At 65.6% G+C, this 57435-nt stretch carries 53 protein-coding genes (2 of these 53 only partly in view); 11 read left to right on the forward strand and 42 right to left on the reverse strand.

The genetic code is table 11. The annotated features are described in order from the left end of the window. Positions 1–2161 carry the 5' portion of a CHASE2 domain-containing protein gene (locus OU994_RS25485; protein WP_281608208.1) on the reverse strand. The gene continues 125 nt to the left of window position 1, outside the view, so the window shows 2161 of its 2286 coding nt (coding positions 1–2161); its start codon is at positions 2159–2161; its stop codon lies off the left edge, out of view. Positions 2162–2479: 318 nt separating this feature from the next. Here OU994_RS25485 and OU994_RS25490 point away from each other — a divergent pair, with 318 nt between their 5' ends. Genes OU994_RS25490 through OU994_RS25500 form a run of 3 tightly spaced genes read left to right on the forward strand, consistent with a single transcriptional unit; the run spans position 2480 to position 5801 of the window. After that, on the forward strand, positions 2480–3376 hold the full coding sequence (locus OU994_RS25490) for an MBL fold metallo-hydrolase (RefSeq protein ID WP_281608209.1): 897 nt from the start codon (positions 2480–2482) through the stop codon (positions 3374–3376). Beyond that, positions 3373–5388 (forward strand): GspE/PulE family protein, encoded by a 2016-nt coding sequence (locus tag OU994_RS25495; protein ID WP_281608210.1) that lies wholly within the window; start codon positions 3373–3375, stop codon positions 5386–5388. The genes OU994_RS25490 and OU994_RS25495 overlap by 4 nt, the downstream gene beginning before the upstream one ends. Further along, on the forward strand, positions 5376–5801 hold the full coding sequence (locus OU994_RS25500) for a hypothetical protein (protein WP_281608211.1): 426 nt from the start codon (positions 5376–5378) through the stop codon (positions 5799–5801). The genes OU994_RS25495 and OU994_RS25500 overlap by 13 nt, the downstream gene beginning before the upstream one ends. Positions 5802–5851: 50 nt before the next feature. Here the strand turns inward: OU994_RS25500 and OU994_RS25505 are convergent, their stop codons facing one another. The 14 genes from OU994_RS25505 to rpsF all read right to left on the reverse strand — a co-directional run bounded on the left by OU994_RS25505 (position 5852) and on the right by rpsF (position 20187). Beyond that, positions 5852–6598 carry a DUF6445 family protein gene (locus OU994_RS25505; protein ID WP_281608212.1) on the reverse strand — a complete coding sequence of 249 codons (747 nt, stop codon included), beginning with the start codon at positions 6596–6598 and terminating at the stop codon, positions 5852–5854. 2 nt (positions 6599–6600) lie between these two features. Then, positions 6601–7326: a SapC family protein gene (locus OU994_RS25510; RefSeq protein ID WP_281608213.1), complete on the reverse strand. Its 726-nt coding sequence runs from the start codon at positions 7324–7326 to the stop codon at positions 6601–6603. Positions 7327–7363: 37 nt separating this feature from the next. Then, entirely contained in the window at positions 7364–8902 is a 1539-nt protein-coding gene (locus OU994_RS25515) for a tryptophan halogenase family protein (protein WP_281608214.1), read from the reverse strand. Positions 8903–9008: 106 nt separating this feature from the next. Continuing rightward, the gene (locus OU994_RS25520) at positions 9009–11813 is read right to left on the reverse strand and encodes a TonB-dependent receptor (protein WP_281608215.1); all 2805 of its coding nucleotides are present in this window, start codon (positions 11811–11813) and stop codon (positions 9009–9011) included. Between the two features lie 517 nt (positions 11814–12330). Continuing rightward, positions 12331–13302 carry a GNAT family N-acetyltransferase gene (locus OU994_RS25525; protein WP_281608216.1) on the reverse strand — a complete coding sequence of 324 codons (972 nt, stop codon included), beginning with the start codon at positions 13300–13302 and terminating at the stop codon, positions 12331–12333. Then, on the reverse strand, positions 13299–13865 hold the full coding sequence (locus tag OU994_RS25530) for a helix-turn-helix domain-containing protein (protein ID WP_281608217.1): 567 nt from the start codon (positions 13863–13865) through the stop codon (positions 13299–13301). The genes OU994_RS25525 and OU994_RS25530 overlap by 4 nt, the downstream gene beginning before the upstream one ends. A gap of 37 nt (positions 13866–13902) precedes the next feature. After that, positions 13903–14886, reverse strand: coding sequence for a bile acid:sodium symporter family protein (locus OU994_RS25535; protein WP_281608218.1), 984 nt, complete (start codon positions 14884–14886; stop codon positions 13903–13905). A gap of 95 nt (positions 14887–14981) precedes the next feature. Beyond that, positions 14982–15992: an inorganic phosphate transporter gene (locus tag OU994_RS25540; RefSeq protein WP_131144495.1), complete on the reverse strand. Its 1011-nt coding sequence runs from the start codon at positions 15990–15992 to the stop codon at positions 14982–14984. Between the two features lie 25 nt (positions 15993–16017). Beyond that, the gene (locus tag OU994_RS25545; protein WP_131144494.1) at positions 16018–16644 is read right to left on the reverse strand and encodes a DUF47 domain-containing protein; all 627 of its coding nucleotides are present in this window, start codon (positions 16642–16644) and stop codon (positions 16018–16020) included. A gap of 76 nt (positions 16645–16720) precedes the next feature. Further along, the gene (locus OU994_RS25550; RefSeq protein ID WP_131144493.1) at positions 16721–18106 is read right to left on the reverse strand and encodes a replicative DNA helicase; all 1386 of its coding nucleotides are present in this window, start codon (positions 18104–18106) and stop codon (positions 16721–16723) included. A gap of 581 nt (positions 18107–18687) precedes the next feature. Further along, on the reverse strand, positions 18688–19140 hold the full coding sequence (gene rplI / locus OU994_RS25555) for a 50S ribosomal protein L9 (protein ID WP_131144492.1): 453 nt from the start codon (positions 19138–19140) through the stop codon (positions 18688–18690). Between the two features lie 33 nt (positions 19141–19173). After that, positions 19174–19464: a 30S ribosomal protein S18 gene (gene rpsR / locus OU994_RS25560; RefSeq protein ID WP_107143310.1), complete on the reverse strand. Its 291-nt coding sequence runs from the start codon at positions 19462–19464 to the stop codon at positions 19174–19176. A 30-nt stretch (positions 19465–19494) separates the two neighbouring features. Continuing rightward, complete coding sequence (gene priB, locus OU994_RS25565) at positions 19495–19785, reverse strand: primosomal replication protein N (RefSeq protein ID WP_131148905.1); 291 nt, start codon at positions 19783–19785, stop codon at positions 19495–19497. Between the two features lie 15 nt (positions 19786–19800). Beyond that, on the reverse strand, positions 19801–20187 hold the full coding sequence (gene rpsF, locus OU994_RS25570; protein WP_131144491.1) for a 30S ribosomal protein S6: 387 nt from the start codon (positions 20185–20187) through the stop codon (positions 19801–19803). Positions 20188–20531: 344 nt separating this feature from the next. Here rpsF and lexA point away from each other — a divergent pair, with 344 nt between their 5' ends. Continuing rightward, complete coding sequence (lexA, locus tag OU994_RS25575; RefSeq protein WP_281608219.1) at positions 20532–21215, forward strand: transcriptional repressor LexA; 684 nt, start codon at positions 20532–20534, stop codon at positions 21213–21215. 290 nt (positions 21216–21505) lie between these two features. Here lexA and OU994_RS25580 read toward each other — a convergent pair whose 3' ends face one another. From OU994_RS25580 to OU994_RS25665, 18 genes are all read right to left on the reverse strand, one after another. After that, the gene (locus tag OU994_RS25580; RefSeq protein WP_281608220.1) at positions 21506–22747 is read right to left on the reverse strand and encodes a cystathionine gamma-synthase family protein; all 1242 of its coding nucleotides are present in this window, start codon (positions 22745–22747) and stop codon (positions 21506–21508) included. A 308-nt stretch (positions 22748–23055) separates the two neighbouring features. Beyond that, entirely contained in the window at positions 23056–24576 is a 1521-nt protein-coding gene (gene purF / locus OU994_RS25585) for an amidophosphoribosyltransferase (RefSeq protein WP_281608221.1), read from the reverse strand. A 40-nt stretch (positions 24577–24616) separates the two neighbouring features. Continuing rightward, positions 24617–25105, reverse strand: a complete 489-nt coding sequence (locus OU994_RS25590; protein ID WP_281608222.1) for a CvpA family protein — start codon at positions 25103–25105, stop codon at positions 24617–24619. A gap of 35 nt (positions 25106–25140) precedes the next feature. After that, positions 25141–26163 carry an SPOR domain-containing protein gene (locus tag OU994_RS25595; protein ID WP_281608223.1) on the reverse strand — a complete coding sequence of 341 codons (1023 nt, stop codon included), beginning with the start codon at positions 26161–26163 and terminating at the stop codon, positions 25141–25143. 8 nt (positions 26164–26171) lie between these two features. After that, complete coding sequence (gene folC / locus OU994_RS25600) at positions 26172–27458, reverse strand: bifunctional tetrahydrofolate synthase/dihydrofolate synthase (protein WP_281608224.1); 1287 nt, start codon at positions 27456–27458, stop codon at positions 26172–26174. A 130-nt stretch (positions 27459–27588) separates the two neighbouring features. Further along, positions 27589–28461 (reverse strand): acetyl-CoA carboxylase, carboxyltransferase subunit beta, encoded by an 873-nt coding sequence (accD, locus tag OU994_RS25605; RefSeq protein ID WP_131144484.1) that lies wholly within the window; start codon positions 28459–28461, stop codon positions 27589–27591. A 256-nt stretch (positions 28462–28717) separates the two neighbouring features. Beyond that, positions 28718–29515, reverse strand: a complete 798-nt coding sequence (gene trpA, locus OU994_RS25610; protein ID WP_281608225.1) for a tryptophan synthase subunit alpha — start codon at positions 29513–29515, stop codon at positions 28718–28720. A 205-nt stretch (positions 29516–29720) separates the two neighbouring features. Beyond that, complete coding sequence (gene trpB / locus OU994_RS25615) at positions 29721–30962, reverse strand: tryptophan synthase subunit beta (protein ID WP_281608226.1); 1242 nt, start codon at positions 30960–30962, stop codon at positions 29721–29723. 187 nt (positions 30963–31149) lie between these two features. After that, positions 31150–31860, reverse strand: a complete 711-nt coding sequence (locus OU994_RS25620; RefSeq protein ID WP_373922631.1) for a phosphoribosylanthranilate isomerase — start codon at positions 31858–31860, stop codon at positions 31150–31152. Then, the gene (truA, locus tag OU994_RS25625; RefSeq protein WP_281608227.1) at positions 31857–32693 is read right to left on the reverse strand and encodes a tRNA pseudouridine(38-40) synthase TruA; all 837 of its coding nucleotides are present in this window, start codon (positions 32691–32693) and stop codon (positions 31857–31859) included. The genes OU994_RS25620 and truA overlap by 4 nt, the downstream gene beginning before the upstream one ends. A 154-nt stretch (positions 32694–32847) precedes the next feature. Further along, on the reverse strand, positions 32848–35703 hold the full coding sequence (locus OU994_RS25630; protein WP_281608228.1) for a FimV/HubP family polar landmark protein: 2856 nt from the start codon (positions 35701–35703) through the stop codon (positions 32848–32850). Between the two features lie 340 nt (positions 35704–36043). Beyond that, complete coding sequence (gene asd, locus OU994_RS25635) at positions 36044–37171, reverse strand: aspartate-semialdehyde dehydrogenase (RefSeq protein WP_281608229.1); 1128 nt, start codon at positions 37169–37171, stop codon at positions 36044–36046. A gap of 69 nt (positions 37172–37240) precedes the next feature. Next, entirely contained in the window at positions 37241–38314 is a 1074-nt protein-coding gene (gene leuB, locus OU994_RS25640) for a 3-isopropylmalate dehydrogenase (RefSeq protein WP_281608230.1), read from the reverse strand. Between the two features lie 8 nt (positions 38315–38322). Continuing rightward, complete coding sequence (gene leuD / locus OU994_RS25645; RefSeq protein WP_131144476.1) at positions 38323–38970, reverse strand: 3-isopropylmalate dehydratase small subunit; 648 nt, start codon at positions 38968–38970, stop codon at positions 38323–38325. Between the two features lie 43 nt (positions 38971–39013). Continuing rightward, on the reverse strand, positions 39014–39136 hold the full coding sequence (locus OU994_RS25650) for an entericidin A/B family lipoprotein (protein ID WP_131144475.1): 123 nt from the start codon (positions 39134–39136) through the stop codon (positions 39014–39016). Positions 39137–39326: 190 nt separating this feature from the next. Next, the gene (gene leuC, locus OU994_RS25655; RefSeq protein ID WP_281611719.1) at positions 39327–40730 is read right to left on the reverse strand and encodes a 3-isopropylmalate dehydratase large subunit; all 1404 of its coding nucleotides are present in this window, start codon (positions 40728–40730) and stop codon (positions 39327–39329) included. Positions 40731–41031: 301 nt separating this feature from the next. After that, on the reverse strand, positions 41032–42933 hold the full coding sequence (locus OU994_RS25660; RefSeq protein ID WP_281608231.1) for a chemotaxis protein CheA: 1902 nt from the start codon (positions 42931–42933) through the stop codon (positions 41032–41034). Continuing rightward, positions 42933–43778, reverse strand: coding sequence for a protein phosphatase CheZ (locus OU994_RS25665; protein WP_131144472.1), 846 nt, complete (start codon positions 43776–43778; stop codon positions 42933–42935). The genes OU994_RS25660 and OU994_RS25665 overlap by 1 nt, the downstream gene beginning before the upstream one ends. Positions 43779–44118: 340 nt before the next feature. Here OU994_RS25665 and OU994_RS25670 point away from each other — a divergent pair, with 340 nt between their 5' ends. The 6 genes from OU994_RS25670 to OU994_RS25695 all read left to right on the forward strand — a co-directional run bounded on the left by OU994_RS25670 (position 44119) and on the right by OU994_RS25695 (position 48930). Then, the gene (locus OU994_RS25670; RefSeq protein ID WP_131144471.1) at positions 44119–44586 is read left to right on the forward strand and encodes a universal stress protein; all 468 of its coding nucleotides are present in this window, start codon (positions 44119–44121) and stop codon (positions 44584–44586) included. A 161-nt stretch (positions 44587–44747) separates the two neighbouring features. Continuing rightward, positions 44748–45392, forward strand: coding sequence for a response regulator transcription factor (locus tag OU994_RS25675; RefSeq protein WP_131144470.1), 645 nt, complete (start codon positions 44748–44750; stop codon positions 45390–45392). 635 nt (positions 45393–46027) lie between these two features. Beyond that, a complete protein-coding gene (locus OU994_RS25680; RefSeq protein ID WP_131148904.1) occupies positions 46028–46831 on the forward strand; it encodes a Crp/Fnr family transcriptional regulator in 804 nt (267 codons plus the stop codon). Positions 46832–47033: 202 nt separating this feature from the next. Then, a complete protein-coding gene (gene hemP / locus OU994_RS25685; protein WP_373922488.1) occupies positions 47034–47210 on the forward strand; it encodes a hemin uptake protein HemP in 177 nt (58 codons plus the stop codon). A gap of 221 nt (positions 47211–47431) precedes the next feature. Beyond that, positions 47432–47758, forward strand: coding sequence for a hypothetical protein (locus tag OU994_RS25690; protein WP_131144468.1), 327 nt, complete (start codon positions 47432–47434; stop codon positions 47756–47758). Positions 47759–47760: 2 nt separating this feature from the next. After that, positions 47761–48930 carry a DUF2325 domain-containing protein gene (locus OU994_RS25695; protein WP_281608233.1) on the forward strand — a complete coding sequence of 390 codons (1170 nt, stop codon included), beginning with the start codon at positions 47761–47763 and terminating at the stop codon, positions 48928–48930. A gap of 218 nt (positions 48931–49148) precedes the next feature. Here the strand turns inward: OU994_RS25695 and OU994_RS25700 are convergent, their stop codons facing one another. The 5 genes from OU994_RS25700 to OU994_RS25720 all read right to left on the reverse strand — a co-directional run bounded on the left by OU994_RS25700 (position 49149) and on the right by OU994_RS25720 (position 53656). Continuing rightward, positions 49149–50498, reverse strand: a complete 1350-nt coding sequence (locus tag OU994_RS25700) for a sulfite reductase subunit alpha (protein ID WP_281608234.1) — start codon at positions 50496–50498, stop codon at positions 49149–49151. After that, a complete protein-coding gene (locus OU994_RS25705) occupies positions 50495–51484 on the reverse strand; it encodes an FAD:protein FMN transferase (protein WP_373922632.1) in 990 nt (329 codons plus the stop codon). Before OU994_RS25705 ends, OU994_RS25700 begins: the two co-directional genes overlap by 4 nt. Before the next feature lie 95 nt (positions 51485–51579). Continuing rightward, entirely contained in the window at positions 51580–52404 is an 825-nt protein-coding gene (locus OU994_RS25710; protein WP_131148903.1) for a DUF4198 domain-containing protein, read from the reverse strand. 10 nt (positions 52405–52414) lie between these two features. After that, positions 52415–52930 (reverse strand): DUF2271 domain-containing protein, encoded by a 516-nt coding sequence (locus tag OU994_RS25715; RefSeq protein WP_131144464.1) that lies wholly within the window; start codon positions 52928–52930, stop codon positions 52415–52417. 15 nt (positions 52931–52945) lie between these two features. Beyond that, a complete protein-coding gene (locus OU994_RS25720; protein ID WP_281611721.1) occupies positions 52946–53656 on the reverse strand; it encodes a PepSY-associated TM helix domain-containing protein in 711 nt (236 codons plus the stop codon). Positions 53657–53820: 164 nt separating this feature from the next. Here OU994_RS25720 and OU994_RS25725 point away from each other — a divergent pair, with 164 nt between their 5' ends. After that, positions 53821–54318 (forward strand): pyridoxamine 5'-phosphate oxidase family protein, encoded by a 498-nt coding sequence (locus OU994_RS25725; protein WP_281608235.1) that lies wholly within the window; start codon positions 53821–53823, stop codon positions 54316–54318. 58 nt (positions 54319–54376) lie between these two features. On the opposite strand, the gene OU994_RS25730 is transcribed toward OU994_RS25725, so the two are convergent. The 4 genes from OU994_RS25730 to OU994_RS25745 form a co-directional block, all read right to left on the reverse strand. Then, a complete protein-coding gene (locus OU994_RS25730) occupies positions 54377–54634 on the reverse strand; it encodes a hypothetical protein (protein WP_281608236.1) in 258 nt (85 codons plus the stop codon). Positions 54635–54679: 45 nt separating this feature from the next. Then, entirely contained in the window at positions 54680–54997 is a 318-nt protein-coding gene (locus tag OU994_RS25735; RefSeq protein WP_131144460.1) for a KGG domain-containing protein, read from the reverse strand. A 226-nt stretch (positions 54998–55223) separates the two neighbouring features. Next, the gene (gene pdeM / locus OU994_RS25740) at positions 55224–55934 is read right to left on the reverse strand and encodes a ligase-associated DNA damage response endonuclease PdeM (protein ID WP_373922489.1); all 711 of its coding nucleotides are present in this window, start codon (positions 55932–55934) and stop codon (positions 55224–55226) included. Beyond that, a protein-coding gene (locus OU994_RS25745; RefSeq protein ID WP_281608237.1) for a ligase-associated DNA damage response DEXH box helicase crosses the window boundary here: on the reverse strand, positions 55931–57435 show its 3' portion. Its footprint extends 967 nt past the window's final position; the window shows 1505 of its 2472 coding nt (coding positions 968–2472); the start codon falls outside the window, past its right edge — the gene reads right to left on this strand; it ends in the stop codon at positions 55931–55933. Before OU994_RS25745 ends, pdeM begins: the two co-directional genes overlap by 4 nt.

The following is a 57435-nucleotide window of genomic DNA, read 5'->3' on the forward strand; positions in this document are numbered from 1 at the left end:
CAAGGCGCGCGCCGGCATCGTCCCAGCGCTGTGCGCGCACCAGCGCCAGCGCCTCGTGCCAGTCGGCCAGTTCGGCCTGGACGGAACCGTCGATCCCGTCCAGCGGCGCCACCGGTTCGTGGATCGCCACCGGCTCCTGCTTGCCCTTCACGCGCACCAGGTCCAGCTCGCGCCAGGCGAATTGCGGCGCGGCGGCGCGCGTGGCGGCGCCTGCGCAGATGCCCACGCCGTAGATCCTGGTCAGGCCTTCCAGCCGGGCGCCCAGGTTGACCGCGTCGCCCATCACCGTGTACGCGCGGCGGATCGACGACCCCATGTCGCCCACGTGCATGGTGCCGCTGTTGAGACCGATGCCGATCGCCAGCGGCGGCCAGCCGCGTTCGATGAATTCGGCGTTCAGCCGCGCCGCCGTGGCCTGCATCGCCAGCGCTGTCGCCACGCCGCGGCGGGCATGGTCGGCGAACGGCACCGGCGCGCCCCAGAACGCCATCACCGCGTCGCCGATGTATTTGTCGAGCGTGCCGCGATGACTGTCGCGGATGTCGGCCGACATGGCCGTCAGGTAGCGGTTGATGTATTCGCGCAGCGCCTGCGGCGCCAGGCCTTCCGAGATCGTGGTGAAGCCGCGTACGTCGGCGAACAGCACGGTCAGCTCGCGGCTTTCGCCTTCCATGCCGTAGCGCCGCGGGTCCTCGGCCATTTCGGCCACCAGTTCCGGCGCCACGTATTCACCGAAGCGCGCCACCAGCGCGCGGCCGCGCCGCACTTCGAAGAAGTAGCCCCAGGCCAGGTTCAGGATGAACAGCGCGAGGACCAGCAGCAGCGCCATCGACAGGTCGAGCGCCATGTCATGTATCGCGTACAGGTGGACATTGAGCCACCCCGCCGCCAGCGCGGCGCCCAGCGCCAGCACGATGGACGGGGCCGGCGCCAGCACGGCCAGCGCGAACGACAGCAGCACGCCCAGCGCCAGCACCTGCAGCAGTTCGGCGGCCGGCGCATAGTCGGGACGGGCCTTGAAGCTGCCATCCAGGATCGAGCGGATCAGGTTCGCATGGACTTCGACGCCGGGATACACCGCCGAGACGGGCGTGGCACGCAGGTCGTTCAGGCCGGCCGCCGTGGTGCCGACCAGGACGATCGCGCCTTCCAGCACCCCGGCCGGCACGGCGCCGCGCAGCACGTCGGCGGCCGATACGTAGCGGAAGGCGCCGCCGCGCGGGCCGCCCGTGCCGCGAAACTGCACGGTGGTCGCCAGGCCTTCGCCGACCGGGATGCGGATGCTGCCTTGCGGATGGAACAGCGCGATCGCATCGAGGCCGCCGGCGGCGCGGCCGGCCGCGGACAGCGTTTCGACCGTACCTTCCCACAACGGCGCGATGGCGCGCGCGTCGAGTGCCGCGGCCACCGTGGCCAGCGACAGCGCCGGGTAATAGCCGTTGCCGATCCTTTGCAGCAGTGGTGCCTGGCGCACCACACCGTCGGCATCCGGCACCACCGAGTAGATGCCGGCACCGCGCGCGGCTGCTTGCAGCCGGGCGATGTTCGCCTCGTAGCCGGGGGCGCGGTAAGCGTGCAGGGTGCGCCCGTTCAGCGCTTCCTCGGTAAACGCCGGCCGCGGCAGCACGCCCTTTGCCTGGGTGCTGCCGGTGGCGTAGCCCAGCACCACCGGCTGGCCGGCCAGCGCCGCCGCCAGCTGGCCGTCGTAATCGAGCCGCGGCCGCAGCCGCGCCAGTTGCGCGGCCAGGCCGGGGACGTCGCGCAATTCATTCCGCGCCAGCCCCTGCAGCACGCCGTAGCCGGAACTGTTGTCCGGTTCCGGGAACGCGATATCGAAGCCGACCGCCGCCGCGCCATGGTGCCGGGTCAGCTGCGTGACGAGCCGCGCCATCACGTCGCGGCTCCACGGGAAGCGGCCCACCTCGGTCAGGCTGCGGTCGTCGATGTCGACGATGACGATGCGCGGATCGAGTTCGGCCGGCTCGATGCGCATGCGCAGGCCGGCGATGAAGGTGTCCATGCGCGCCACCGTGTCGAGGTGCAGCCAGCCGCCGGCCTGCAGCGCCGCGCCCAGCGTCAGCAGCAGGCCGGCCAGCGTGCGCGCCGCATGGCGGCGCACGCGCTGGCGCACTCGGCCCAGCCTGTCAGCAAGGGCCGGCATCGTCATCGCACGGTGCCGCACAGGGCATGGGGAGGCGGAAGGAAGGCATCGGACGGGCAGTGTAACGGCTCGGCGCGGCGGCTGTACATGGGAATAACCCAGAAAAAGCGGGAAAAACCCGGCACGGCCGGAGAAACACCGGTCCGTGTTATTTTGCCAACAGGAAATTATCGAACGCGACGGAAAGGCGCCAGAAACGGCAAAAAAACCGCTATCATCCGTTGAGACTTGCCGGCACGGCCGGGCCGCAAGGCACGGGAATATGCACAGGAATAAGCACAGGAACAAGCACAGGAATGAGCACAGGATGAGATTCGGATGAAATTCAGATTCTGGGGGGTACGCGGCTCGATCCCCTCGCCGGGACCGCGCACGGTGCGCTATGGCGGCAATACCACCTGCATCGAGATCCGCAGCGACGACGATACCCTGATCGTGCTCGATGGCGGTACCGGCCTGTTCTGCCTGGCCCAGGCGCTGGTGGCCGCGCCCCACCGCCCCATCGAGGCCAATATCTTCATCACGCACAGCCACTGGGACCATATCCACGGCTTGCCCTTCTTCACGCCGCTGTTCATCAAGGGCAGCCGCGTGCGCCTGCATGGCGCGACCGACCCGGATACCGGCAACGGCATCGAGCACGTGATGGGCGTGCAGCTGCAGAACAGCTATTTCCCGGTCGGCGAGGCGCAGATGGCAGCGACCATCGAATACCGCACGCTGGCGGTCGGCGAGGCGCTGCCGGTCGGCGACGCGGTGGTGCGCAACGTGGTGATGAGCCACCCGGTGACCGACCTGGGCTACCGTGTCGACTGCAACGGCAAGTCGGTGTTCTTCACCGGCGACCATGAACCCCTATTCAACCTGTATCGCGAAGACCAGCCCGAACATGCGGCGTTCGCGCAGCATGTGGCGCAGCGCACGGCCGCCATCGACGACCTGGCGCGCGGCGCGGATGCGCTGATCGTCGACTGCTCGTACACCCGCGAGGAATATCCGTCAAAGGTCGGCTGGGGCCACGGCACCTTCGACGGCGCGCTGGCGATGGCCGTGCGCACCGGCGCCCGGCGCCTGTATTGCACGCACCATGAACCGACCCGCAGCGACGACGAGCTCGAAGCCGTGTTCGCCGAGGTGATGGCGCGCCACGCGCCGCTGCCCGGCGGCCTGCAGGTTTTCCTTGCATACGAAGGCCTGGAAGTCGATCTGGGATGAGCACGCTGGCCGATGGCGACACGCACATGCCGTTCCTGCGGGCGCTGGCCGCGGTGGTGGCACGGCTGCGCGATGCCGGCAGCCTGGATGAAGTGATGGCCGATCCGGCCGGTACGGTGGCCGGCCTGTTCGCCTGCGACCGCTTCACGCTGTACGCGGTCGATGCCGAAGGCGATTACCTGGTATCGAAGGCGAAGAGCGCGGCGGGCGCGTGGCGCGACGTGAAGGTGGCGATCTCGCCGCACGGCATTGCGGGCCACGTGGCAGTGGCGCGCCGGGCCGTCAACATTGCCGATGCGTACGACGATGCCGAACTGGCGCGCATCGCGCCGGGATTGCGCTTCCCGCGCGGCGTCGACCAGCGCACCGGCTACCGCACGCGGCAGGTGCTGGCCGTGCCCGTGCTGGCCCCAGGGTCGGGCGCGCTGCTGGGCGTGATCCAGCTGGTCAACACGCGCGACGGCGCGCCGTTCCCGGAACACGCGCTGGCAGGCGCCACGGAGCTGGCAACAGCGCTGGCGGAAGCGCTGGGAGGCGCGCAGAAGGAAGGGTCACGCAGGACACCGCCGCCACCAGCCGCGCCATCTACCCGCCCCACCCCGCCGGCGGCAGCGGATCGGCCGGTCGCCACGCGCGCCGTCGTGCCGGCGCCGGCCGGCGACGATGGGGCCCGGCTGCTGGCGCGGATCGTGGCCGATGCGCAGCGGCTGGGCGCGGCCGCGATCCACGTGGAGGCGGCCGGCCGCGCCGGCAGCGCGATCCGCCTGCGCCGCGATGGCGTGCTGGCACCCTACGCCAGCCTGCCGCCCGCCCAGGCCGCGGCACTGGCAGCGCACCTCGAAGCGGTTGTCCACTGGGTAAGCGCGGCGGCGGGCAAACCGCACGATGAGAAGCCCCACGACGGCAAGTCCGGTCATGGGCAGCCGCGCTACGGCACGCTGCGCGGCGGCGCGCATGGCTTGCCGGACGTGGTGCTGCACGCGGCCACGCTCCCGTCGACGGCCGGCATGGACGTGGTACTGCGCATCGCCGCGCCCAACGCGGCGGTGCCGCTGGCGCGGCTGGGCATGGCGCCGGACGACCTGTCCCGCCTGCGCGGAATGCTCGGCGAAGCGCGCGGCCTGTTGCTGGTGTGCGCCCCCGCCGATTCTGGCAAGAGCACGACACTGCATGCGCTGCTGGCTGGCCTGAACCACCCGGAGCGCAAGATCTGCACCGCCGAAGACCCGGTGACACTGGTGCAGCCCGGCCTGCGCCAGGTGCACGCCGGCCGTGCGTCCAACCTGGCGGTCGCCGCCGCCCTGGAAGCGTTCCGGCAAGCCGACGCCGATGTGATCATGGTCGATGCACCGTGCGACGTTCCGGCGGCCGGCCTGGCGGTCGAAGCGGCGCTGTCGGGCCGGCTGGTGCTGGCGGCGCTGCCGGCGCGGAACGCGGTGGAAGGAGCACGGCGCCTGCTCGACATGGCCGCCGATCCGTTCGGCGCCGCCGCCGCGCTGGCCGGCGTGCTGGCGCAGCGGCTGGCCAGGAAACTGTGCACGGCGTGCCGCCAGCCGTATCACCCCGGCGCGGCGGAACTGGACCTGCTGCTGACGGAGTACTGTGCCGAAATGCAGCCCGGCGACGATGCCGCCGCCGGCAACGACGCCCGCGTCGCCGCCTATGTCGCCGCGAACAATGCCGGCTTCGCGCGCGAGGAAGTGCTGGCCAGCTGGCGCGAGCGCCATGCCGATGCCGGCGGGCGCTTCACGCTGTACCGCGCGGTGGGCTGCGCCGAATGCCGCGGCGGCTACCGGGGCCGCGCCGGCTTGTTCGAGCTGATGACGGTGGGTGAGCGTACCGCGCGGCTGCTGGCACGGCGCGGCGCACCCGCGCCGCTCGCGGCGGCGGCGCTGGAAGACGGCATGCGCACGCTGAAGATGGATGGGATCGACAAGGTGTTGGCCGGCATTACCGACATCGGCATGGTGCGCGCGGCGTGCGCGCGGCAAGGAAGCGCATGGACAAACTGAAAGGTACCGTGACCGAACTGCGGCGCGGCAAAAGCGTGTCGTACAACCCGAAAACGGGCACCAGCGTGATCCACGCGGCGGTATTCCGGCTGGACGGCCAGCTGGTGAAGATCGTCTCGTCCACCCCGCTCGTGATCGCCGAGGGACAGGACATCGTGGTGGTCGGCCGGCGCCGCGCCAAGGTGTTCATGGCCTACGCCCACCGCAACCTCACCACCGGCCACGAAGGCCATGAAGGCTGGGCCACGCGGCTGCTGGTGACCATCTTCGTCGTCACCGCCGCGCTGTGGCTGGGCTCACTGATGGGCGGCCAGTATGCGGTGGTGTCCGGCATCGTGTTCGTGGCGCTCGGCTTCGCGATGGCGTGGCGCTCGCTGGAAGTGGTGCAGGCGCTGGTGCTGCTGCGCCGCTGAACACCTGGCGCCGGGGCGAGCCGGAATAGTGACCAGCCTCGCCCAGGCTCTCAGCGCGGCGGGCCGATCAGCGCCAGCGTGTTGGCGGTCAGGCGCCCGCTGCGCGGGTCGGACGACAACCCCGCGTCGACCGCGATGTCGCCGGAATGCAGCAGGTTACTGCGGTAGAAGATGGCGCGGTTGAACTTCGCCTCGACGCTTGCGGTGCGTTCGAACAGCGCCGTGTCGCCGCGGATGTAGCGCAAGCCGCGCCCCGGCTGGCGCCTTGCTTCCTCCATCACTTCCTGTTTCAGGCGCGGCGCATAGTCGGCGAGGCGCTGCCCGTCCATGCTGTCGAAACCGGTGCTGCGATGGCGGTAGAACGAGGTGCCGCCGAACCGTTCATCGCACAGGTAATGCACGCTGGCGATCCGGTTGCGCTCGACGCTGTCGAAATGGGGGACGCTCTGGATCGGGCGCAGTGCTTCCGGCGGCGTGGTGGCCAGCGACAGCACGCAGGACAGCGGCGTGATCGCCGCATCGCCGCCGGCGCCGAAGGTGGACAGCAGGAGCTCGCGCAGGCGGGCATGCACGGCACTTGCATACGCCATGTCCAGGGACTTGCGGATGCCCGGATAGAAATCGCCGTCCTGCCGCTGGAACGCCGTTCCCGTTTCCGCCCAGCGCACGATGGCCTCGGGATCGAGCAGCAGGCCGTCGACGATCAGCACCGGTTCCCGGTCGGCGCCCACGTAGAGCACCTGGTGGGCGGGGGACGGAGCGATCGCGAACGCCGCGTCATGCATGGCCGTATCCATGGCTACGCCCCGCGTGCAAGGCGCTTGTTGCGGCGGTCGATCATGGCGTAGACATGGCCGAGCGACGCCAGCATGGTATAGGCCGGGCCGAGGAAGCCCTGCGCGTGCAGGTGGGCAACCGCTGCCCCATCGAGCTGCTCCAGGCGGGCGTCATCGATGGTGTACAGGCCCTGCACCTGGGTCGACTCCTGGTTCGCGAACGTGATCTCCAGCTGCATCGGCACCAGCAGCTTGTGGTGCAGCAGCGTGTCGATGAATTGCCGTGTCGGCGCCTCGCCGTCGAGGAGTTCGGCCAGCCGGCCCTTGGCTTCCTCCAGGTACGCCGTTTCCCGCCCGTCGGCGTCGAAGATGCGTTCGCCGTCGCTGCCGATGCTGGCGTGCTCGATGTCGATGCACACGACGAAGTGGTCGCCCTCGCCCGCCTTGTCGGTGGCTTTGCCCAGGAAAAACGGCTGGCGCGAGACTTGCAGCGGGACGTAGATGGCGTCCCACCGTTCACCATCGGCGAACAGGTTCTCGCTGTCGTGGAAGCCGAACAGCGCGACGCAGGCGAAGCGTCCCGTGTCCTTGTCCTTGGTGAAGGCGATCGGGTATTGGACGACGAGCTTCAGGAACTCGCTCAATACCACCGGCACCATGGTCAGCGCCGCGCCGGCCGCTTCCACCCGGCGGCTGTCGACGCGGACCTGCCGGTGCGCCGTGTTGTCCAGTGAAATCAGATGTGCCATGCCTGTGTCCTGTGTCCTGTGTTCTGGGGAAGATAGCCTATACCGCCGGAAGGCCGTAGGCGTGGATCTTGGCGATCAGTTCGCGATGGGCCGGCAGCATTTTCAGCGCCTTCCTGGCGGCCGCGCTGTTCTGCGCCAGGTGCTCCTGCGCCGCGCGCTGCTCGCTGGCCGATGGCCGCAGGAATTCCGGGTCCGTCCTGAAGCCCATGCCGTACAGGACATACTGATAGCTGGCGGCCGGGAACACTTCGTTATTGCTGGTGAAGTCGCAGTTGCCGGGCGGGCGATGGCGCCACAGCCGCATCAGGTCCTTCAGGCTGTCGGGGATGGTTTCCGGTGCCCGGTTATCGGTCCAGAACGCATTGTCGGTACGCTTGCTGAGGATGTAATGCAGCTTCAGGAAATCGATGATCCGGTCCCAGCGGTACAGGAAGGTGTCGTTGAAGCGCCGGGCGACGATGTCCATGGTGTCGCGGGTGGCGGGCAACTGCTCGGCAAGCATGTCGGCCGACAGTTCCACCAGCACCAGCGCCGAGGCTTCCAGCGGCTCCAGGAATCCGGCGGCCAGGCCTACCGCGACGCAGTTGTTCTTCCAGAACAGCTGGCGATGGCCGGAGCGGATCGGAATGCTGCGCGTGCCGACCGATTTCCCCGCCGGCCTGATATAGGCGCGCAGCGCGGCTTCGGCCTGCTCGTCGCTCGTGTGCCGGCTGGAATACACGTAGCCGATGCCGCGCCGGGTCACCAGCCCGATATCCCAGATCCAGCCGGCGGCCTGGCCGGTCGAGATGGTGTGCGAAGCGATCGGCGCATCTTCGCGCTCGTACGGCACCTGGGCGGCGATGGCCTTGTCGATGAACAGGACGTCGCCCCGGTCGACGAAGGGCACGCCCAGGTGCTTGCCCAGCAGGAGCGAGTTGAAGCCGGTGCAGTCGATGAACAGGTCGCCCGCGATCTCGCCCTGCTGCGCGGTGACGATGGCCGCGATATCGCCGTTGGGCGCGCTGTTGACGGCGGTAACGTCGCCCTGGATATGCGTCACACCCAGTTTGGTGGTGCAATGGCGCGTCAGGAACCCGACGAATTTGCCGGCGTCCAGGTGGTAGGCGTAGTTGGCCACCGACGCGTATTCCGGCGTGGTGATCATCTTGGGCGCCAGCCCGTGTTCGCAGACCTGCTCCTGCAGGCACACGGTGTCGGAGAACGAGCGGCCGGCGCAGGCGCTCTGCCAGTAAGGCACCAGGTCCAGCTGGCCGAAGCCTTGCGGCAGCATCAGCGGGTGGTAATAAAAATCGTCGGCGGTGCCGTCGACCCAGCGTGCGAACTTGGCGCCCTGCTTGAAGGTCGCTTCGCATTCGCGCATGAAGTCGGTTTCCGAAATGCCCATCTTCATCAGCGTGCTGCGCATGGTAGGCCAGGTGCCCTCGCCCACGCCGATCGGGCCGATGGTGGGCGACTCGACCAGGGTGACGGTGATGCCGCTGTCCCGGGCGTGCCGGGCAGCGATGCGGCCCGCGGTAATCCAGCCGGCCGCGCCGCCGCCGACGATGACGATGTGTTTGATGTGCTGGTTCATGTCTGCCTTATCGATGTTGGGCATGAGACAGTTGAAACGGCGGGGCGCCGGCGCGGTTTTTGGCCCGCATTTGACCCGCTTTCGGCGCCCTTCCCGTCACGTCACGTCAGAACTTGGCGATCAGGCCGAGCGCGAAACGGCGGCCGGAATCTTCCGCCAGCAGGAACTGGTTGGTGTAGCGGCCATACTTCTTGACCACCGCTTCGTTCAGGTTGCTTGCCTCGAACACCACCGACAGGTTCTTCGACACTTCGTAGCTGCCGCTCAGGTCCCATTGGCCATAGGCCGCCACCTGGGTCACCCCGTCGCCGTTTTGCTGGGTCAGAGATTGCAGGAACTTGTCGCGCCAGTTGTAGGCCAGGCGCAGCTGGTACGGGCCCCGTTCGTAGAAGCCGACGACGTTGGCGGAATCGCTGATGCCGGTCACCGCGAACTTCTGGTTGACGTCGCCCGGGTTCAGGTTGGCGTCGCTGCGCACGATGGTGCCGTTGACGATGAAGCCCAGGCCGTTGTCGAACGTGTGCTGCACGGCCAGCTCGAAGCCGTGGACCACCGCGGATGGCCCATTGCTGGGCCGGGTCAGGGTGAACACGGCCGGGCCATCGGCCGGATCGGGCTTGAGCTTGTCGGTCCCTGTGCTGGGGTCGGTCAGCACGCCGGTACTGGTGTTGAATTGCCGCGTCGTGTTGCTGGAAACGATGAAATTGCTGACGTCTTTCCAGAAGAATCCGCCCGAGACATAGCTGGCCGGCTTGTAGTACCACTCCAGCGACAGGTCGAGGTTATTCGACTCGAAGGGCTTCAATGCCGGATCGCCCGAGGAGGCGGTCAGCGTGCCGGGACGCGTCGTGACGATGTTGGTGGCGGGCGACAAATCGTCGAGGCGCGGCCGCGTCAGCGAGCGGTAAACGGCCACGCGCGCCATCAGCGTGTCCGTCAGCTCGACATTCGCGCTGAAGTTGGGCAACACCGAGTAGTACGAATTGCTGACGTTGATGGCCGACTTGGCGCCATACACGGCGCTGAGCTCGGTGGCATCGAGCACGTTCAGCCGCTCGATATTGCCCTGGGTGCCCGAGACCTTGATATCGGTGTGTTCCAGCCGCGCGCCGGCGGTCATCCGCACGGGCCTGTCGGCCAGCGTGCCGGCGAAGGCCAGTTCCAGGTAGCCCGAGGTGGTTTTCTCCTCGACCGCATAGGAGTTGTCGCGCACCACGGCGTCGAAGTTCTTGCCGCTTTGCTGCTCGACGAACGCGAACTGCTTCTCGCCGTCGTGGCGCAGCCAGGAGGCCGGCGTGCGGCCGCTGCCGCTGACGCCCTTCAGGAAGTCGCTGCCCGCGTTGAACACGCTGAGGGTGCCGGCTGGAATGACCGGGGTATCGGCATAGCCGCAGTACGTGCAGTGAATCCCCACGCCCTCGTTGTCCCAACGGGTCAGCGCCTTGGTTTCCTGCGAGCGCTGGAGGCCGAAGCGGGCCGAAACCAGCCCTTCGCCGCTGCCCTCCTTCCAGACGCCATCGACCTTGTACTGGCGCACCGCGTCGTCGACGGCCCAGCCGCGGCGCAGCATCACGTGCGCGCGGGCGTTGGCCGGGTCGAGGTAATTGCCGACGGAATGGGTGATCGGCCGGCCCTGGGCATCGTTTTCGTACACCAGCCCGGTCGCCGGGGTGGCGAATTCGCTCACCCAGGGCAAGGTGGCGGAATCGGACTGGAAGCGTGCGCGGTTCTTGTAGCCGATCAGCGAAAGCTGGTCGCCGCCGCCGTTGTTGGGCTCGCGCGTCGCATCCGACTTCCACGCATCGAAGACGAAATTGAGCTTGTTCGAGATTTTCCAGTCGGCTTGCAGGCCGAACGACTTGGTGTTGGTCAGGCGGTCGAATTTCTTGGCATGGAAGTCCGTCGCCAGTCCGGTTTCCTGGTACAGGTCGGTGACGGTACCGTTGGCGTCGGTGCGGGCGCGCTCCACGTTCGGCGCGGTGAACCAGTGGCCGTACGAAGTGGCGTCGGTCTTGATGTCGAAGTCGGAATACAGCGCGTCGGCGGTCAGGGTCAGGCTGCTCGACGGCCGGTACTGCAGCACCAGGTTGGCATTGGTGCGGGTGCGCTCCTCGAACGTCACCTTGGTGTCGTAGTTACGGGGTGAAAACACGTTGCCGGCGAATCCGGCGCCGTCATTGAGTTCGCTGGCCGGGATGCCGGCGTTTTGCAGCCAGCCATCGGTTTGCGCCTGGTTCAGGCGCGTCCTGGCCTTCTTGCGCGAGACCGCCAGCAGCGCGCCGAACTTGCCGTTGGCGAAGGTATCGCTGACGAGCAGCGAGTATTCCGGCGTGGTCTCGCCGCTGTTATCGTCGTGCAGCGCCTTGACCGACCCGGCCACCTTGAAGCCGCCCAGGTTCAAGGGCCGGGCCGTGGTGATGTTGATGGTCGAGCCGATGCCGCCCGACTGCTGGGTCGCGGTGCCTGTCTTGAAGACATTGATGCTGTTGACCAGGTCGGCCGAGACGGTATCGAAGTTGAAGGCGCGGTTTTCATTTTCCGAGGCGACCTGGCGACCGTTCACCAGCACGGTATTGAAGTCGGGGCCGAAGCCGCGCACGGTGACCTGCTTGCCCTCGCCGCCCGAGCGGTCGATCGACACGCCGGTGATGCGCTGCAGGGATTCGGCCAGGTTCTGGTCGGGGAACTTGCCGATGTCTTCGGCCGAAATGGCGTCGACGATGCCGTTGCCTTCCCGCTTGGTGTCGAGCGAATTGATCAGGCTGCGCCGGATCCCCTTGACCACCACGGCATTGATCTTCGCGCCTTCGCCGGCCGGTTCGGGCGGGACCTCCTGCGCCACGCTATGGTGCGCGGTCGTCAACATTGCCGTGAAGGCCAACACGGCATTGGAAACGTTTCTATTTTTCATCTCGCTCCTCTACTCCTTGTATTGTTGTGCTTTGGGGTGGGAAGACTCTCGCGCTGTGGACGACGCGAGCACAGCAGGCCGGCAAGGGACAGGACAGGCTGACGCGTGCCATGTGCCGGTGAAGAGCGATGGTATGTCAATACTGCAAGTTTAGAAAAATATAATGCGGAGCTGATGTAGTTTTGGTACAGCTTGTTCCTTTTCGCGGGAAGTTATGTTAATGGTTACACGTATCTCCGCTTCGGTGGTCGGGCGATGGTTGCCCGAAGACTAGAACGCTCCTGGTTTCGTGGCGCGTAGTTTGAGGAAAGTGGCGCAAAATTCCGCATGGGATACCTGGGCTGGAGCAAGGCTCCCGGCTGCGGATGGATCGATATGACGGGCGGGCCGGCGAGGGCGTGAACCATGGTCGCGCCGCGTGGCATGGTGGATCTGCAAGTCGGAGCAGCGTTCCCGGGGTGGAGCGCTGCGGCGGGACTTGATGCCCCGGCCGGTGAAAGAGGTCGTGCCAGGCCTGCTACAGCCGCTTGCCGAAGCAGGCCGCAGCGTCGTTGCCGGCATACCTGCCGAAGTTCGGGATGCGCAGGTAGCCCTGTCCTTCATAGAAGCGCACCGCGCGTGTATTGACCTTGCGGGTTTCCAGCCACAGGCCGCGGTAGCCCAGCGCGGCGGCCTGCGCCTCGAGGAACGCCAGCACGGCCGAGCCGACCGCGGCGCCGCTGCCGGGCCGCGCATACATTCGCTTGATCTCGGCGATCCCGCTGAACTCGCCATCCAGCGGGCGCAGCGCGCCGCAGCCGACCGCCCTGCCCGCCCCGTCGCGGGCGATCGCGAACACCGTGCAGCCGGCGGGATCGAAGGACGCGGTGCCATCGTCGCCGGTGATGCCGCGCAGGACGCCGGACAGTTCGCGCATCAGCGCCAGCGCGTCGGCCGAGGCGGGATCGGCGCTGGCCACCTCGACGGCGGGGCCGAGCACCTTGTACATGACGCGTGTGGCGCCGAGCGTGGCGCCGGACAGGATGGCGAACTGGGGAATGTCGCCGGCCGTACGGTAACCCAGGCCGGCGTACAGGCGCTGGGCACCGCTGCCGACCCATGTGTCGAGCACCAGCAGCGTGCGGCCCAGCGCCCGCGCGCGCGCCTCGGCCGCCTGCAGCAGGCGCCGGCCCAGCCCCAGGCGGCGGCAGCGCGTGTGCACCAGCATCTTGTTCACTTCGGCGCGGTGGGCGCCGTTCGCGGGCGTGGCCAGCGCCAGTTGCACGGTGCCGCGCACCACGCCTTCCCCGTCGCGGGCCACGAACAGCGTGCGCGCGCCGGCATCGACCTGGCCGGCGACATCGAGCCAGAAACGGCGCGCATCGGCCAGCGTGAAGGGTGGCAGGAAGCCGACGCTGGCGCCGTGCGCCACGCAGTCATGCAGCACTTCGGCCAGTTCATCGGCGACGGCGCGCACGCCGTCGCCCGACAGTTCAGCAATCGTGGTCATGGTTCGCAAATGGCGATCAGGTAATAGGCTTCGCCCGGACCGGGGCAGGAAAAGCGCGTGGCGCCATGGAGGCGGAAGCGCAGGCAGTCGCCCGGCTGCAGCCGGTACGTGACGCCGTCGAGCGTGTAGTCGAGCAGGCCGTCGAGCATCCAGATGTGCTGTTCCAGGCCCGCCTGGGGCGGCTGCTCGTAGTCGATCAGGGCGCCGGCAGGCAGCCTCCCCTCGATCAGTTCGGCGCGCAGGCCTTGCGAGGGCGGCGACACCATGCGCCGCGTGAAACCGCTGGCGGGATCGGTCCAGGTGGCCTGGTCGGCCGCCCTGACCAGTTGTGCCCCGCCCTCCTCGACGGCGGCGATCAGGCGCGACATCGGCAAGCCGTAGGCCGCGCACAGCTTGCCCAGCAGCGCGGCCGTGGGACTGGTTTCGCCCCGCTCCAGGCGCGACAGCGTGGCGCGGCTGATGCCCGCGCGTTGCGCCAGCTCTGCCAGCGGCCAGCCGCGCTCCATGCGCAGGGCGGCCAGCCGGGCGACCAGCCTCGCTTCGAAATGTTCGTGATTTCCCATATCCGAGAATATATCCCGGATTTGAGAAAATGAAAAGTCAGTCGGTCGTCCGTTCCGCGAAGCGTTGCGCCAGCACGGAGCACACCATCAGCTGGATCTGGTGGAACAGCATGATCGGCAGGATGACCATGCCCACCGACGACGTGGCGAACAGCACCTTGGCCATCGGTACGCCGGAGGCCAGGCTCTTCTTCGAGCCGCAGAACACGATCGTGACTTCATCCTCGCGGGAAAAGCCCAGCTTGCGGCTGGCATACATCGTCAGCGCCAGCACGATCGCCAGCAGCACGCAGCAGACCACGCCCAGCGTGACCAGCACCTCGGGCGACAGCTTGTGCCACAGCCCTTCGTTGACCGCCGCCGAGAACGCCGTATAGATCACCAGCAGGATCGAACCCTGGTCGACATAGCGCAGCATCGGCTTGTGGCGATCGATCCAGTGGCCGATCACGGGGCGCAGCAGCTGGCCGGCCATGAACGGCACCAGCAGCTGCAGCACGATGGCCAGCACCGCGTCGCCGGTGGAGCGTTCGGCGTGGCCCTGCACGACAAAGGCGGATACCAGCAGCGGCGTGATGAAGATGCCGAGGAAGTTCGATGCCGAGGCGCTGCAGACCGCGGCCGGCACGTTGCCGCGGCCCATCGCGGTCAGCGCGATCGACGACTGCACGGTGGAGGGCAGCATGCACAGGAACAGCAGGCCGACATACAGCTCGGGTGTCAGCACCCGCAGGGCGATCGGCTTGAACGCCAGGCCGAGGATGGGGAACAGCACGAAGGTGCTGCACAGCACCAGCAGGTGCAGGCGCCAGTGCGTGATGCCGGCGATGACGGCCTGGCGCGACAGCTTGGCGCCGTGCAGGAAGAACAGCAGGCCGATGATGAAGGTGGTGAAGTCGCCGAGCACCACGGCCACTTGGCCGGTGCAGGGCAGCAGCGTGGCGACACCGACGGTGACCAGCAGGACCAGCGTGAAATTGTCGGGCTTGAACCTGGAGAGAGTAGCGAGAACGGAAGGCATGCGGCATTCTAGCCGAATACAAAAAAGGGAGCCTTGGCTCCCTTTCTTTACCGCATCGGTCGTGCTCGATCTGCTTGATCCTGCATCTGCCGTGCTTACAGGATCTGCGTGCCGATCCACCAGCCGATGGCGGCCACGAAGGCGGACGCGGGGATCGTGAAGACCCAGGCCCAGACGATGTTGCCGGCCACGCCCCAGCGCACCGCCGACAGGCGCTGCGCCGAGCCGACACCGACGATGGCGCCGGTGATGGTGTGCGTGGTCGAGACAGGCACGCCCCAGAAGGACGCCATCAGCAGGGTGATCGCGCCGCCCGTTTCGGCGCAGAAGCCGCCGACCGGTTTCAGCTTGGTGATCTTCTGGCCCATCGTCTTGACGATGCGCCAGCCGCCGAACAGCGTGCCGAAGCTGATCATGCCGTAGCAGGAAACGATGACCCAGGTGGGCGGCTCGGTCGCATCGGCGGCCACGTGGCCGGAAGCGATCAGCAGCATCCAGATGATGCCCATGGTTTTCTGCGCATCGTTGCCGCCGTGGCCCAGGCTGTAGGCGGCGGCGGATGCCAGCTGCAGGCGGCGGAACCACGTGTCGATGCGGCGCGGCGTGGACTTCACGAACACCCACGACACGATCAGCATGATCAGCGTGCCGAGGAAGAAGCCCAGCAGCGGCGCCACGACAATGAACACCACCGTCTTGATCAGGCCGCTGGCGATCAGCGCGCCGGTACCCGCCTTGGCGACCGCGGCGCCGACCAGGCCGCCGATCAGCGCGTGCGACGACGACGAGGGAATGCCGTAGTACCAGGTGATCACGTTCCACACGATGGCGCCCACCAGCGCGCCGAAGATCACGTGGTGGTCCACCACGTGCGGGTCGATGGTGCCCTTGCCGATCGTCGTCGCCACATGCAGGCCGACGACGAAGATCGCCACGAAGTTGAAGAAGGCGGCCATGGCCACGGCGGTCTGCGGCTTCAGCACGCCGGTCGAGACCACCGTGGCGATCGCGTTCGCGGCATCGTGGAAGCCGTTCATGAAGTCGAAAACCAGCGCCAGGGCGATCAGGAGCCCCAGCGCGTAGATGCTGATTTCTAAGGTCTGCATGTTGTTGTTTTACCCGTGCGGACGCTTACGCGTTCTCGACGATGATGCCTTCGATGATGTTGGCCACGTCTTCGCAGCGGTCGGTCACGGTTTCCAGGATCTCGTAGATCGCCTTCATCTTGATCAGGTTGCGCACATCCGGTTCGTCGCGGAACAGCTTGGACATGGCGGCGCGCATCACGTGGTCGGCGTCCGATTCCAGGCGGTCGATTTCCTCGCAGATGCCGACGATGTCGCGGGCATTGTCCATGTTCGACAGCAGGGCCACCGCTTCCTTGACCTTCTCGCAGCAGGCCAGCACCAGTTCGGCCAGGCGCTTGGCTTCCGGCGTGACGGCGTGCAGGTCGTACAGCGACACGGTCTGGCCGGCGTCTTCCATCATGTCCAGGATGTCGTCCATCTTGGTGATCAGCTTGTGGATGTCGTCCCGGTCGATCGGCGTGATGAACGTCTTGTGCAGCAGGTCCACCGTGGTGTAGGTGATCTTGTCGGCCTGTTTCTCGATGCTTTCGATCGCATGCACGCGGTTTTCCAGGTCATCGAAATTGGTCATCAGGCCCAGCATTTCTTTCGCGCCCTTGACGCACAGTTCAGCATGCTGGTTGAACAGGTCAAAGAATTTGCCCTCGGTGGGCATCAGGCGTCCAAACATTTTATTCTCCGTTGGTTGATTCGGGGGTGCTGCCAGGGCCGTTGCTCTATACGGCCCCTTTTGGTGCTGCCGGGTATCAGTCGCCCTGGTAGATCGACAGGTTACCGGTGTAGTTGCCGAACTTGGTGTACATGCCCATCCACGTGAGTCGGATCGCGCCGATCGGGCCGTTACGCTGCTTGCCGATGATGATCTCGGCGGTACCCTTGTCCGGCGAATCGGGGTTGTAGACTTCGTCGCGGTACAGGAAGATGATCACGTCCGCATCCTGTTCGATAGCGCCGGATTCGCGCAGGTCGGACATGACGGGACGTTTGTTGGGTCGCTGTTCCAGCGAGCGGTTCAGCTGCGACAGCGCGATCACCGGGCAATGCAGTTCCTTCGCCAGGCCCTTCAGCGACCGCGAGATTTCCGAGATCTCGGCGGCGCGGTTGTCGCCTGCCTGCGAGCCCGTCATCAGCTGCAGGTAGTCGACGATGATCAGGCCCAGCTTGCCACACTGGCGCGCCAGGCGGCGCGCGCGCGCGCGCATCTCGATCGGGTTCAGCGCCGGCGTCTCGTCGATGTACAGCTGGGCTTCGTTCATTTTCTGGATCGCGTGCGTCAGGCGCGGCCAGTCTTCGTCGTTCAGCTTGCCGGTACGCAGTCGATGCTGGTCGAGCTGGCCAACGGAGCCCAGCATACGCATCGCCAGCTGCGCGCCACCCATCTCCATCGAGAAGACGGCGACGGGCAGGCCCGCTTCGATCGCGACGTTTTCACCGATGTTGACGGAAAATGCCGTCTTGCCCATCGATGGGCGGCCGGCCACGATGACCAGGTCGCCGGGCTGCAGGCCGGACGTCATCTTGTCCAGGTCGGCAAAGCCGGTCGGCACGCCGGTGATCTCGCTGCCGCTGTCGCGGCTGTACAGTTCATCGATGCGCTCGACCACCTGGGTCAGCAGCGGCTGCACCGCGGTCCAGCCGGACGAGCCGCGCGCGCCCTGCTCGGCGATCGCGAAGATCTTCGACTCGGCTTCGTCGAGCATCTGCTTGACTTCCTTGCCCTGCGGGCTGAACGCGTTGCCGGAGATTTCGTCGGCCACCGTGATCAGCTGGCGCAGCACGCCGCGGTCGCGCACGATCTCGGCATATCGGCGGATGTTCGCCGCCGATGGCGTGTTTTGCGCCATCGCATTCAGGTACTGCAGGCCGCCCACTTCATCGGCCTTGCCCAGCATCGTCAGCGCTTCGAACACGGTGATCACGTCCGCCGGCTTGCCGGCATTGATCAGGCGGACCATCTGTTCGAAGATGATCCGGTGGTCGTAGCGATAGAAATCCTCCGCGTGCATGAAGTCGGCGATGCGGTCCCATGCGGCGTTATCGCGCAGCAAACCGCCGATCACCGATTGTTCGGCTTCGATGGAATGTGGCGGGATACGGAGGGAATCGACTTGCGGGTCGGATGGGGCATTCATGGCGCGCATTATACCTGCATAAGCAGGCCAAAGTTCATAATGGTTGGCAAGATCGCTGCCCTGCGGGCAGCTTTCGCGACAGCCTTGCAGCGGCCGTGCATCGTCGCTCTACCTGTCTGTTATAGCAGCCAAATGGCGGGCCTGTCGCCCTTCATGCGGCAGCGCGGACGGTGGCGATAACGGCACGGACGATGGTGGAAACAGCGCGAGTGATGGTGGAAACAGCGCGAATCCTGGTGGAAACAGCGCGAATCCTGGTGGAAACGGCACAGGCTTGCGCGAAGGGTTCCGGGGCTGCGTGGAAACGGCTCGCGGAAACGGTTCGTGGAAACGGCCAGCGGTCACGGTTCGCGGATCTGCATGCGCGGTATCGCTGCCCGTCCTGGTGCGGCGCGGCGCATCGTTTCGCCTGTCACCGCGTCACGGCTTCTGTGCCTGCAACTGAGCCGACAAGCGAGCCGATAAGCGAGCCGATAACTGAGCCGATAACTGAGCCGATAAGCGGGCCGGCAATAAAAAAGCCGGGCGAACCCGGCTTTTTTACATGCACGACTGTCTTACCGAGGAAAAGATCCCGGTAATCAGGCAGCTTCGCCCACGACGGCGACGGTCACGTCGACCACCACGTCCGTGTGCAGCGACACCGACACCGGGTGCTCGCCGGTAGTCTTCAGCGGGCCGTTCGGCAGGCGCACGGCGGCTTTCTCGACCGGGAAACCGGCCTTGGTCAGCGCTTCGGCGATGTCGAAGTTGGTGACGGAGCCGAACAGGCGGCCATCGACACCGGCTTTTTGTGCCACGGTCACGGTCATGCCGTTCAGCTTCTCGCCCTGGCCTTGTGCGGCAGCCAGCTTTTCAGCGGCGGCTTTTTCCAGTTCGGCGCGCTTGGTTTCAAACTCGGCCACTGCGGCCGTGGTGGCGCGGCGTGCCAGTTTTTGCGGGATCAGGAAGTTACGTGCGTAGCCGTCCTTGACCTTCACCACGTCGCCCAGGTTGCCGACGTTGATAACTTTTTCCAGCAGAATGATTTGCATAATGTTCTCCAGTTCTATCTGTACTGCTGCCGATTAGGCGTGGTGCAGATCGGTGTACGGCAGCAGGGCCAGGTAGCGCGCGCGCTTGATCGCGGTATCCACTTGACGCTGGTAGTGCGCCTTCGTGCCGGTCAGGCGTGCCGGCATGATCTTGCCGTTTTCCTGGATGAAATCTTTCAGGGTGTCGACGTCTTTGTAATCGACTTGCTCAACGCCAGCGGCGGTGAAGCGGCAGAACTTCTTACGCTTGAACAGCGGGTTCTGCTGTTTGCGCTTTTCTTTCAGCTTGGCTTTGTTTTTGTCGAACTTTTTACCGAATGCCATTTTAGGCTCCTGTATTAAATATTGTGTCGCTCAGGCGGCACGAAAATCAATGATGTGAAAAACCAGGCTCTTGCTGTTGCGGCTTTTCCTGGCAAGGAACCCCGAAAATTCGTAGGCACCTCCCAGTGGCGCGGCGCTGAAACGGCCTGAAATCTCTCCCGCGGCGACCGCGGCGATTTCAAATTCCGTCTGGCGGGCAATGCCTGCCTCGACCTGCTGCGAACTGTGCTGCAATACTGCATTCACGATTGGCAGCCCGGCGGGGGTGTAGCGAATGACTTCCCGCTCGGCGATCAGGCCGGTGAACCTCAGCTCGTTCAGCAAGACTCCCCGGATTTAGGCTGCAGCTGCTGCAGGAGCGGCCGCGGCTTCAGCGCGGTGGCTCTTGGCGGCGTCTTCACGCTGGACCGACTTCATCATCGGCGAAGGAGCGGTTTCCGCTTTCTTCATCTTGACGGTCAGGTGGCGCAGCACGGCATCATTGAATTTGAACGCGGTTTCCAGTTCGACCAGAGTGTCGTTGTCGCACTCGATGTTCATGCAGATGTAGTGAGCCTTGGCCAGCTTCTGGATGGAGTACGCCATTTGACGGCGGCCCCAGTCTTCCACGCGGTGCACGTTACCGCCGCGCGAGGTCACGCTGGCTTTGTAACGTTCGATCATCGCGGGCACTTGCTCGCTCTGGTCCGGATGGACGATAAATACGATTTCGTAGTGACGCATGCAAACTCCCTTAAGGACTGTTGATAGCCCACCCTGGCGTCAAGACAGGTGTGGGAAGAGGTAAGCCCGCAAGCATAGCAGGAATTTTCAGCGATTGCTAGCCACCGGGAAGGCCCTCACCCCTGCCGCAGGGCCGAGAACGCGCGCTCCGGCGCGCTGCGCGGCAGGGCCGAATCCCCAGAGCGGGCGCCCTTTTCCCGACTATTTCCGCCGCCCACCGTGCCCTTCGGCCGGATTCCGCAAATATTTCATGTTCGAACGGTGTTTTCCCTTGCATTCCCTTTAGCACTGTACAAAAATACAGACTGTTCATATCCACAGCTAATTTCACGGCTATTCGCATCATGATCAAGCTCACCGCTAGGCAGGAACAAATTCTCAACCTGATCAGGGATGCCATCGAGTCCACCGGCTTCCCGCCAACCCGCGCCGAGATCGCCGCCGAGTTGGGGTTCAAGTCGGCCAACGCGGCCGAGGAGCACCTGAAGGCGCTCGCGCGAAAGGGCGCGATCGAAATCACCGCCGGCACGTCGCGCGGCATCCGCCTGCTGGGCGATCGGGCGGCGCGCCCGGCATCATCCACGTCATCGTCGACACCATCACAATCCGGCTTCGACTCCCTGCCGCAAGTGCCGGCGGCATTGCTGATGCAATTGCCGCTGATCGGCCGCGTGGCCGCCGGCTCGCCGATCCTGGCGCAGGAAAACCTGGAAAAAACCTACAGCGTCGATCCGGCCCTGTTTTCGGCGAAACCGGATTTCCTGCTGAAGGTGCGCGGCGAATCGATGCGCGATGTCGGCATCATGGACGGCGACCTGCTGGCCGTGAAGAAGGTGGACAGTGCCAAGAACGGCCAGATCGTCGTGGCCCGCATCGGCAGCGAAGTCACCGTGAAGCGCTATCGCCGCACCGGTTCCACCATCGAACTGCTGCCGGAAAATCCCGACTTCAAGGTGATCACCGTGACGCCGGAAGACGAGTTCGCGCTGGAAGGGCTGGCCGTCGGGCTGCTGCGCACCTGGCATTGATGGCCGTTTGCATTGATGGCCGTTTGCATTGATGGCCATTGCATTGATGGCCATTGCATTGATGGCCATTGCATCGAAAGCCACCCGCGGGCCGGGCGTCAATTATCCGGCTGCCCTTCTCGTCCATCACCCGCTTGGACTGACTGACGCTTGGACAGGCTGACGCTTGGACAGGCTGACGCTTGGTCAACTGATGGCACTACGCGAAAAACCCTGCTGAAGTACGGCGGCGCCTGACTCCGGCTGGCGCGACGGTTGCGGCATCCAGCCGCGGCCGTCGCGCCGGCACATCATGCGTCCAGCGCCTGCCGGAAATCCTCGACCAGGTCGGCGGTATCCTCGATGCCGACCGATACGCGGATCAGCGATTCCGCAATGCCCATCGACGCGCGGCGCTCGGCGCCCATCTCATAGAAGATCGTGTGCGCGACGGGAATCACCAGCGTGCGCGTATCGCCCAGGTTGGACGCCGGCACGGCGATCCTCAGGCGGTTCAGGTAATCGAAGCAGTCGATGCCCTCGCGCAGTTCAAAGCTGAACAGCGAGCCATAGGCCTTGAACAGGTCGGTGGCGATGCCGTGCTGGGGATGCGACGGCAAGCCTGGATAGTGCACAGCCGCCACGCGTGGATCGGCCGCGAGCATGTTCGTCACGGCCACGGCGTTGGCGCAGGTGCGCTCCATGCGCAGCGCCAGCGTTTCCGCGCCCACCGCGATGTGGTGCGCCGCTTCCGGGCCCAGCGAGGCGCCGAAGTCCCGCAAGCCCTTGGCACGCACTTGTGTGATGCCCCACATCGCCGGCGCCGCCTTCTTGTAGTTCTCGAAAATGTTCGGGAAGCGCTGCCAGTCATAGGCGCCGGTATCGGTCAGCGCGCCGCCCAGCGCGTTGCCGTGGCCGGCGATCGACTTCGTCAGCGAATTGACGACCAGGCCGGCACCCACGGTTTTCGGCTGGAACAGGTACGGCGTGGTCATCGTGTTGTCGACGATGTACAGGATGCCCTTCGCGGCGCACAGCGCGCCGATACGCTCCAGGTCGGCAATCTGGGTGCGCGGATTGGCGATCGTTTCCACGAACACGATGCGCGTGTTGTCCTTCAGCGCGCTTTCGACGTTGGCGACATCGGTCGCATCGACGAAATCGACGCCGACGCCCTGCCCTGCCACCGTCTGCCACAGCGAATTCGTGTTCCCGAACAGGAAGGACGACGACACCACGTGGTCGCCGGCGCGCAGCAGCGCCTGGAACACGGCGCCGATCGCCGCCATGCCGGTGGCGAAGCACAGCGTGGCCACGCCGCCTTCCATCTTGGTGATCTTTTCCTCCAGCGCGGAGACGGTCGGGTTGCCCTGGCGGCCATAGCGGAAGCCCGGCTCGCGGCCCTGGAATACCGACGCCAGCTGGCGCGCATCCGTATAGCCGAACGCCACGGACGTGTGGACGGGCTTGTGCAGCGAACCCTGCTCGATGGTCTTCTGGCGGTCGCCGTGCAGGATCGTGGTGGTGAAACCGTAGTTTTTCTTTTCGCTCATATCGTCGTGGAGAAAGGTCCCAGCCAGCGCTGGTTGTTTTACAACACCGGGGGGCGTAGCCGGGATTCCGAGGAGCATCGCTCCTTGCCGGCGTAGCGGTCCTGCCATGCAAGGCAGGATTCCTTCCAGCCCCCCCATTTTGCCAATCCGGGACTGTCCCCGATTTTACGAATCCGGGACTGTCCCCGATTTTACGTTTCGGTTGTTTTACAACGTTGGGGACTGTCCCCGATGTTGCATTCGGTTGTTTTGCAACGGCAGGATAAAGCGTGGGGATACAAAAAGGGCTCCGCGCGGAGCCCTGGTGCTTACGCTTCGGTGGTGGCCGCGTTCAGGTTCAGCTGGGTGCGCGCGGCGTCCTCCACTTTCACCTTGGGATTGTGGCGGGCGTGCTCGATGCGGTCGAGGTAGTCGGCCGATACGTCGCCGGTGATGTACTTGCCGTCGAAGCACGACGCTTCAAAGCTCGTCAGCGCCGGGTTGACATCCGAGATGGACCGCTTCAGGTCGTCCAGGTCCTGGTAGACCAGCGCGTCGGCGGTGATTTCCTTGCACACTTCCTCGACGGTGCGGCCGTGGGCGATCAGCTCGTCGCGGGTCGGCATGTCGATGCCGTACACGTTCGGATACAGCACCGGCGGCGCGGCCGAGGCGAAGATCACTTTCTTGGCGCCCGAATCGCGCGCCATCTGCACGATCTCGCGGCTGGTGGTGCCGCGCACGATGGAATCGTCGACCAGCAGCACGTTCTTGCCCTTGAACTCGTCGCCGATGGCGTTCAGCTTCTGGCGCACCGATTTCTTGCGCAGTGCCTGGCCCGGCATGATGAAGGTGCGGCCGATGTAGCGGTTCTTGATGAAGCCTTCGCGGTATTCCTTGCCGAGGCGCAGCGCCAGCTGGATCGCGGCCGGGCGCGACGAATCGGGGATCGGCATGACGACGTCGATGTCGTCGGCCAGGCCTTCGCGCTTGATTTTCTCGGCCAGGTATTCGCCCATCTTCAGGCGGGTACTGTAGACGGAGGCGCCGTCGATCACGGAATCGGGGCGCGCCAGGTACACATACTCGAACACGCACGGGTTCAGCGTGGGATTGTCGGCACAGATGCGCGCGTGCAGCTTGTTGTCGGCATCGATGAACACGGCTTCGCCTGGTTCCACGTCGCGCACGAAGTGGAAGCCGGCGCCTTCCAGCGCCACCGATTCCGAAGCCAGCATGTATTCGGTGCCGTTCTCGGTTTCATTGATGCCCAGGCAAAGCGGACGGATGCCGTGCGGATCGCGGAAGCCCAGCAGGCCGACATCGGCGATCTGCGCCACGGCCGCGTAGCCACCGCGCACGCGGCGGTTCAGCACGGTGACCGCGTCGAACAGGGTGCCGGCGTCCAGCGAATAACCGGTGGTGGCGCGCATGATTTCGTGGGCCAGCACGTTCAGCAGCACTTCCGAGTCGGAATCCGTGTTGATGTGGCGGCGATCGTTCTTGAACATCTCGGTCTTGAGCTGTTCCCAGTTCGTCAGGTTGCCGTTGTGGGCCAGCGTGATGCCGAACGGCGCGTTGACATAGAACGGCTGCGCTTCCTCTTCCGACGACGAGCCGGCCGTGGGGTAGCGGCAGTGGCCGATGCCCGAATTGCCCATCAGCGAACGCATGTTCCGTGTACGGAACACGTCGCGCACGAGGCCATTGGCCTTGTGCATCGAGAACATGCTGCTGTGATTCGTTGCGATACCGGCCGCATCCTGGCCGCGGTGCTGCAACAGCAGCAGCGCGTCATACAGCAGCTGGTTGACAGGTTGATGGGAAACGACGCCGACAATGCCACACATATTGTGCTCCTGAACAGGGTGCTGCTTGATGTAAGAAACTCTAAAATTGCACATGCTGCGCCACGGCAGCGGGAAGGAACGGTTTCACGGTGCGCACGCCCGTTTCCGCGATGGGGGAGAACATGGCCTCCCGCCAGAAGTCCTGCTGCGGGATCGACGTCATGCCGCACAATATGACGCCCGCCAGCACGATTACAAGGCCGCGCCCCAGGCCGAACAGGCCACCCAGTCCGCGGTCCGCCAGCGACATGCCGCCCGCCTCGATCAGTGCCGACACGGCCATCGACAGCAGCCCCATCAGGATGCGCACGCCGATGAACAGCGCCAGGAACGCCACGATCAGCCGCACGATCTCGCCTGGAATCACGGCTGGCAACAGCGCCGCCAAAGCCGCGCTGTACGCGTTGGCCACCACGAAGGCCACGATCCAGCCCAGCAAGGACAGCATTTCCTTGACCAGGCCGCGCAGCGTGCTGACGATGATGGAAGCGATCAGCACGAACAGCACCACGTAATCGAAAATCGTCACAGGAGCAATGAAAAGGTCAATGCCACGGCATCACGTCACGCCGGGCTCAGGCTGCCGGACAGGCCGATCTTCTGCAACTTCGCCTTGGCCTTCTCGGCTTCCTCGCGGCTGCCGAACGGCCCCACTTTCACGCGGGTCAATTCACCGGACGGCGATTTCTGCGTGAACGACTTGATGCCCGCATCGCGCAGCTTGCCCTGCAATTCCTCGACCTTGTCCTTGGCGGCCAGCGCGGCCACCTGGATCACGTAGCGGCCGCTGTCGGCGGGCGCCGCGGCTGGCGCGGCCTTCCCTTCCAGCAGGGCCAGGGCGCGTGCCGCGTCGTCCGTTTTCGGCACCGGCTTCGCTTCAGGCCTGGCTTCCGCCTTCGGTTCGGGTTTCTTCGGTTCCGGCCTGGCTTCGGCCAGCTTTTTCGGCTCCACCTTGGGCTCGTCCCAGCCAGCCACTTTCGCCTCGTGCTTCGGCTTGGGTTCGGGCTTGACTTCCAGCTTGGCCACTTTCGGCGGCTCGGTCTTCACCGGGGCGGGCCGTTCCTCCAGCTTCGGCAGCGGCCGCGGCGGTGCGGCGACGACCGGCGTATGGTCTTCCGGCTCGACGATTTCCTCGCTCTGGTCGAGCGCCTCGGCCTGGGCGGTCTTGGCGTCGGCCAGGGATTCTTCCGGTTCCTTGGCGTCAGCGACAGCGGCATCCTCGGCTGCAGTGTCGTCCGCGGCGGCCTTGGCACTGTTGTCGGGTTTGTCGCGCGGCGGAATCTGGATCGCGATGTCGTTGTTCAGCGGCTTCGGCTCGGAATCGAGCACCATCGGCAGGCCGATCGCCACGGCCAGCGCCAGCGCGATCGCCCCCACCAGGCGGCGGCGCGCGCGCTTCTTTTCAGGCAATACGGGATCGGGAGCATCCTTGCGGGCGCGGCCACGGGTGGCGCCGGCGCTGTCGGCGGACGAGGCGCGCTTGGAGCGGGCCCGCTCCGTGATCGCGCGGTCATCCGCGGCGCGGTAGTAGCCGCTGTCTTCTGGGGACTGCTGCTTGTTTTTACCGAATTTCGAGAACAAGCCCATGCGTGATTTCAGTGAAGGGAAGATTTTCGGGCGGCCATGACGCCAGCCACCGTCAGGAACGAGCCAAAGACCACAATTCTATCATTCTCGCCCGCGCGGCTCATTGCATTTGCAAAAGCTTGTGCCGGGGTATCGAATATATGCACGGTTTTTTCATGCAGATCGGGCGCCAATGCCTGCACTTTCGCGGCAAGTTCCGATGCGCTGGCGGCGCGCGGCGATGGCAGCGTCGTCACGCACCAGTGATCGATGGAGCCGCCGATGGCCTTGATGACGCCATCGATATCCTTGTCGTGCATCGAGCCGAACACGGCGAACGTGTACGGGTGGAAGCCCATATTGCCCAGGTTCTGGTTCAGCGCCGAGGCGGCATGGGGGTTGTGCGCGACGTCAAGGATCACGGTGGGGCGGCCCGGCAGCACCTGGAAGCGGCCCGGCAGCTCGACGGTGACCAGGCCGTGCCGCACTTCCTGCGCGCCGACCGGCAGTTCGTTCTTCAACACTTCCAGCGCGGCCAGCGCGGCGGAGGCGTTCAGCAACTGGTTGGCGCCGCGCAGGCTGGGGTAAGCCAGCGCATTGCGGCGCTGGCCGCGGCCGCCGTAGTTCCACTGCTGCTTGTCGCCGGAATAGTTGAAGTCGCGCCCCATCAGCCACAGGTCGGCGCCGATCGCGCCGGCGTGCTCGACCAGCGCCTGCGGCGGCACCGGGTCGCTGCAGATGGCCGCCTTGCCGGGCCGGAAGATGCCGGCTTTTTCAAAGCCGATCTGTTCGCGCGTGCCGCCCAGGTAATCGACGTGGTCGATATCGACACTGGTGACGATGGCCACGTCGGCATCGATGACGTTGACGGCATCGAGCCGGCCGCCCAGGCCCACTTCGAGGATCGCCACGTCGAGCGAGGACTTGCTCATCAGGTGCAGGATGGCCAGCGTGGTGAATTCGAAATAGGTCAGCGGCGTATCGCCGCGCACCGCCTCGACGGCATCGAAGGCCTCGACCAGCATGCTGTCGGAAGCCAGGTCGCCATTGACGCGGGCGCGCTCGTTGAAGTCGAGGAAGTGCGGCTTGATGTACAGCCCGACCCGGTAGCCGGCGCGCAGCAGGATCGATTCCAGCATCGCGCAGGTGGACCCCTTGCCGTTCGTGCCGGCCACCATGATCACCGGGCAGGCGAACTGCAGTTGCAGGCGTTCCTTGACGGCGCGCACGCGGTCGAGGCCCATGTTGATGACGGTTTCGGCGTGGCGCGATTCCAGCAGCGCGAGCCATTCAGGCAAGGTGGACGGGGTGGACATGTGAGTTGGAGAAAAGCGGGGAGTAAGCGCAAAGACATGATTCTAGCGCACGACGCGAAACGGGGCCGGGTCCCTGCGGACCCGGCCCCGTTCACATGATGCCGCGGAGCGGCGGGCTGCTGTCAGGCGGTCATGCCAGCACTTCGGCGGCCTGGTTTTGCAGCAGTGCCAGCAGGCGGGCGATTTCCTCGCGCATCTTGCGGCGGTCGACGATCATGTCGATGGCGCCCTTGGTCAGCAGGAACTCGCTGCGCTGGAAGCCTTCCGGCAGCTTTTCACGCACCGTGTTCTCGATCACGCGCGGGCCGGCAAAGCCGATCAGCGCTTTCGGCTCGGCCATCACCACGTCGCCCATGAAGGCGAACGAAGCGGACACGCCGCCCATCGTCGGGTCGGTCAGCACGCTGATGAACGGCAGCTTCTTTTCCGACAGCTTGGTCAGCATCGAGGTGGTCTTGGCCATCTGCATCAGCGACAGCAAGCCTTCCTGCATGCGCGCGCCGCCGGTGGCGGTGATGCAGATGAACGGCACCTTCTGCTCGAGCGCCACCTGGGCCGCGCGGGCGAAGCGTTCGCCGACCACGGAGCCCATCGAGCCACCCATGAATTCGAACTCGAAGCAGGCGACCACGACCGGCAGGCTCATGATCGAACCGCCCATGCACACCATCGCATCGGTTTCGCCGGTGGCTTCCATGGCCTGCTTCAGGCGATCCGGGTATTTCTTGCTGTCCTTGAACTTCAGCGTATCGACCGGCAGCGTTTCCTGGCCGATTTCATAGCGGCCACCGGCATCGAGCAGCGCATCGAGGCGCTCGCGGGCGCGGATGCGCATGTGGTGATCGCATTTCGGGCAGACATGCAGGTTCGACTCGAGGTCGGTACGGTACAGGACCGCCTCGCAGGAGGGGCACTTGACCCACAGCCCTTCCGGCATCGTCTTGCGGGCGGCGGCTTCCGAGCGCTGGATGCGGGGGGGAAGCAGTTTTTCCAACCAGCTCATATTTTCTCCTGTTGCTCTAACTGAGGGGCGAAGTGTAGCCGTTTATGCCAGTCGTGTCGAACATTCAAAATTGACAATTTTAAGCACGGACGTAAGCTTTCATGCGGCCTGCGCGCGAACGCCTGCGGAGAATTGATGAGCCCGTGTCATGGGGGGAGCGGGGAATTCGCGAAGCATGCTTCGCGCCCGCACAACGGTGCGGCCATGCAGGGCCGCACTCCCTCCAGGCACGCTGACACGGGCTCGGCAGCACGGCTTATTCGTCCAGCGCCTGCCGGATGCCGGCGACGAACGCCTGCACGGCGGCCGGGGCCTGCGCAGGCTCGGCCGCCTCGATTTCCTGGATGATCCGGCTGCCGATGACGACGGCGTCCGCCACGCCGGCCAGCGCCTTCGCGGTGGCCGCGTCGCGGATGCCGAAGCCCACGCCGATCGGCAGGCTGACATGCCGGCGGATCTCGGCGATCCGCTCGGCCACCTCGGCGGTATCGATATGGCCGGCGCCCGTCACGCCCTTCAGCGACACGTAATACGAAAAGCCGCTGCCGACCTTGGCCACTTGCGCGATGCGCGCCTCGGTCGAGGTGGGCGCCAGCAGGAAGATCAGGTCGAGGCCGGCGGCGCGCATCTTCGCGGCGAATGCCTCGCATTCCTCGGGCGGGTAGTCGACGACGATCGCGCCATCGGCACCCACTTCGCGCGACTGCTCGACGAAGGCATCGACGCCGATGCGCTCGATCGGGTTGGCGTACCCCATCAGCACCACCGGGGTGTGCTGGTTGGTCTTGCGGAACTCGCGCACGTACTCGAACACGTGGCGGATGCCGACGCCATGCACCAGGGCGCGCTCGCAGGCACGCTGGATGACGGGGCCTTCGGCCATCGGGTCGGAAAACGGCACGCCGAGTTCCAGCACGTCGGCACCGCCCGCCACCAGGGCGTGCAGCAGTGGCACCGTGGATGCCGGCGCGGGATCGCCGGCGGTGATGAAGGTCACGAGACCGGTCTTGTTGTGCGCTTTCAGCGCGGTGAACGTCTGGGCGATACGGGACATATTATTCTCGGCAAATGTTTCTCAAATTCGGGGACAGTCCCCGATTTCTGGAAATGTTCCTCGAATTCGGGGTCAGACCCGATTCTTGGAAATGTTTCTTCAGACGGGGACAGTTCCCTTTTCTGGAAATGTTTCTTCAAATCGGGGTCAGACCCCGATTTTTGGAAATATTTCGCAGCAGCGGGACTGCCAGGCTCAGCAACGATCAGCCGAAATTCATGCCCATCCGCTCGGCCACGGTATGCATGTCCTTGTCGCCGCGGCCGGACAGGTTGGCCAGCACGATCTGGTCCTTCGGCAGCGTGGCGGCCAGCTTGGCGGCGTATGCCAGCGCGTGCGACGATTCCAGCGCGGGGATGATGCCTTCGATGTGGCAACAGTCGTGGAATGCCTTCAGCGCTTCCTCGTCCGTGATCGACACGTATTGCGCGCGGCCCGAATCCTTCAGCCAGGCATGCTCGGGGCCCACGCCCGGATAGTCGAGGCCGGCGGAAACCGAGTGCGTTTCGATGATCTGGCCGTCGTCGCTCTGCAGCAGGTAGGTGCGGTTGCCGTGCAGCACGCCCGGGTAGCCCTTCGTCAGCGAGGCCGCGTGCTTGTTCGTGTCGAGGCCCTCGCCGGCCGCTTCCACGCCGATCAGCCGGGTGTCCTTCTGGTCGATGTACGGGTAGAAGATGCCCATCGCGTTCGAGCCGCCGCCGATGCAGGCCAGTACGTAGTCGGGCTGGCGGCCCGTCATCTCGGGCATCTGCACCAGGCATTCCTCGCCGATCACGGACTGGAAGTCGCGCACCAGCATCGGGTACGGGTGCGGGCCGGCCACCGTGCCGATGATGTAGAAGGTGTTTTCAATGTTGGTGACCCAGTCGCGCATCGCTTCGTTCAGCGCATCCTTGAGCGTTTTCGAACCGGACTCGACGGGCACGACGGTGGCGCCCAGCAGTTTCATCCGGTAGACGTTCTGGGCCTGCCGCTTGACGTCTTCGGCACCCATGTACACCACGCACTCGAGCCCGAAGCGGGCGCAGATGGTGGCCGTGGCCACGCCATGCTGGCCGGCGCCGGTTTCGGCGATGATGCGCGGCTTGCCCATGCGCTTGGCCAGCAGCGCCTGGCCGATCACGTTGTTGATCTTGTGGGCGCCGGTGTGGTTCAGGTCTTCGCGCTTGAAGTAGATTTGCGCGCCGCCGGCCAGTTCGGACCAGCGCTTGGCGTGGTAGATCGGCGATGGCCGGCCGACGAAGTGCTTCAGCTCGTAACGGAATTCTTCGAGGAATTCGGGATCCTGGCTGTAGCGGGCATAGGCTTCGTTCAGCTCGGCCAGCGCATAGGTCAGGGTTTCGGCAACGAAGGAGCCGCCGTACGGGCCGAAGTGGCCGGTCGCGTCGGGCAGCTGGTAATCGGTGGCATGGAACAGGGGTACGGCAAGATCGGATGGGGAATTCATGGCGTTTTCTCGAAAGGGGAACGCCGCGGCCGTACCAGCCGAATACCGGTTGAACATCCAGCCTGGAACTTCGCGCCGATGAAATCAAGCCGAAGAGCCAGGCCGGGCATTCAAGCCGAGCATTCACGCAGGGCAATAAAGCCGAACGGGCAATAAAGCCGAACGGGCATAAAGCCAAATGGTCGAACTATGCGTCGTTCCCGGGGGTCGCATCGCCAGCCTTCACCGCGGCAATGAATTGCACGATCAGGCTGGCATCCTTGATGCCTTTCGCGGCTTCGACGCCGGAACTGACGTCAACCGCGAACGGGCGAACCTGCGCCACCGCGCCAGTCGCATTTTGCACGCTCAAGCCACCACTCAAAACGGCCCGATGCGCGAGTTCTTTTGGAATGACAGACCAATCGAAAACCTTTCCTGCGCCGCCATAGGCATCGACATAGGTGTCGAACAGAAGCCCGGCGAACAGCCGCGAAGAAGCGCGGCATTGAGCCTCGTATTCTAGCAGCTCGCTGCCGGTCGTGGACGGTTTTACCCGGAAGGCGCGCAGGTACGTGCGGTTGGCCGCGGCGGCGGCCTGGGCGCACTGCCCGGCCGTTTCATCGCCGTGGAATTGCAGCAGGCCCACCGGCGCCACGCGCACGATGTCCGCCACCTCGTCCGCCGAGGCGTTGACGAACAGGCCGACCGCCGTGACGAAGGGCGGCAATGTCGCGATCAGTTCGGCCGCGCGGGCCGGCGCCACGTAGCGCGGGCTCTTCGGGTAGAACACGAAACCGATCGCGTCGGCCCCGGCGGCCACGGCGGCGGCCACGTCTTCTTCGCGGGTCAGGCCGCAGATCTTGATGCGGGTACGGTGCATGGTCATGTCCTCGATCAGGTCTCGGTGGTGCGTCAGAAAGCCGGCAGGATGCGCGGCGTTTCCTGCGGCAGGCCCCACTTGGCGTCGTATTCGATCTGTGCGAGGTACAGGCCGTCCGGCATGAAGGTGGGCGCGGCCAGCGTGCGGTTGCGGCCGGCCAGCAGTTCGCCCAGCCAGCCGGTATGCTCGCGGCCCTGCCCCACGTAGACCAGCGAACCGACCAGGTTGCGCACCATGTGGTGCAGGAAGGCGCTGGCCCGCAGCGTGAACAGGATCATGTCGCCGTGGCGCTCGATGCCGATCTCGTACATGTCCTTGACCGGCGTTTTCGCCTGGCAGCCGGCGGCGCGGAATGCGGAAAAATCATGTTTGCCCAGCAGCGGCTGGACGGCTGCGCGCATCCGCTCCACGTCCAGCGGGCGGTGCGAGAAGCCGGCCCGGCCGGACAGCAGCGGCGCCCGTACCGCATTGTTGTACAGCAGGTAGTGGTAGGTGCGCGACCGTGCCGAAAAGCGCGCATGGAAATCCTTGTCGGGCTGGAATTCGTCGGCACTGGACGGGTCGAACGGCGGCCCTACCTCATGCAATTCCTTGGCCCAGCGAACGCCGATCGAATCGGGCAGGAAGGCGTTGATGCCGCGCACCCAGGCATGCGGCTCGCGCTGCAGGGGGGTATCGAAATGCACGACCTGCCCCAGCGCATGCACGCCCGCATCGGTGCGGCCGGCACAGGTGGTGCCGATGCGGACGCAGGCGAAACGCTCGATCGCCTGCTCCAGCTTGTCCTGCACGGTCTGGCCATGCGGCTGGACCTGGTAACCCTGCCAGTCGGCGCCGTTGTACTGGACGCCCAATGCGATGCGTTTCAATGCCTGCCCGATCATGATGAAAGAGCGGGCATTATAGCGTTCAATTGCGGCTGGCAAATATGGCTGGCGATGCCGCTGGCGATGCGGCTGGGACGGCAGTTGCATCGCGGGCCTGGCGGCATGGCCGCGATGGCCACGCCGCCGCCGTGCGCCGTCAGCCCAGCTGCGCCAGCATCTGGTTGGCGCGCGCCACCTGTTCGCTGCTGCCGCCGCGCAACACTTCGTCGAGCAGTTCGCGGGCACCTTCCTTGTCGCCGATTTCCTGGTAGGCGACAGCCAGGTCCAGCTTGGTATCCATCTCCATTTGCAGCGGCGTCAGGGGTGCCGGGATGTCGGCCGCTCCGCCTTGCGGGGTGGCCGTTTCATCCAGGTCCAGGTCGATGCCCGACAGGTCGAATTCCGGTGGCGGCGGTGCCGCGGCCGGTGGTTCCGGCAAGTCCGGCAGCGCCATGTCCGGTTCGTCCAGCGTGGGCACCGCCGCGCTGGACGGCGTTGCGGCCGGCGGCGGCATGTCGAAGTCCATCAGGTCCAGCTCGGCCAGCGGATCGGCACCGGGGGCCGCCGCGGCGGGCGGGGTCTTGTCGTCCGGGCCCAGGTCGAAGTCGAAATCCGCGTCGGCCCGCGCCGCTGGTGCGGCTGGCGTGGCTGAAGCGGCAGGCGCATCGAACGCCAGGTCGAACGGGTCGGCTGCCGCATCCGCGCCCTTCTCGGCAGGCTTGTCGGCGCCGCCCGCTGCCGGCGACGGTGGATCGAAGTCCAGGCCGCCCAGGTCGAAGTCGAGGTAATGTTCCGCATCGGCCGTATCGCCCATTTTGGGCTGGTCCGGCGTAGCGGGCGGTTCGGCGGCCGCCACGTCCGGCTGGGCCGTGGCATCGCTGAAATCGAAGTCCGCCAGGCGGTCTTCCGCCACCGGCGGCTCCGCCGCCGCCGGGGTATCGGCGAAATCGAAGTCGAGCGCGCTGACGGCCGCTTCCGGAGCGGGTTCCTGGCTCAGGTCGAGATCGAGCCCTTCGTGCGGGGCGGGCTCGGCGGCACGGGCGCGCGCAGCATCGTCCAGCACGGCGGAAAAGTCGGCCGGCGGCGCGGGGGAATGGACAGCGTCCGCAGCCAGCGCCGCGGCGCCCGCCGCCGCCGCGGTGGCCGCCAGTGGACCGGCACCGCCCTGCGCGCCATACAGCGGATTGTCCGGATCGAACGAACGGCCCAGCGCGGCGGCCTGCGCCCACTCGTCGCCCTGCCCTTTCGTCAACGCATACAGTTCATTGGCCTGCCCCTCGAAGGCGCGCAAGTCCTTCCGGTTGGCGTAGATTTCCATCAGCTTCAGCCGCACCGCGTGCCGCTCCGGATGGGTGCGCAGCGCTTCCTTCAGGATTTCCTCGGCTTGCGCATCGCGGCCATAGGCGATGTAGACATCCGCCTCGGCCACCGGGTCGACTTCGTTCATGTCGAGCTGGCTGGCGGAAGGCGCGAAGTTCGAATTGAACACGCTGTTGCTGGTGTCCACGCTCTGGCCGCCCGGTTCGGCGATCAGCGACTGCGTGGCCGGTTCGACGGGGGCGGCCACCGGCACCTCCCGCTCCACCACCGTGGCCGCGGCCTTGCGGCGGCGCGCCAGAATCAGGGCGGTGCCGCCGAGGATCGCCGCCAGCGCGATGCCGAGGGCGGCCATGTTGTCCTTGATCGCATCCATGATGCCGGGCTCGGCCGGCGATGGCGCGACCGTGGGTGGCGGTGCCGCCGGCTTCGCGGCCGGCCTGGCTGGCGGCGCTGCCGGCGCGGCGGCCGGTGCCATGGGTTGCGGCGCGGCCGCGACGGGCGCGCCCCGGTTGTCCATTTCCGGCACGGCGCCCTGCTGCGCTTCCACGCCGGCCTGGCTCTTCACCGCCATCAGCTTTTCCAGGTCGCTGACATTCTTTTCCAGTTCCTTGACGCGCGCGGCGGCATCGGCGACCTGCTGTTCCTTGGCGATCTTTTCCTCGGTGGCAGCCGCCTGGCCAGCCTTGCCGGATGCTTCGCCCGCCTTCGACAGCTTGAGCCGGTCCTGCGCTTCGTTGACGGCGTTCGGCCGCTCTTCGACCTGGGCGGTGATCTTGCCGCCGGCGCTTTGCTGCGGCGCCGGCGCCTGGGCCGGCGTGGCCGCTTCCACCTGGCCAGCCAGGCGATTGCGGTAGGCATTGAAATCCGCCGCATGCGCGATGACGACGCGGCGCGCCTCGGAACGGTCGGTGGCGCGCACCGTGTCCCCGCTCGGCACGGACAGGATGCGGCCCGATTTCAGGCGGTTCATGTTGTTGCCGCTGAACGCCTCGGGATTGGCCCGGTACAGCGCGACCAGCATCATGTCCAGCGATACGTCGGCCGGCTTCACGTCGCGGGCGATGCCGGACAGCGTATCGCCCCGCTTGACGCGGACGTTGTCGGTCTCCGTTGCCGCCGGGCGCTCGCGCTCGGCCGTGGCGGGACGCTCGCGTGCCGGCGCGGGAGCGGCCGGGGCTGCCGGGGTGGCCGAAGGCGCCGGAGCGCCGGCCTGGGCGGCGGCGCGGTTCACTTCCACCGGTGCCGCCACCTGCGGCGACTGCGCATTGCGCATCTCGGCCGGGTCGAGCAGGAACGTGTACTCGCGCACCAGGCGGCCGTTGGCCCATGACAGCTCCAGCAGCATGTCGACGAAGGGCTCGTTGACCGGCTGCGCCGATTTCACGCGGATGAAGCGCCGCCCGTCGCGCTGTTCGATGTCGAAGCGCAGGTTGACCAGGGCGGGGTTGAATTCGATGTTGGCTGCCCGGAAGGCTTCCAGCGGTGCCAGCTTGACTGCGAGGTCGGCCGCTTCCTCCGGGGTGACCGCTGTCAGCTCGATCTCGGCGCGCAGCGGTTGCCCCAGGGCGGACAGCACGGTGAGCTTGCCGAGGCCGGCGGCATGCGCCGGCGGGAGGATGGCCGCGCCGATGATGGCGCTGGCCAGTGCAGACAACGCGAATGAAGCAACCCTGGAGCGTTTTTGTACGGGCATATTTTATGGTGTTAAGTTGGCAACGGGGGCCCGGGGTTTCCCGGGCATCCCAACATATCATCATGCCCCGGAGCATGCAAGCGACGCCCCGCTATGGGACAGGGCCGGCATGGATGGCCCGGCAGCCGGGGGCCGGCGCCTGGCCGCTTTCCGCGCCGGCGGGTTGCGGTTTGCCAGTTGTGTCCACAATGCAACAAATTACCCGTGCTGGCCTTCCAGGCATCACGCAAAAAAATTCACGCACATGAATTCACGCGGATAAAAAAAACCGGCCCTGTCGAGGGCCGGCTTCCTGTCGCCGGGACCGGGGCACGTGCCCCGTTTTTCCCGGGTGCAGCGCTTACTTGTCCAGCACGATGCGCAGCATGCGGCGCAGCGGTTCGGCGGCGCCCCACAGCAGCTGGTCGCCCACCGTGAAGGCCGAGATGTATTCCGGGCCCATCGACAGCTTGCGCACGCGGCCGACCGGGATCGCCAGGCTGCCGGTGACGGCGGCCGGCGTCAGGTCGCGCACCGACGCTTCGCGCGTGTTCGGCACGAACTTCACCCACTGGTTGTCGTTGGCGATGATGTCGTTGATCTCGTCCAGCGGTACATCCTTGTTCAGCTTGATGGTCAGCGCCTGCGAGTGGCAGCGCATCGCGCCGATGCGCACGCACAGGCCATCCACCGGAATCGCCTTCGAGCCGAAGCCTTCGCCGCGGCCGAGGATCTTGTTGGTCTCGGCGCCGCCCTTCCACTCTTCCTTCGACTGGCCGTTGTTCAGGTCCTTGTCGATCCACGGGATCAGGTTGCCGGCCAGCGGCACGCCGAACTGCTTGGTTTCTTCAGCCGACAGGCCGTGCTGGGTGGCCAGCACCTGGCGGTCGATCTCCAGGATCGCCGATGCCGGGTTGTCCAGCAGCGGCTTGACGGAAGCGTTGATGGTGCCGAATTGCGTCAGCAGTTCGCGCATGTGCTGCGCGCCGCCGCCCGATGCGGCCTGGTACGTCATCGACGTCATCCAGTCCACCAGGTTGGCCTTGAACAGGCCGCCCAGGCCCATCAGCATGCACGACACGGTGCAGTTACCGCCGATGAAGTTCTTGACGCCCTTGGTCATCGCATCCTTGATGACGTTCAGGTTGACCGGATCCAGCACGATGACGGCATCCTTGTCCATGCGCAGCGTGGAGGCAGCGTCGATCCAGTAGCCGTTCCAGCCGGCCGCGCGCAGCTTCGGGAACACCTCGCTGGTGTAGTCGCCGCCCTGGCAGGAGATGATGATCTCGCAGCGCTTCAGTTCCTCGATATCGGTGGCGTCCTTCAGCGTGGTTTCGTTCCTGGCCATCGCCGGGGCCTTGCCGCCCGTGTTGGACGTGGAGAAGAACACCGGCTCGATGTGCTCGAAATCGCCCTCTTCCTGCATGCGCTGCATCAGCACGGAACCGACCATGCCGCGCCAGCCTACCAGACCTACTAATTTCATGTGAATACCCTCGGATGTTTTGGATGTCTCATGGGAACGCGCCAGCGGCGCGTTCCGTGTACACGTTGTTTACTTCGCCAGCGCCTTGACCACGGCGTCGCCCATCTGCTCGGTGCCCACTTTCGTGGTGCCTTCCTCGTGGATGTCGGCGGTGCGCAGGCCCTGCGCCAGCACGGCCTTGACGGCGTTCTCGATACGGTCGGCCTGTTCGGCCTTGCCCAGCGAGAAGCGCAGCATCATCGCCGCGGACAGGATGGTGGCCAGCGGGTTGGCGATACCCTTGCCGGCGATATCCGGCGCCGAGCCGTGCGACGGTTCGTACAGACCCTTGTTGTTCGCGTCCAGCGAGGCCGACGGCAGCATGCCGATCGAACCGGTCAGCATGGCGGCCGCGTCGGACAGGATGTCGCCGAACATGTTGCCGGTGACGATCACGTCGAATTTCTTCGGCGCGCGCACCAGCTGCATGGCGGCGTTGTCGACATACATGTGGTCCAGCGCCACGTCCGGATATTCCTTGTGCACGTCGGTGACGATGTCTTTCCAGAACTGGAAGGTTTCCAGCACATTGGCCTTGTCGACGGAAGTCAGGCGCTTGTCGCGCTTTTGCGCGGCCTGGAACGCCACGTGGGCGATGCGGCGGATTTCGCCTTCCGCATAGCGCATCGTGTCGAAGCCTTCGCGCTGGCCCTTGAAGGGGCCGTCCGGGCATTCGCGCACGCCGCGCGGCTGGCCGAAGTAGATGTCGCCGGTCAGTTCGCGGATGATCAGGATATCCAGGCCCGACACCACTTCGGGCTTGAGCGTGGAGGCGCCGGCCAGTTCCGGGTACAGGATCGCCGGACGCAGGTTGGCGAACAGGCCCAGGTTCTTGCGCAGGCCGAGGATCGCCTGTTCGGGGCGCAGCGGGCGGTCTAGCGTGTCGTACTTCCAGTCGCCGACGGCGCCGAACAGCACGGCGTCGGCCGCCTTCGCCAGTGCCAGCGTGGCTTCCGGCAGCGGATGGCCGGACGCTTCGTAGCCGGCGCCGCCGACCGGGGCGGTCTCCAGTTCGAACTGTTCGTCCAGTGCGTTCAGCACCTTGACGGCCTGGGTGACGATCTCTGGGCCGATACCGTCGCCCGGCAGGATTGCGATTTTCATGGTTGTTTTCAGATCGAGTTGGCCAGCCAGGGCTGGCTTGCCAGATGACGCTCTTCGAAGGCACGGATGCTGTCGGCATGGCGCAGCGTCAGGCCGATGTCGTCGAGGCCGTTCATCAGGCAGTATTTACGGAAGGCGTCGACCTGGAATGGGTAGGAGATCTTGCCGTCCTGGGAGCGGATGACTTGCTGCTCAAGGTCCACCACCAGGCGATAACCCGGGAAGGCCTTGACTTCGTCGAACAGATGATCGATCTGCGCTTCGGTTAAGACGACCGGCAGCATGCCGTTCTTGAAGCAGTTGTTGAAGAAGATATCGGCGAAGCTGGGCGCCAGGATGGCGCGGAAGCCGTATTGCTCGAGGGCCCACGGCGCATGCTCGCGCGAGGAGCCGCAGCCGAAGTTCTTGCGCGTCAGCAGGATCGACGCGCCCTGGTAGCGCGGCTGGTTCAGCACGAAGTCGGGATTGACCGGACGCTGGGAATTATCCATGCCGGGCTCGCCGTGATCGAGGTAGCGCCATTCGTCGAACAGGTTGGGGCCGAAGCCCGTGCGGCGGATCGATTTCAGGAACTGCTTCGGGATGATGGCGTCGGTATCGACGTTCGAGCGGTCGAGCGGGGCGACAAGGCCCTCGTAGATCGTAAATTTGTCCATGCTGCTCTCTTGGTGGGACGCGGCACCAGGCCGCGCCGCGGTGTTATTTTTTGCCGCCGCGTTCGACGGCCTGGCCAACCTTCTGTACGTCCTTGCCGAAGCCGGCAACGGTGTTGCAGCCAGTGAGGACGATGGTGGCGAGGGCGATGGCGAACAGGGTTTTCATGTTTCTGTCTTCTTTTGAAAGCGTTGAGGACTCATGCTTCAACCCCAGGTGCAAAACCTGGGGGCGGAGCAGGGTTTCGAGGAGCATGCTCCTCGCTGCGTAGCGGGAGGCGGCATACCTGCCATCTCCCGCTTCAGACCCTGCCCCCCCGGCATTTGCCGTTGGGGTCAAACACGTCCACGGCGCGCGATCAGCGCAGGCCGCGGATGTCGACGAAGTGGCCGGCGATACCGGCAGCGGCGGCCATGGCCGGCGACACCAGGTGGGTGCGCCCGCCCTGGCCTTGCCGGCCCTCGAAATTGCGGTTCGAGGTGGACGCGCAGCGCTCGCCCGGGTCGAGGCGGTCGGCATTCATCGCCAGGCACATCGAGCAGCCCGGCTCGCGCCATTCGAAGCCGGCGGCCTTGAAGATGGTGTCCAGCCCTTCGCGCTCGGCCTGTTCCTTGACGAGGCCGGAGCCCGGCACCACCATGGCCAGCTTCACGTTCGAGGCGCGCTGCTTGCCGCGCACCACGGCGGCGGCGGCGCGCAGGTCCTCGATGCGCGAGTTGGTGCAGGAACCGATGAATACCTTGTCGATGCGGATATCCTCGATCGCCGTGTTCGGCTTGAGGTCCATGTAGACCAGCGCCTTTTCCATCGCTTCGCGCTTGACCGTGTCTTTTTCCTGGTCGGGATCGGGCACGCGGCCATCGACCGGCACCACCATCTCGGGCGAGGTGCCCCAGGTGACCTGCGGCTTGATCTCGGCGGCATCGAGGGTGACGACCATGTCGAACTTCGCGCCCGGTTCGGTGTGCAGCGTGCGCCAGTACTCGACGGCGCGCTCCCAGTGCGGACCGGCAGGCGCGAACGGACGGCCCTTCACGTAGTTGATCGTGGTGTCGTCCACGCCGACCATGCCGGCGCGCGCGCCCGCTTCGATCGCCATGTTACAGACTGTCATGCGGCCTTCCATCGACAGCGCGCGGATCGCGGAACCGCCGAATTCGATCGCGTAGCCGGTGCCGCCGGCGGTACCGATCTTGCCGATGATGGCCAGCACGATATCCTTCGCGGTCACGCCGGGCCGCAGGTCGCCGTCGACCTGCACCAGCATCGCCTTGGACTTTTTCGCCAGCAGCGTCTGCGTGGCCAGCACGTGCTCGACCTCGGACGTGCCGATGCCGTGCGCCAGCGCGCCGAACGCGCCGTGGGTGGAGGTGTGCGAATCGCCGCAGACCACCGTCATGCCGGGCAGCGTGGCGCCCTGCTCCGGGCCGATCACGTGGACGATGCCCTGGCGCTTGTCGTTCATGTTGAAGTACGTGACGCCGTACTCCTTGGTATTGTTGTCCAGCGTTTCCACCTGCAGGCGGGAAACGGGATCCTCGATACCGTGCGAGCGGTCGGTGGTCGGCACGTTGTGGTCGGCCACCGCCAGGTTGGCGGACAGGCGCCACAGGGAGCGGTTGGCGGCGCGCAAGCCGTCGAAGGCCTGCGGGCTGGTGACTTCATGCACGAGGTGGCGGTCGATGTACAGGATGGCGGTGCCGTCTTCCTCCGTGCGCACCACATGCGATTCCCAGAGTTTGTCGTAAAGCGTCTTCATAATGCTGCTTGCTGCCTGTGTGTAGAAAGTTCCGTTTTGATTATGCCACAGTTTGTGCGCTGCAAAACAAGCCGACTTTCCGCCTCGTGGGCCGCTGTCCCTTGCATTTTCCTGCTGCGCGCCTAGGGCGCCGTGTTGCAAAAATTGCTCCAAAAATGGCGGTCCGGCGATGCGGCGGCCCCCCATTTCTCGGGAATGTTTCCTGAAACCGGGGTCTGACCCCGGATACAGGCAATATTCTAGTCGTAAAAAAAGCCTGCGATGCGGTCGCAGGCTTTTTTGGGTGACTTGCTTGGCGAACTTGTTATGCTGCCATGCGCACGCTGCTCCTGCAACCATCCATCAGGAACGATAGGCCGACCACCAGCACCAGCTCGCCCTCGGCCGAGCGCGCGGTACCGGTCACGCCTTCCACGGTCAGGGCCGTCATCGGCTTGATGACCAGGTCGGCGGTGCCATCCACGGCACCCACGGCCAGGATGTACGGCTGCGGCGCGTTGATGACGATGCCCACCCGTTCGGTCGACAGTTCGTAGCCCAGCGCATTGGCCAGCGACCGCACCGGCAGCGGCCGCCCCTGGTCCTTCATCACCGGGGCACCGCCCACTTCGTTGAAGGTTTCCGGCAGTTCCACCACGCGCTCGACGACGGCCATCGGCAGCGCCAGCAGCGCGCCCGAGGTCGACACCAGCATGGTCGGCACGATCGACAGCTCGATCGGCAGGCGGATGGCGAACTTGGTGCCCTTGCCCAGCGCGGATTCGATGTGGATCGCGCCGCGGTTCTTTTCCACCGCGGTCTTCACCACATCCATGCCCACGCCGCGGCCGGACACGGACGATGCCACTTCCTTGGTCGAGAAGCCCGGCAGGAAGACCAGCTGGTACGACTCGTCGTCCGTCATGTTCGCGGTCGGCGAGATCAGGCCCTTTTCACCGGCCTTGCGGCGCAGCGCGACCGGGTCCATGCCCTTGCCGTCGTCCTGCAGCACGATCATCACGCTGTTGGCTTCCTGCCACGCTTTCAGCAGGATGGTGGCCTTCGGGTTCTTGCCGGCGGCCACGCGGGCATCCGGACCTTCCACACCGTGGTCGAGCGCGTTGCGCAGCATGTGCACCAGCGGATCGTACAGGCTGTCGACAACCACACGGTCCACTTCCGTTTCCGCGCCTTCGATGACCAGTTCGACTTCCTTGCCCAGGTCCTTCGCCAGTTCGCGCACCAGGCGCGGGAACTTCTGGAACAGGCGGCCGACCGGCTGCATGCGGGTCGCCAGCGTGGCGCGCTGCAGTTCGGTCGAGTAGCGCGAGGCACGCTCCAGCGTCTCGGTCAGGGCCGACATCAGCGTGGCGGCCTGGCCTTCGAACTTGAACTGTTGCAGGCGCTCGAGCAGCACGGCGGCCTGGTTGGCGGCCTGCACGGATTCGCCGGCCACTTCCAGCAGCGCGTCCAGCTTGACCGCGTCGATACGGATGCTTTCCTCTTTCGCCGGCGCCGCGTGGACGGCCTTGGCTTCATCGCGGCGCTCGACGCCATCCCACTTCTTGGCGGGAGCGGCATCGCTGGCTGGGGCGGCGGCGGGCGCTTCGGCAGCCGGGGCGGCGACAGGCGCCGCGGGCGTGGCGGGCACGCTGGCCGCGGCGGCGACCGGGGCCGGCGCGCTGGCCGGACGGCTGTACGTACCCGGCGGCACGACCGCCTCGTACATCGATTCCCAATCGATACCGTCGGCCGAGGGCGCGCGCGGCGCCGCCGCGGCTGCCGGGGCAGCCACGGGAGCGGGCGCCGGCGCAGCCTTCGCCGCCGGCTTGGCCGAGCTTTCCTTGCCTTCGATGGCCTGGTTCAGGATCGCTTCCAGGTCGGCCGGCATCGGCCCCATGCTGTCCGGCGACGCACCGTTATTCAGTTCCGCCAGCTGGTCGGCCACGAAGCCGGACGCCTGCAGCGCCGCCTCGATCGACAGCGGCGTGACAGGCGCGGCACCGGTGCGCAGCGCGTCGAACAGGTTTTCCGTCAGGTGGCAGGCGGACACCAGCGCACCGAGGTTCATGAAGCCCGCGCCACCCTTGATGGTGTGGAACGAACGGAACACGGCGTTCAGCGTTTCCTTGTTGTCGGGGTCGCGCTCGAGGCGCAGCAGGTGCTCCTCGACATTGACCGCCAGGTCCATCGCCTCGACGACGAACTCCTTGAGCATATCGTCCATCAGAACCCCAGGTCGGCAAGCAGGTCGTCCACGTTGTCCTGGTTCAGGGCCACGGACGGGGCCGACGGGCCACTCATCAGCGACACCTCCAGGGCCTCTTTCTGCGCAATCAGTTCGCGCTTGTCGGGCGGTGCATTATCCTTCAGCAACTGTGCCAGCTCCTGCTCGACCGTCTTGGTAATGATCACGACCTTCTTGATCAGCTGGCCCGTGATGTCCTGGAAGTCCTGCGCCATCATGATTTCCAGCAGGCGCGCTTTTTCCGCTTCGGTGGCTTCGGACACGGCATGCGCGAACGCACGCGAATCGCCGGCCAGCGCCTTGAATTCTTCAATGCTGAGCTTGCCTTCAAACAGCGCGGCCCAGCGGTCTTCCATTTCCTTCGACTTCTTCGACAGCACGTCCTGTGCCGGCATGCCGTCGTCGAGGGTGTTCAATACCTTGTTGGCGGCCTGCTCGGTCAGCGAAGCCACGTATTCCAGGCGGTCCTGGGCATCCACGATCTGGCTCGAGGCCTCGGTCAGCGCCTTGTCGTAGCCCAGTTCGCGCAACGAGTCGTGCAACAGCCGGACGATGCCGCCCAGGCGTTCGAACATCGTGCCATCCTGCGCACCCTCCTCGGCGACCGGCGCATCCGCGATCTGGGCAGCGGCCTGCGCTGCGGTGGCTACAGGAGCCGCGGTTCGGGTCGAGGCGATTTCGTCGAACAGATTTTCCAGGTCGTCATCGGCGGCGGCCGCGGCCGGCGCGGGGGCCGGAGCCGGTGCCGGTGCCGGGGTGGCGTTGGCACGCTGCGCGGACACTTCCTCGAATAATGCGTCGAAATCATCAGCGGCGTCGGTCATATCCCTGCTTCTCCATATTCAAAAAATGCTTTCGTATCAACTACCTGTGTGTCTTGCTTGATGACTCACGGCAATATTAACGCACTTCCGCGAGTGTAGCAGGGGGCCGTCCGCTTGTTCAATCTCGGTTGGTTCAATCCTGCGCGGCAACTGGAAAAAAAGTGTTTCTGTTGTATTTGGGTCGCGATGCCTGCCGTGATGTTTGTCATGTACAAAGATAGTATCGACAGCAATGTTGTGCCGAGCTCATCTCTCCATTGAGGAAGATCAAGTGTTTGCATCCAGACAAGGGCGTGAATCGGGACTACAATGCGGGTGCGCATGCATTCAAGGAGCGGGTATGTACCGGAAAATTCTGATTACCACCGACGGTTCCGCCGTGTCCCGGATGACTGCCTGCGCCGGTGTATCGTTCGCCCAGCAACTCGGCGCCGAAGTGCTGGCCCTGTTTGTCGCGCCCGAATACCAGTATCCGATCTATGTCGAGATCATTCCACCCAGCTATCCCAGCGAAGAGGAATACCGTGCCGCGATGGGCCGCGCCGGCCGCGACCACGTGCAGTCGATCGTGACCTCGTGCGACAAGAAAGGCGTGCCGTGCGAAAGCATGACGGCATTTTCCGAAAGCGCGGCACTGAAGATCGTTGAAATCGCCGAACAGAAGGGTTGCGACCTGATCTTCATCGGCTCCCATGGCCGCAGCGGCTGGGGCCAGCTGTTGCTGGGCAGTGTCACGAACAAGGTGTTGTCCCACTCGAAGATCCCGGTGCTCGTGCACCGCCTGCTGAAAGAACCCCTGCCTGAATAGGTCTTGCAACACCCGCCACCGCCGCACTGAATGCTTTCGCCCCTGATGCCCTTGCCCTCGATGCCGTCTTGCCTGCCGCACCCCATGCTCGCGCGTGGTGTTGCGCCGCAGGGTGCCATCGGGATGACGATAAGCAATACCGGAGTGTCACCGAACCATCCATGATCAGAATAGTCATCGCAGACGACCATACCATCATGCGCGAGGGCCTCAAGCGCATCCTCGATGGCGCCCCCGACATCGACATCGTTGGCGAGGCCGTCGACGGCTTCGAGGTCCTGCGCCATGTGCGCCAGGGTGGCTTCGACCTGTTGCTGCTCGACCTGTCGATGCCCGGCCGCAGCGGTGTCGACCTGATACGCCAGATCCGCAGCGAAGCCCCCAAGCTGAACGTGCTGATTCTCACGATGCACGAAGAAGAACAATATGCCGTGCGGGCCATTCGCGCCGGTGCCCAGGGTTACCTGACCAAGGAAAGCGCCGGAACGCAGCTGGTGGGCGCCATTCGCAAGGTGGCATCGGGGCGGCCCTATATCAGTACCGAGGTCGCCGAGCAACTGGCCCTGAATATCATGATGCCGAATGAAAGCCTGTTGCATAAACAGTTATCGGACCGTGAATTCGAGGTTTTTTCGCTACTCGTTTCAGGCAAGTCGATCACCGAAATCGCCAATAGCCTGCACTTGTCGGTAAAAACCGTCAGTACCCATAAAACCCGGATCATGCAGAAAATGGGGATGAGTTCACTGTCGGAAATGGTTCAATACGCCGTAGCGCACAAACTGCTGTCTCCCTTCAAGTCCTGACCCTGCCTGGCCCCGCTCGGGGCCTCTTCCCCCACTCTGACGCATGATATCGATCAGTAGGAATACTCCTACAGATCTGCGCCGGCTCCTACGAGCATATTCAGCGCATACCGATATCCTTCCCCATCCCTCGTTGGCATACTGAAACCATTCAAGGCGAGTTGCCGTACATCTACTCCAATTGAAGGCGATTTGAAGGCGATTGGAAGGCGAGTTGAAGCCGATTGATAGCACGACCGATGGCGGCGGAAAAATTTAACCGGCAGTTTCAAACCAGGGCCGGTTTCCTGCACACCTCGAAGAAGTCCCGGCAACAAGCCCGACAACAAGCCATAAAAACAGGCCGCAAACGAGTTTTAAATAGCTGAAAACAAGCTGCAAACAAGCTGCAAGCAATCTGCAAACAAGCTGCAAACAGGCTGCAAACAGGCTGCAAACAGGCTGCAAGCAATCTGCGAACAGGCTGCAATCAGGCTGAATGCAAGCCGCAAGATACGTTTTGAATAGTTTTAAACGAACCAAAAAATTATACGTTTTTTAATCCGAACTACATGACCTGAAATCAGGAGATCAGCATGCTCCCTACGCAAATGTCCGAAGCCCGAGTCGCCGCCCCGGCCGCCCAAACACCCGCCATGGAGGCGGGTCGCCAGCGCCAGGGCCGTCTCTGGTCGAACCTGAAGGAAGTCTGCGACCTCCTGCACATCCCGGCGGCCTGTTCCGTCAACGCCGAAGAACTGCTGTTCCAGCATGTGCAGTTCAAGACCGGCCAGCGCATCCACACGATCGGCCAGCCGTTCGACACGCTGTACATCGTCAACTCCGGCTTCCTGAAAACCGTGCTGATCGATGAATTCGGCAACGAACAGGTGCTGAGTTTCCCGATGAAGGGCGACATGCTGGGCGTGGATGGCATCCACAGCCGCCATTACGCGTCCGAAGCGGTGGCCTTGTCCGATTGCGACCTGATCCTGCTGCCGTTCAAGAAGCTGACGGCATTGGGCCGCGTCCATGTGGAACTGGAACACATGATGTACGGCGTGATGAGCCGCGAACTGGTGCGCGAACAGGCAATGATCGGCATGCTGGGTGCGCTGAGCGCCGAAGCCCGCGTGGCGCGCTTCCTGGTGTCGCTGGCCGACCGCTTCGCCCAGATGGGTTACTCGAGCAAGCTGTTCAACCTGCGCATGACCCGCCATGAAATCGGCAGCTACCTGGGCCTGACGCTGGAAACGGTGAGCCGCACGCTGTCCGCCTTCAACGAAATCGGCTTGATCACGGTCGACCAGCGCACGATCGGCATCAAGGATGCGGATGCATTGAAAACGCTGCGCCGCCTGCCGCCGTCCCGCTCGCGCAGCAAGGCCACGGCCAACCGGGCCAAGGCCGCCGCCGAAGCCGCAGCCACGCCGCCGGTGCAGCTCGTGGCCACGGTCTGACGTTCCACACCTGTTTGCCTTACCCAGCTTGGGCCCGCTTCGGCGGGCCTTTTTTTATGCCTCCCGCTTAGCTTTGATGCCTCCGGCCTGGCACGCGCGGGCTGTCAATTTCCTGCACGCGCGAGCCAAAAAACGCTTGCATTTCTTACAGCCCTGACCAATAATGCAAATGCGAATCATTCTTATTTAAGGCAAAATGACCATGCAGACCCAAGCCAACCAAACGAAGCCGGTGCCTGCTGCCCGGCAGCCCGCGCCAGTACGCCGCCTGACCACCGCAGGCCTGATGCAGGACCAGCGTGAAGTCGAGATCGAGCATGCGGGCCGGATCTATCGCCTGCGCATCACCCAGCTGAACAAGCTGATTCTCACTGCCTGAACCTGAACCAGCGGGAAACCCGGCACCGATCGTGGCATGAAGGCGCGGCTGTCCTGTTCCTCCCCGCCAGCGTCATCGCAGGCACCCGGCATGGCTGGTTCTTCAGCGGCATGCGCCCGGCCAGCCCGAGGAGCGATCGCTTCATCCGCCACGCTGTCGCCAGGCACCCACTCATCATCCCAGCCAGCCGCCGCCAGCTGATCGTTTCCGAGGAGAGTACGATGGCTTTCGACCATACCGACCCGATCTACCTGGCGCCCACCACCGGCGGGCAGCAGCCGGAACTGATGTTGTCCGCCGTGCTGCACCTGATGTCCCATTACACTGCCGACGGCAAGGGCTGCGTGAAGCTCGCTTCCGTCATCGAACGCCACCTGAAGGCACTTGCCGGCTTGCCGGGCCTGTCGCCCGTGCTGGCCGCGACCTGCCAGCAGCTGTCCGAACAATGGGCCGTCGTTGTCGAGCGTTCGCTGCCACCGCCGAAGAAGGACGATGGCTTCCTGGCCCGGCTGATGACCAGGGGCCGCGCGGCGCCACAGGTGGTCTGACCATGTGCGACAAACACGCCGCCACCGAGCCGCAGGAAGCGCAAACGTCGCGCCGCCGCCGCATCTGGGAACTGGGTCACACCTGCCACTGCCCGCTGGTCGGCGTATCGCTGCCGATCGGCACATTGCGCAAGCTGGTCGGCAAGGTCACCGGTGGCAAGGTACTGGCCGACGACTACGAGATCCACGTGGGCGCCGTCAGCGAATGCGGCACGCGCAACCGCCTGTCCGAGGTGTTGCAGAAGGAACTGGAACGCCGCTACGCCGCGGTAATCACGCGTTTCCGCACCGCGCGCACCACGGAAGGCGTGGCCGAACTGTGGCAGGCCGCGGTGGCTGGCGGCGACGTTGCCGGCGCCTTCTGGGCGGGACTGACGCATCCCCGCTGTGCGCCGGAACTGGAAGAACGGATGTGCCGCGACCTGCACATGATCCAGCACCAGGCCGGCGCCTGCGCCCGTGCCGACATCAACCGCTTCAATGCCGTCGTCGAGGAAAACGGGCAGCTGGCGCGCGAGCTGGCCAGGCTGCAGCAGCGCAGCGCCGCCATGCAGCTGGAACGCAACGCCGAACTGGAACGCGATGCCAGCGCGCTGATGCAGTTGCGCGCCCAGCTGGTCAGCCGCGACAGCATGATCGATGCGCTGCGCCTGGAACTGGAACAGTTGCGCGACTCCATCCCCGACCTGGCTTCGCGCGAGCGGCTGGCCCAGCGGCTGGAACAAAGCGACGAGCGGGAACGGCAGTTGCGCGAACAGGTGGCCGAGCTGCGCCGCGAACTCGTGCAGGCGCAGTCGCAGCCGGCGCCGCGCGACGAAGAACCGGCACCGCCGGCAGCCGTCGAGCATATCATCCGCATGCCCATCCGGCTGGCGGAACGCAGCATCCTGTGCGTGGGGGGCCGCAGCGGCAACGTCGCTTCGTACCGGACCCTGATCGAACGCGCCGGCGCCCAGTTCGCCCACCATGACGGCGGCCTCGAAGACAACGCCGGCAAGCTCGAAGCCAGCCTGGCCGCCGCCGACCTGGTGATCTGCCAGACCGGCTGCATCAGCCACAGCGCCTACTGGCGCGTGAAGGATTTCTGCAAGCGCACCGGCAAGCGCTGCGTGTTCATCGACAATCCCAGCATCTCCAGCCTGCAGCGCGGGCTCGAGGAACTGGCACCCTGAGTACCTCTCATCCGCACCTCGCGGAACTCCCCAGCCCCGCCTCGCGCGGGGCTTTTTTTGTACGTTGGCAGACATCGGGGTCAGACCCCGGTTTTGGGGAACATTGCCAGAAATCGGGGTCAGACTCTGGTTTTGGGAAACATTGCCTGGTGATGGCGTGCTCCAGTGCCCGGGCAGGCCCCGGCGCCGGAAAATGGTGGCCGCAAAATGGTGGCAGGTCAGTAGACGTCGCGGCGGTAGCGCCCGGCGGCAGCCAGGGCCTCGACGGCGTCATCGCCGAGGATGCCGCGCAGCGCCTGGTCGACGCCGCCGGCCATGCCTTCCAGGCTGCCGCAGACATACACGGCGGCACCGTCGGCGATCCACGTGCGCAGCAAGTCGCCGGCGGGCGCCAGCAAGTCTTGCACATAGCCGCGCCCCGCCCCGTCACGGGAAAACGCGAGGTCCAGCCGGGCAAGCAGGCCCTGCTCTTGCCAGGCCAACAGCTCGTCGCCGTAATGCAGGTCATGGGCGCGCTGGCGTTCGCCGAACAGCAGCCAGTTGCGGCCCTGCCCGGCCGCCACGCGGGCACGCAGGTGACCGCGCAGGCCGGCGATGCCGCTGCCATTGCCGATCAGGATCAGCGGACGGGCGGCATTGTCTTCCAGGCGGAAGCGGCGGTGCGGCCGCAGGCGCAGCGGCACCAGCGTGCCCTCTTCCGCGTGCTGGCAAAGCCAGCCGGAGGCAATGCCGGTGCTGCCGTCAGCGTGCCGGTGCAGGCGCACCAGCAGGTGCACGCAGCCATCGGCCGGCACCGAGGCAATCGAATATTCGCGCGGCCGGTCGGCCTGTGCCGGCGGCACCACCTGCACCAGGTCGCCGGACTGCCAGGCCGGCAGCGCACCGGCCGCGGGCTCCAGTTCGATGTGGTACACGGGCGCGCCGGCGCTGCCCGGATTCAGCACCCGCCGGCGGGCCAGCCGCCACGGCGTGAATGCCGGCGCTTCCCAATCCGGCGCATCGCTGGTGCCGGCCAGGTGGGAAAGCTGCTGGCGCCACGGCGCCAGGTCGGCCGTCGCCCCCCGGTCCACTTCCACCCGCGGGAACAGTGGCTGCGCACCCTGCGCCGCCAGCCAGCCGTCGAGGGCACGGCCGAAACCGCAGAAATGCGCATAGCTGCTGTCGCCCAGCGCCAGCACGCCGTAGTGCAGGCGTGGCAGCGGCAGCGACCGCGTCATCAGCTTGCCGGCAAACGCGGCGCCGCCATCCGGCGCATCGCCTTCGCCGTAGGTGCTGGCGATGAACAGGGCCCGTTCGGCGCCCTGCAAGGCCTGCGCGGAAACATCGCCCAGTTCCATCACGCGCACGCCGATGCCGGCCAGCCGCAGCGTGGCCGCGGTCTGCTGCGCAAGTTCCTCGCCGTTGCCGGTCTGGCTGGCATAGGCGACGATCCAGCCTGCCGGGTCGGCGGTGCCGGCGGCGGCGCGCTTGCGGCGCATGCGCAGCCATGGCAGGAAACAGGTGACGCCGTAGGCGGCGAAACAGGCGGCGGTCAGCGCCAGCCGGGTCGTATCGTTGGTCAGGATCATGCTTGTTCGAGCATCGCCCGCATGTGCGAGCTCAGGTGTTCGACGAGGCCGCCGGCCGTGCGCACCACGAAGCGGGCCGCGATGCCGCGGCGTTCCGCCAGCGCCAGGCCATCCACGGGGCCCAGCACGGTCAGCGCGGTCGACCAGGCGTCGCACGCCATGCAACTGGCGGCGACCACGGTCACGGAAGCGAGGCCATTCTCGATCGGCATGCCGCTGCGCGGGTCGATCGTGTGCGCATGGCGCCGGCCATCGTGCAGGAAAAAACGGCGGTAGTCGCCGGAGGTGGCCACGGCGAGGCCGTGCAGGGCGGCGACGATGCCATCGTCGCCGCAAGACACATCGTCCACCCCTTCCAGCGCCACCCACCAGGGCTGGCCATCGGGCTTCAGGCCGGCACCGCGCAGTTCGCCGCCCACTTCCACCAGGTAGTCGCGGATGCCCTGCCCTTCCAGCCAGCGTGCCAGCCGATCGACTCCATACCCCTTGGCGACGGCGGACAGGTCGAGCTGCACGCCACCGGGCTGCAGCGCGCTGTGGCTGACGGGATCGAGCCGCACGCGCGCGGCCGGCAGCGCGCCACGCGCCTGTTCGGGCGTGGGCGCCGTGAAGCCCGGCTCGTCGTAACGGTTGACGGGGCCGAAGCCCCACAGGTTGACCAGTGCCCCGGCGCAGGGATCGCAGGCGCCGCCGCTGTCGCGGCAGACGTCCAGCGCATACGCCAGCACCTGGAAGAACGCCGGCGGCAGCACCTGCCAGGTGCCGGCCGGGGCGCGGTTGAAACGGCCCAGGTCGGAAGCGGGGTCCCAGTGGCTCATCTGCGCCACCACATCGTCCAGCTGCGCCTGCAACCCCGCACGCAGGTCATCAGATAAATGCGCAGATGAGTGCGCAACTGAGTGTGCAGATGAGTGCGCCGGCGGATACGCAGGCGGACGCGGCGCGGCGGCTGGCTGGGCCACCCGCGCCGACCAGCTCGTGCCCATGCTGAGGCCGCGGTACTCGCGCACCTGCGCCCCGGCGGGCGGCGGCTCGGGCGAGATCGCGTGCGGCAGCAGCGTTCGACGCAATCCCGCGCGCATTACTCGGGCAGCACTTCCACCGTACCCGAGTACGTCACGCGGCGTGCCGGCGGCTGCGCCTGCCCACCCTGCGCGCCCTGTGCCTGCGGCGCCGGCCAGCTGGCCGTGGCCACGTACATGCCGGCCGCCGGGATCGTGAACGTGATCTCGCCCTTGGCGTCGGTACTGAAGCGCACTTCGTTCAGCGTGCCGCGGTAGCGCACGCCGCCCGGGATCAGGCTGAACGGCAGATTGGCGGCAGGCTTGCCATCCAGCAGGAAGCGCCAGGTGGCCTTCTCGCCGGCGCGCAGCTCGGTCGGGTTCGTCACCGGCACCAGTTCCAGGCCGCTGCCGGTCGGTTTCAGCACCGCGTCGCTGGGCTCGTTGGCCGTCACGAACGTCTCGATGCGCGAGCTGGTGCGCGTCACTTTCAGGTCTTCGGCATTGGCCGGCACTTCCTTGGCCATGCTGGCTTCGAGGCCGCGCCAGCGCTTCATTTCGCCGTTGACCTTGTAGCTGGCGAACACGTTCTGGTTGACCAGCGCGATCTTGTAGGTACCGTTCTTGGCCATCTTCACGTCGAACGAATTGCGCAGCTTGCCGTTCGCCACATTCTGCGGCTCCAGCGTGGCGCCATCCGGGCCGATGATCGTCAGGCCATCCAGCTTCAGGGGCACGTGGTCGATGTCGAACAGGCCTTCCGAGATGGCGGCGTCGACCGTCACCCATGCTTCCCTGTCATTCTCGACGAACGTCGACGAAGGCAGCACCCACGGCTTGTGCGCCTGGGCGCCGAATGCTGCGCCGGCCAGTGCCAGCGCGATCACGGTTTTTTGAATACGCATCATGTTTTCCTTATGGCTTGACCTGAACGACGACATTGCCCAGCTCTTCCTTGCCCTTCGCGGAGAATTCCTTGGCACCCTTCGGCGGCCATGCCACCGGCACTTTCACCAGCTCGCGGCCGCCCGCCTCGCGGGAAGCTTCCACCACCACCGTGTACTGGCCGGCCGGCAGCTTGCCCAGCGCATCCTTCGCGGCCGGGAACGTCAGCGTATGCTCGCCCGGCGCACGCGTCGCACCCGACACGCCATCCACCGGCATCGCCAGGTCGCGGCCGGACTTGCGCCACCACTGGCGCATGTCCTTCAGCCACTTCTCGCCGGCCTTGTCCTTCTTCTTCACGTCATACAGCACCGCCAGGTTCGTCACCACCTTCTGGTCGGCGTTTTCCAGCCACGCGGCGATGTAGGGCTTGTGGTACTCGGCCACGTTCAGCTGCGGAATGTCGAGCTTCAGGGCCAGATCGGCGGCCATCGCCTGCGCACTGGCCAGCGGGATGCCGAGCGCGATGGAATAGCGTAATTTCATGGTATGCCTTTTTTATTAATGGATGAACAACAGGGCGATCACGATCGGCACCAGCATCCCCAGTCCGATCACCGGCCAGGTGGATGGCCGGTTGGCCGCGTGGAATTTCAGGATCAGGAAACCGGTGATGCAGAACACCAGGCAGATCACGGCGAAGATGTCGATGAACCAGTTCCATGCCGTGCCGGTATTGCGGCCCTTGTGCACGTCGTTCAGCCACGAGATCCAGCCGCGGTCGGTGTGTTCGAATTCGGCCGCGCCATCCTCGAAGCCGATGCGCACCCAGGCATCGCCGCCCGCCTTCGGCATCGGCAGGTAGACTTCATCGATGGACCACTCGGCTTCGCGGCCGCCGGCCTTGACCGACCAGGTATCGCGCAGCCAGCGTTCGGCCGCCTCGGGCAGCGGCGCCTTTTCACCGTCGCGTTCTTCGCCGAGCGCTTTCAATTGCGTAACCAGCGCGGCCGGCGCCTCGGCCTGCTTGCGCACGACGGTGGGCTTGGCCTCGATCTGCGCGGCGTGGTTCAGGGTGATGCCGGTGATCGTAAACAGGAACATCCCGAGCAGGCACAGCGCGGAGGAAATCCAGTGCCACTGGTGCAATTGCTTCAGCCAGACAGCCCGGCCGGCATTTTTCGCCGTGGCTTGCAGGTCACTTTGCCGCGCTTCTTCCTTGGTGCTCACTTTTCCCCGCTGCCGTTTTGATGTTGTCATGCCTGTAGTAATCAGTAGATGATAATGATTATCATTTGAAGCGTCAACCGGCGGCCCGCCCCCTGTTACAAACGAAACAAATCTCCGACGGCTTTCGTGTACGGCAGCGAACAGAGAGGCCCGCCACGGCCGGCTATGCTGTTGACTTGTTCAGGACAATCTTGAAAGGAGGCATCATGGCCACGTTCACCACCGAAGAGCTGCACGATTTGCGCGACCGTATCAAGGATGTGAAGTTCGGCATGTTCACCACGCAGGATGCGCACGGCGCATTGACCAGCCGCCCGCTGACGGTCCAGCAACTGGATGACGCCGGCAACCTGTGGTTCTTCGTGTCGGACAAGGAAGCATTCACGCACGAGCTGCTGGACAACCCGTCGATCAACGTGTCCTTCGCGGATGTCGACGATCACCTGTACGTGTCGGTATCGGGCCGGGCCGAGCTGCTGCGCGACCGCGTGAAAGCCGAGGAGCTGTGGAACCCCGCGGTCAAGGCCTGGTTCCCGCAGGGCCTGGACGATCCCCACCTGGCACTGCTGCGCGTGGACATCCATGGCGCAGAATACTGGGATACCGCCAACAGCAAGATGGTCACGCTGTTCGCCATGGCCAAGGCCGCGATCACCGGCAAGCCACCGACCAATGTCGGCGAGCATCGTCACCTGGGGCATTGATCATGCGGCGCCCTCCGGGCGCCCAAACAAAAACCCCGGCACGCGGCCGGGGGTGTCGTCATACACCGGAACTGGCTTCCGGCCCAGGGGCACCGCCTTCGGTGCCCGGGGGTTCCCCGCCCTGGCGGGACGAGTAGTCTCCGCTTTGGCGCGAACCCTGGTCCGCCGTCTGGCGGTTGCCGGGAATTGGCTTGTCCAGGCGGCGTACTTCCGTCTCGGGCACATCGACATTGCCGATGCCCGGATGTTCCGTATCTACCAGAACGAAGGTGTCTTCACTGTTGTTGTTCTTGCGGGAGTTGTCAGGTGGAGGCATGCAATATCTCCTGAGCCCTGTGGTTACCCTGCTGTTGCGGTGGAATCAGCCCTGGCGGTTTTCGCTGCGGCTGTCTGACTGGCCGGCCTGGTTGCCCTGGTCGCTGTCACTGTTGCTGGCGGCGCGCGAGGCGCTCTGGCGGTTGCCATTTTTATGGCTCATGGCACCGGCGCGGCGTGCCTCTTCCGAGGTGAACTCGTGCGCGGTACCCTTGGCGTGCGCGGCGCGGCCACCTTCGGACGCGATTTCACGCTGGCGCTGCGGGTCCATCGATGCGAAGCCCCGGTTGCGGGTAGTGCTCTGCTTGTTTCCTTGTCCTTCGCCTTGTCGAGTGCCGCGATTGTTACCCTGATTTGAAGCCATGGTGGTCTCTCCTGAAGTGACGCATTGGGGGAACGCTGACGTGGGTACAGTAAGGAGGGATCCCGGTGCCCGAGCGGGATACCGACCAGCGACGATCTATTGTAATAACGTTCGGGCAACAGGAGACTTCATGGTAGTGGAAGCACTGAACAGCAAATATAGGACGGCTACATGTCTGACTGTAGGAGAACGCCTACTGTAAGCTTAGCCTCGACTTATCTTCGACTTATCCCGGGCCGATAGCGAAAATCCGGTCGTCCGCGACGAGAAAAAACCGCTCGCCGGCGGCGGGTTCGACCGGATGGCCGCCGGTGAACGCGCCGAAGGACGGCAAGATGGCGCGCCGCGCGCCGGCCACGAAGCAGGGCAGGCGCAAGGCATCGCGGCGCCCCGCCAGCCGGTACACGGGATGCACATGGCCGGCCAGCACATAGGCTTCGTCCGCCGGCAAGTCCGGGTGGTGGCAGAACGCGAATGGCCCGATGCGGTGGGGTTCGTCGACCAGGTCGATCCGCAGCAGGCGCGACGGATCGCCGGCATGCTTGTCGTGGTTGCCCCGCACCAGCGTCAGCGCCAGCACGGGGTGGCGTTCGCGCCAGGCCAGCATGGCTTGCAGCGTGGCGCTGGCATGCGCGGCCTTCGCATGCAGGAAATCGCCCAGGAACAGGATATGGCCGATATCGTGGGTTGCCAGCAGCGCGTCGAGGCCGGCCAGGTTTTCGCTGGTCGTGCCGCGCGGCACCGGCACGCCCAGCGCCCGGAACGAGGCCGCCTTGCCGAAGTGGATGTCGGCCACCACCGGCATGCGCGGGCGCGGCCAGTACAAGGCTTTTTCCGGCAGCAGCAGCACGCTTTCGCCGGCCAGCTCGATGGCCATCGCGCCGCCCGCCTGGTCGCCCACCTGGCCGCCCACCTCATTGCCAGCCTTGCCGCTCATGGCCCGGCCGCCTTCTCCAGCTCGCGCAGCACGCGCGCCACCCGGTCCGACAGCTTTTCGGTACTGAGTTTTTCGCGGAACCGCTCCACCATCAGCGCAAAGCCGAACGGCGTGGCACGCTTGGTTTCATGGTAGCTGACCGAGCGGGCCTGCAAGGCTTCCAGCGTGGCGCGCAGGCGCTTCAGTTCCAGTTCCTGCTCCAGCACCTCGCGCTGCGCCTGCGTCAGCAGCAGGTTGCCGGCATCATGCTTGCGGAACACCTCGAAGAACAGCGACGACGAGGCCTGCAACTGGCGGTTGCTTTTCGGCTGCCCCGGATAGCCCTGGAAGATCAGGCCGGCGATCCGGGCGATCTCGCGAAAGCGCCGCTGCGACAGCTCGGTGGCATTCAGGCTGGCCAGCACGTCTTCCAGCAGGCCGTCGGTGGTGAACAGCGCCACGTCGCTGCCGGCCTCCGCATCGAACACGGACGCCCACGGCACCTCCTCCGCCGCCAGCAATTCAAACCCGTAATCGTTGACGGCGATGGAAAAGGTGGCCGGCCGCAGCCGGCCCACGCGCCAGGACAGCAGCGACGCCAGCCCGATATGCACGGAACGGCCGGCGAACGGATACATGAACAGGTGGTGGCCTTCGCGGCTGTGCACGCTTTCGATGACGGTGCGCTGCGGTGTCGGCAGTGCCGACCAGCGCGCCTGGATATCCAGCAGCGGCCGCACCGCTTCCATCTCCGGCCCGCGGAAGATGCCCTCCGTGGCCAGCCGCATCTGTTCCAGCGCCGCGTGCGCCAGTTCGGACGACATCGGCATCTTGCCGCCCTGCCAGCGGGGTACCGCACCCCTGGCACCGGTGGCCCGCTTCACATAGGCCGTCATTTCATGCACGCGCAGGAATTCCAGCACGCGCCCGCCGAACAGGAAGTGGTCACCCTTGTTGAGCCGGGCAATGAAGCCCTCTTCCACCGTGCCGATCCGCCCGCCGCTCTGGAATTTCACCTGGATCATGGCTTCCGAGACGATGGTGCCGATGCCCATCCGGTGCCGCCGCCCGATCGCGGCGTCCGGCACGCGGTAGACGCCCGCCTCGTCCGGCAGCACGCGCCGGTATTCCGGGTACACGGTCAGGCTCTGGCCGCCACGGGCGACGAAATCCAGCGCCCATTGCCACTCCTCGGGCGCCAGGTCACGATACGACCACGCCGTGCGCACCTCCTCGTACAGCGCCGCGGACGTGAAGCCGCCGCCCAGCGCCACCGTCACCAGGTGCTGAACCAGTACGTCGAGCGGCTTGTCCGGCACCGGGCGCGATTCGATGTCGCGGTCCTTCACCGCCTGGATCGCGGCGGCCGCTTCCAGCAATTCCAGGCTCTGCGTCGGCACCAGGGTGACGCGCGACACGCGCCCCGGGGCATGGCCGGACCGCCCGGCGCGCTGCAACAGCCGGGCGATGCCCTTGGCGCTGCCGATCTGCAGCACCCGCTCGACGGGCAGGAAATCGACAC

The organism is Pseudoduganella sp. SL102, from assembly GCF_027856995.1.
Taxonomy (GTDB): Bacteria; Pseudomonadota; Gammaproteobacteria; order Burkholderiales; family Burkholderiaceae_D; genus Rugamonas; species Rugamonas albidiflava.

Coding starts and splice junctions, on each gene's coding strand:
- OU994_RS25490 (WP_281608209.1), top strand. CDS start 2,480: ATGAAATTCAGATTCTGGGGGGTACGCGGCTCGATCCCCTCGCCGGGA.
- OU994_RS25495 (WP_281608210.1), top strand. CDS start 3,373: ATGAGCACGCTGGCCGATGGCGACACGCACATGCCGTTCCTGCGGGCG.
- OU994_RS25500 (WP_281608211.1), top strand. CDS start 5,376: ATGGACAAACTGAAAGGTACCGTGACCGAACTGCGGCGCGGCAAAAGC.
- OU994_RS25505 (WP_281608212.1), bottom strand. CDS start 6,598: ATGGATACGGCCATGCATGACGCGGCGTTCGCGATCGCTCCGTCCCCC.
- OU994_RS25510 (WP_281608213.1), bottom strand. CDS start 7,326: ATGGCACATCTGATTTCACTGGACAACACGGCGCACCGGCAGGTCCGC.
- OU994_RS25515 (WP_281608214.1), bottom strand. CDS start 8,902: ATGAACCAGCACATCAAACACATCGTCATCGTCGGCGGCGGCGCGGCC.
- OU994_RS25520 (WP_281608215.1), bottom strand. CDS start 11,813: ATGAAAAATAGAAACGTTTCCAATGCCGTGTTGGCCTTCACGGCAATG.
- OU994_RS25525 (WP_281608216.1), bottom strand. CDS start 13,302: ATGACCACGATTGCTGAACTGTCGGGCGACGGCGTGCGCGCCGTCGCC.
- OU994_RS25530 (WP_281608217.1), bottom strand. CDS start 13,865: ATGGGAAATCACGAACATTTCGAAGCGAGGCTGGTCGCCCGGCTGGCC.
- OU994_RS25535 (WP_281608218.1), bottom strand. CDS start 14,886: ATGCCTTCCGTTCTCGCTACTCTCTCCAGGTTCAAGCCCGACAATTTC.
- OU994_RS25540 (WP_131144495.1), bottom strand. CDS start 15,992: ATGCAGACCTTAGAAATCAGCATCTACGCGCTGGGGCTCCTGATCGCC.
- OU994_RS25545 (WP_131144494.1), bottom strand. CDS start 16,644: ATGTTTGGACGCCTGATGCCCACCGAGGGCAAATTCTTTGACCTGTTC.
- OU994_RS25550 (WP_131144493.1), bottom strand. CDS start 18,106: ATGAATGCCCCATCCGACCCGCAAGTCGATTCCCTCCGTATCCCGCCA.
- rplI (WP_131144492.1), bottom strand. CDS start 19,140: ATGCAAATCATTCTGCTGGAAAAAGTTATCAACGTCGGCAACCTGGGC.
- rpsR (WP_107143310.1), bottom strand. CDS start 19,464: ATGGCATTCGGTAAAAAGTTCGACAAAAACAAAGCCAAGCTGAAAGAA.
- rpsF (WP_131144491.1), bottom strand. CDS start 20,187: ATGCGTCACTACGAAATCGTATTTATCGTCCATCCGGACCAGAGCGAG.
- lexA (WP_281608219.1), top strand. CDS start 20,532: ATGATCAAGCTCACCGCTAGGCAGGAACAAATTCTCAACCTGATCAGG.
- OU994_RS25580 (WP_281608220.1), bottom strand. CDS start 22,747: ATGAGCGAAAAGAAAAACTACGGTTTCACCACCACGATCCTGCACGGC.
- purF (WP_281608221.1), bottom strand. CDS start 24,576: ATGTGTGGCATTGTCGGCGTCGTTTCCCATCAACCTGTCAACCAGCTG.
- OU994_RS25595 (WP_281608223.1), bottom strand. CDS start 26,163: ATGGGCTTGTTCTCGAAATTCGGTAAAAACAAGCAGCAGTCCCCAGAA.
- folC (WP_281608224.1), bottom strand. CDS start 27,458: ATGTCCACCCCGTCCACCTTGCCTGAATGGCTCGCGCTGCTGGAATCG.
- accD (WP_131144484.1), bottom strand. CDS start 28,461: ATGAGCTGGTTGGAAAAACTGCTTCCCCCCCGCATCCAGCGCTCGGAA.
- trpA (WP_281608225.1), bottom strand. CDS start 29,515: ATGTCCCGTATCGCCCAGACGTTCACCGCGCTGAAAGCGCACAACAAG.
- trpB (WP_281608226.1), bottom strand. CDS start 30,962: ATGAATTCCCCATCCGATCTTGCCGTACCCCTGTTCCATGCCACCGAT.
- OU994_RS25630 (WP_281608228.1), bottom strand. CDS start 35,703: ATGCCCGTACAAAAACGCTCCAGGGTTGCTTCATTCGCGTTGTCTGCA.
- asd (WP_281608229.1), bottom strand. CDS start 37,171: ATGAAATTAGTAGGTCTGGTAGGCTGGCGCGGCATGGTCGGTTCCGTG.
- leuB (WP_281608230.1), bottom strand. CDS start 38,314: ATGAAAATCGCAATCCTGCCGGGCGACGGTATCGGCCCAGAGATCGTC.
- leuD (WP_131144476.1), bottom strand. CDS start 38,970: ATGGACAAATTTACGATCTACGAGGGCCTTGTCGCCCCGCTCGACCGC.
- OU994_RS25650 (WP_131144475.1), bottom strand. CDS start 39,136: ATGAAAACCCTGTTCGCCATCGCCCTCGCCACCATCGTCCTCACTGGC.
- OU994_RS25660 (WP_281608231.1), bottom strand. CDS start 42,933: ATGGACGATATGCTCAAGGAGTTCGTCGTCGAGGCGATGGACCTGGCG.
- OU994_RS25665 (WP_131144472.1), bottom strand. CDS start 43,778: ATGACCGACGCCGCTGATGATTTCGACGCATTATTCGAGGAAGTGTCC.
- OU994_RS25670 (WP_131144471.1), top strand. CDS start 44,119: ATGTACCGGAAAATTCTGATTACCACCGACGGTTCCGCCGTGTCCCGG.
- OU994_RS25675 (WP_131144470.1), top strand. CDS start 44,748: ATGATCAGAATAGTCATCGCAGACGACCATACCATCATGCGCGAGGGC.
- OU994_RS25680 (WP_131148904.1), top strand. CDS start 46,028: ATGGAGGCGGGTCGCCAGCGCCAGGGCCGTCTCTGGTCGAACCTGAAG.
- hemP (WP_373922488.1), top strand. CDS start 47,034: ATGCAGACCCAAGCCAACCAAACGAAGCCGGTGCCTGCTGCCCGGCAG.
- OU994_RS25690 (WP_131144468.1), top strand. CDS start 47,432: ATGGCTTTCGACCATACCGACCCGATCTACCTGGCGCCCACCACCGGC.
- OU994_RS25695 (WP_281608233.1), top strand. CDS start 47,761: ATGTGCGACAAACACGCCGCCACCGAGCCGCAGGAAGCGCAAACGTCG.
- OU994_RS25700 (WP_281608234.1), bottom strand. CDS start 50,498: ATGATCCTGACCAACGATACGACCCGGCTGGCGCTGACCGCCGCCTGT.
- OU994_RS25705 (WP_373922632.1), bottom strand. CDS start 51,484: ATGGGCACGAGCTGGTCGGCGCGGGTGGCCCAGCCAGCCGCCGCGCCG.
- OU994_RS25710 (WP_131148903.1), bottom strand. CDS start 52,404: ATGCGTATTCAAAAAACCGTGATCGCGCTGGCACTGGCCGGCGCAGCA.
- OU994_RS25715 (WP_131144464.1), bottom strand. CDS start 52,930: ATGAAATTACGCTATTCCATCGCGCTCGGCATCCCGCTGGCCAGTGCG.
- OU994_RS25725 (WP_281608235.1), top strand. CDS start 53,821: ATGGCCACGTTCACCACCGAAGAGCTGCACGATTTGCGCGACCGTATC.
- OU994_RS25730 (WP_281608236.1), bottom strand. CDS start 54,634: ATGCCTCCACCTGACAACTCCCGCAAGAACAACAACAGTGAAGACACC.
- OU994_RS25735 (WP_131144460.1), bottom strand. CDS start 54,997: ATGGCTTCAAATCAGGGTAACAATCGCGGCACTCGACAAGGCGAAGGA.
- pdeM (WP_373922489.1), bottom strand. CDS start 55,934: ATGAGCGGCAAGGCTGGCAATGAGGTGGGCGGCCAGGTGGGCGACCAG.